The organism is Acidocella aquatica (genome assembly GCF_030160635.1).
In the GTDB taxonomy this organism is placed as follows: domain Bacteria; phylum Pseudomonadota; class Alphaproteobacteria; order Acetobacterales; family Acetobacteraceae; genus Acidocella; species Acidocella aquatica.
The window spans coordinates 1-51457 of record NZ_BSOS01000026.1; the positions used below are offsets into that span (position 1 = coordinate 1).

The window sequence follows — 51457 nt, forward strand, 5'->3', positions numbered from 1 at the left end:
GAGCATTTCCAGGACAACCGAAGCCGAGCCACACAAATGATCGCAGCGGTTTAATGAATCGCCCTGGCCCCTGAATACACAACGATGGGTTCGATTGTGCCGGTGTACAACCCGCCCCAAAATACGCCGTTTCATTGTGTTGGAACCCCTGTCGCCGTCGGACTATTTGGCGTTCCCCGGGCGATCCACTTGGCTACCCGCGCCTTGGAATCACGGCCGGGCCTGTTGCCACGATGGGCAACAGGCGGGGCGACTGGCTTTTGGTGGTCACTCATACGGGCGAAATCGGCTGGCTTGATGATCCGCATGAGCAAACTTTCGAGCAGGCAAATCCTGGCGGATGGTGCCATGTGCATCAGGATGCGGGAGGTGGTCTCGTGTTCCAATATAAATACTACCACGAAACTTATTGAAACGGCGGATTGCCTGAGAGTATCTGGCGGGACTGAAATGGGCCATGATCACGGCAGCGCCGCCGCGGGTTGCGGTATCTTGATAACTGTTGATAAGAGGACTATCCTGCCGGCAGGCAGTTCATGGGGGGCCGAAGAATGATTAGTGCCGACTTGGGGCAGCAACTTGAGATTTTTGTCAGCCGTTTGGTTGAAACAGGGCGTTATGGCTCCAAAAGCGAAGTGCTCCGCGAGGGAGTCCGCTTGATTCAGGACCGTGAGGCGCAACTCGCCGCATTAGATACTGTGGTTGAACGCGCCCTAACCGATTCCGAGGCAGGCAAGGGGAAACCTGCCAATGAGGTTTTCGACCGCCTGGAAGCCAAATACCGGGCCATGGCAGGCGATAGGTGATTGTTCGCCTACTGCCGGATGCAGAGCACGACCTTGATACTATCGGTGACTACATTGCTCGTGATAACCCTCTCCGTGCGGTGACCTTCGTCATCGAACTAAGCGACAAGTGCAACAGCCTGGCTGAGATGCCGCTGGGCTTTCCTCTTGTACCTCGTTACGAGCATCGCGGCGTGCGCCTTCGGGTGCATGGCAATTACCAGATTTTTTATCGCGCGGTCGGGAATCCGATCGATCGTATTGATGTCCTGCACATCATCCATGGAGCGCGGAACTATGCAGCGATCTTGTTCTGAAGGCTTTCGCTACAAACTATATGTTCCACTAATGGTCTCGATTCGAGACGATATGTGCTCCCGTTGCCGCATGTGCAATACCTGGGAGCCAGTCGAAAACGCCCAGCCCCGCCAGATCGTAAGCAGTCGTGTAGAGGAAAAGGAGCATGATCACGGCAACGCCGCCGCGGGTTGCAAAATCCTGAGTGCGGTCGGGTGCTGGCCGGCCGCGTACCCACTCAAAGAAGCAGAACAGAAACGCGCCGCCGTCTAAAACGGAGATCGGCACGAGGTTCATCAGGGCAAGGTTAATGGACAAGACGGCCATCAACGTAAGAAGCGTGTCGCCTCCAGCTTGTGCGCCCTGACCGGCCAGGTGCGCGACCCCAATAACACCCTAGAAATTTCCGGCGCCCTGGCCGCTGGAGAGCGCGCGGCCAATTCCTTGGAAGGTTTGCGTTATCACCTGCCAGGTCCGTTCCGATGCGGTGAAAAGGGCCAGACCAGAACCCATCTTTTCGCGTGAAGCGACATCGCTCCAAATGCCGAGATAGCCGACTTCCCGGCCGCCGGCCTGTTCGTTGGTCAGGGTGGCCGTAAGTAAGAGCCAGGATTTTGCCATGCCGGTTGACGCTGAATTCCATAGATTTTCCGGGGTTACCCTCCAAAATAGGCCGGAGGGTATCGAAGCTTGTGACCGCAATGTCGTTCACGCCAATAATGCGATCGCCGGCATGGAATCCCGCGCGGACGGCCGGGGAGCCTGGAATGACCGAGCTGGCGATTGGTAGGAAGATTGGCATTCCCTGCACCATGAAAATGCCGGCATAGATGGCGATCGCAACGATAATATTTACCAGAGGGCCTGCTTCGATAATTGCCATCCGTGCAAGGGGCAGGCGGCTGAGATCGCCGCCGTTTTCTGTTGCGCTGTGTTCACTTGGAAAGGAAACATACCCCCATGGGGAGCATAGAGAAACGCCATACCGTACCCCGCCGGTCAGTCCATTCAAAAACGCGCGGGCCAAAGCCCAGGGCGAACCGGCGCGCTATTACGCCGGCAAGCCGGGCCAAGGCATAATGCCCGAACTCGTGTGCGAGGATTAGGGTATTTGCGAGGAAATAAAGTCCGACAAGCGCAATGATAACCGGAGGGATGTGCGCCATCGGACATTCCTGGGCGTTTCAGGTTGAACGGAATCGAATGTGCGGGCGTTTCCTCGACCCGAGTTAAATATAACGAAGTTTTATCTGTGTCTCGTTATGAGAATCGGGCTATTTGTGGAATTCAAAACCTATACGGCCATTTGAAAGCAAAACCGGATAGCAGTGATCTCCAGTCCCACCCGGGTTTACCCACGTCTTAATATATTTTTCGGAAATCCAACCGGTCTTGCCATTGAGGTGCAGAACTCGCGCATATCCATCGGTGAGAACGAGAGGAAACGATACGATTACGATCGCGCTTGCCCGACCAATTTGAGTTGAGGATGAAGTTGGATCGCTGTAGATCGGGACTTGAATATCTGGGTTCATCATTTCACCCGCTGGCAAATTTAGTGCCATGCAGGCGTAACCAGAAAGGACGGTTGCAGCGTGGCTTGGGGTGGCCTGTTGCGCGAGAACGGTAGCCGGTACGAAAGAGGCTAACATTGCCGCTGTGAGAAACAATTTCTTCATTTCAGCTCTCCTACATCAAGACGGATTGATTGGCCGAATTTCCTACGGTGTTAGCCACTGAAGATTGCCATTGCGCGACGGTGGTATTCAGAGGAATATTGTTATTTGTCAGATAGCTTTGGGGCACGACGTCCGCAAGTAGCGCAGATGGATCGGCATTGGCGACCGGCGCACCGTATTGAGGTCCAAATTCGTAATAGCTTCTCACATCGAGTACCGTCGGATTGCTAATACCCGAGCTTTCGAGATTTTGATTGGCCTGCATTAAATAGCCAGATGCGGCGATGGCTTCGGTGGTGGGATCATTCATTCCCGCGGACCCTTGGACAATTTGTGATGCGAGGGAAGGGTCTGCCGCCAGCGCAGTTTGCAACCCATCCTGAAAGGCTGCTGGGTACATTTGGAACGGCCCCTGCGCGCCACTGCCATTACCGTCGTTAGCACCGCAGCCGCTCTCGATGACGCAGGCTGCCGCGAGAGCAGAAGGGTTGAGACCCAGGGCCTCAGCATTGGCGATCGCGGACGATCCCCAACTTTGGGCGAGCAGCGTATCAAGGGCATCACTGCCGGAGGCACCAGAAGATCCGCCGGCCCCGCTACCTGCGCCGGTTGGGACCGTGTTCAACGTACCTTGAGGGATCGCGATGGTGGGCACACCTGGCTCTGGCAGATAGGGGGTAACCTGGACGGGCGCCCCATTCAATGTCTCTGAGACCTGGGCAAATGCCCACCCAGGCGCCAACGGAACAAGCAATATTACGGCGCGGACGATAAGCGGCCCGCACCCAACCGGTCGAAATCCAAATGGGCGTAATTTCATGTTCATAAACCTTCTCGCTGGTTCTGCGTCAGCGTGACGGATGCATTCGCGAATCGTTGGATTATTTTCTCTATCGTTAGAAAGTGCCTGGTGGGACGTTTTGGCTTCCGCCTTCCGCCCCGGTAGCCCATGGCGCAAATTCATAGGGCGGCCTGCTGGCTTGGCTGGATGGCTCCGCGGGTTTTACAACTGTGCCGTCCTGATTGAAAGTTGGCGGCTCCCAGGTCGCATTGGCATCACCGTAGGGTGCATAGGGATTGAACGTCGGGTTTCTTACCGGCGGTGCCGGCGGTGCTGAGTAACTCGCGACCGGTTTAATATTGCCCCGGTCGCAAGCCGTTAGGGCTAGGAGACCGGCGAGAAGGAGAAATGATTTGCGCATAGCTTGGCTCCGTAGTTGCGGGCTTGCTATGCGGCATCAAAATGCGAATGGAGAGTAATCTATTTGTTAGAGATCAGCATCAGGTTTGAGTTCGGGTGGCGATAGTTCGCCCGCCTTGATTTTGAGGCGCTGAATTTCCTCTAGGGCATAAGACAGCTTTCCACAGGTCTCGTACCCTATGTGGCGAAACTCTTCCTTTTCGGCGGCGAGGTCTGCTTTTTCGGCAGTCAGCCGGGCAATTTGTCTGTCTTTTTCCGCAAGCGCATCGGCATAGGCGGCATCGACCTTTTTGTTGTCCGCAAGGACGCCATTATACCGATCCGCTAAATTATTATATTTAGCAACGAGCCACGCGTAGCGCTGTTGGACGGCGAACAGCTGTTGCTGCTGCATCTCTTCAGCCTTCATCTCGCGCCTGCTTCGGAGAATGTCTATAAAAACATCGCCCGTGTACATATTAGAGAGCTGACCCGCTACAAGTTGACCGTCCAAATTAAACATCGACATTGTCTGCACCTTGATCACTTTGGTCGGTGGTGGCTCTCAATGTGGAATCCAAGCCTTCGTCGCCACCACCGCCTTGTGGCCCAGAAATAAGCCCGGCAGGCCCGCGAGGCAAGTTTTTCTTCTGGTCGGCGGCGGTCTTGACGCCCTGCAAACCCGCAGAGAGCGCTTGCTTCGTGCCACCAGCCAGACCCTGCCCAGCGCCCCAGGCCGCCTGCTGTTGGAAGGCCTCGATATCGACCCGGTTGGCAGCGGTAAAACCGAGAAGCCTGGGAAGGTGGTGAGGTAACAAGGCGATCATCCGGAAAGACATGATGGCGGTCGTGACTTGCAGCATCACAAAGATATTTAGCAGAACCACAATGCCAATAAGGTTGGTGACAAACCAACCATTGGCCAGGACAAAGCCAACGGCGATCCCGAAGCTCTCGCGGATCAGCCAGGACATGCAATCGAACACGAAGTAGCTCAGAAAGAGGCCGATGATCATCAAGGTTGGGCGGAACATGACATTGAACAACAATCCCCAGCCTTCAATGGCGCGGCCATGGAGACCGTCTCCGCCGATGGTCATGTGGGCGAGCATCCAGAGTGGCACGGCAATCATGGCCTCGCAGACCAGGATGATCCATCCGCAGACACCGGCCATCCACATGACATAGGGGACCATTGGCAGCACATAGGAGATTATCATGCCAGGCATGAGGATCGACGTCAGAAGCATGAAAATCGGGACGGAGAGGAACGATATAAGTGGATGAATGGCAACCGTGGCTGCGGCCGCAGCCCAATTGCCGGTCAGCACGTTCCAAACCGTTGTTGCGGCGGTGCCCGTGCCGGAGGCGAGGATGCCAGCGGCAGCGAACGCCGCCAAAGAGACATTCATCAGGACTTGGCCAAGGGACATCAAACCGCCAAAGGGGTCAGTCCAAACCTGGGTGGGCGGCAAAAGGAAGGCTGTTATTTTATTGAGGAACCAATCGTTCAGTCCAATGGAGTTGAAAAGCTGCGCCAGCACAGTCTGGCCTTTTGCAGCGTCGGTCGCGGAGGCCAGCGTCGTTGGAATCCCGCTCGGCGGATTTGAGCCATCGGCGGTGGTGGCGGTCTCAAGTAATGCCTGCATGTAGGAGTCGGCCGCGGATTTGACTGGTGCCAGGTCATCGGAGAGAGATGAGCCTAGGCCGTCATAGGTTGGTGTCGTAACATCCGGGGTGGCATTCATCACCGAGAGCGTTTCGGCATTCAGGCGGGCGATTTCCAGATAATAGGCGCCGGCGGCGGTCCAACCTAGCGTGGATTGCTGCTGTTCGCTGTTGAGAAGATCGAGATTACCGTTGCGGGCAGCGGTCGCATTGCTCTGAATTGCGGTATTAATTTGACTTTGAACGCCGGTGGCTGCCGTTGTCAGCAGATTGGTGTAATCGGCGACGGCAGAATTGTAGATCCCCTGAAGAGGTGCCAGAGAAGCAGCCGTTTTATTGAGCCAAAGATTTTGTGCGACGCTTTGGACCTGGGATTGCAGATCGCCGTTGATCACGTTGGTAAGGATTGCTTGCTGGGTTGCTGCCATATCGACGTTTACGCCGGCAATGGTCGTCGCATTCGAGGCGGCTTCGCGGACGGTGACCGATCCGCAAACGGGATTACCGGTGCCATCACCCGTGGCCAGAGAATAGCTCCAGGTCACGAAACCGCTCCCCTGGCCATCGTTGACGGACAGAGGCTGCGGTACGGGAATTAACGGGGTTCCGTTACCCGAACCATTTCCGGCAAGATTAACCAAATCCATGCAAAGCTGGTCATTGATCAGATTGGCGACGATGTTGCTCGTCCCCGGGATCTGTGGCGTAGCAATTACAATTGCATCCGGTCCCACGGCCTGGATGGCATTGGTGTAAAGTGATTTCGCCATGCCGACCCCCCACATGGCTCCCTGCATGACCATTTCTTGACCGGCGCAGAACCCGCCTCCGAGGGGAAACATCATGATGGCGGCGAAGCCGATCCGAACAGCCGCCATCCAGGTCTGGCCGCTCCCGAGCACTTGCGAACTCTCGGCTGCGCGGTGAATGTTCATGATGATGTTGTAGGAGACGAAGGCGCAGGCGATCGCCGCGACAAAGCCGGTGAACTGTCCGACCAATTGGCCGATCACCGTCGCTTCATTGCCCGTCGATACGCCTTGGGTGAAGCCTGGAATCGGAAACAGCGACTGGAGAACAGTTGCTGACCAATCACCCTGCGGATTGAGCGAAGACCAGCTGACATTATAGGGGTTGGTGGCCTGGGCAAACGCGGGTCCCGCAATGGCCACGAAGCCTACCGCGAGAATGAGAGATACTGCATTTGGCTTACGCATTGGGGGACCTCTGCTTGGCTACAGCGACAGGGTCCCACAGTATGATGCGAATGGCGGGACCGGGTTTTGTTTAGGCGGCGGGAGCGGGACCCGCCCCTGCAGATGGTGCGCGCGAGAACATGGCGCGTACCTTGTCGGCGGCACTTTGGATAATCTCGGCGATTGTTTTCGAGATATCGTCGAGCATATTTTTCCCTTCGTTGCGCGAGGGTGTACTGCTCGCGCGCTCGCCGATCTGACTGTCGAGTTGGTCGAATTTTGCGGTCAGATTGGAGGCGTCCGACCGTTTGGCGATGATCTGTTCGACTTGTTGCCGTCCCTCGCCATAGCGCGCCAGCGCAGATGCTGCTTTGTCATAGGCTTGCGTGAAGCCCTTATCGTCGTTGAGCGCTGTATTGAACGCTTGGCGCAGATCGCTGAATCTCCCCCCTTCGCGCATCTCTGATAGGACGCTTGCCATTCCGCCTGGTTCGGCACGTGCGGCGCTCTGAATGCGGTTCATAACAGCTGCACCTTCGGTATTGCGAAAACCATCCAGCGCCTCGACGGCGGCGCGGGCGGATTTCTCGACGCGGCCGATGACGCTGTCCTGGTCACGGCCAGCAACCTTTGCTTCGAACGACCGAAGCCGATCGGCGAATGGTGTCGCTTGCGGGGTCCATGGCGCATTTTCGATATTTCCGTTGCCGCGAAGTGCTGCAGTCAGCGTGTCGAGAATGCCGCCACGAAGCACTGCGGTCTGCACCGGCGGCGGTTCCTGGGAGCTCGGGGCATTGCGAGTGCCGCGTGGTGTGGGATCATTCCGCTGCGGCTGGTCCCCTCGGGCGCTGCTTGATGTGTTGGTTGTGTCGGCGTTGGCGCTCGACTGTTCTGCTTGCCCAGAAGAAACGCCCGAGCGGGCGTCATTCACGGCTTCAGGGAGCCGAGTTGCCAAGCGTATTTTATTTTCGAGATTATCGATGAGCGATTCTGTACCCGGTGTTGACTGGTTAGCTTGGCGTCCAATTTCCGCTGCACTTCGACGAATTTCCCGAACGACACCGCTATCATTGATTTGCGGTGTCGTTCCCAGCAATGCAATCATTCGGCCGTTCTCAAGGCCAGGCGCGCTCGCCGCCAGTCTCGTGGCCTCGGCCCGCTGTGCAGGATTCAGGTCAAGCTGCCGGCCCGTGGCCTTTTCAAAATCCTGGACGGCATACGCAACATCATGCTGAACGGATTTTTGGTTGAAGCGGACCGGCTCTCGTGCATCGTTGTCGAGTTCCTGAATTTTACGGCCTAGATTTTTCGCGGAATCCGGCAATTGATCAATGCTAGCAACGAGTTTTGAGAGTACATCCCGGATCGGATCAGGTGGCGTATGCAGCGCGGATACATCTGGCGCCCCACTTGGTGCGGTTAATTTCGTCACCTCGGCGCGCTGCACGGCGGAAAGGTCCAACTGTTTTCTGGTAGCTTTTTCAAAATCTGCGACTGTAGCTGCGATCTGATGCTGTACAGAGGTATCGTCAAACTGGAGAGGGTCTTTTGCCGCCAGCCCAAAATCCCGAATCCTGCCACTAAGCTGCTTATCGGTTTCCGAGAGATGGTTAGCGCTCTCCAACAACTTGGCGAGAACTTCCCGCATCGGCCCATCGGTTTTTGGTGCTGTGGCTGCGGGTGTGTCGTTCGGTGTCGGTTGATTTGAGTCTGACATTCGAGTCTCCCCTGAAGAATTGGAAGGATGGGTTAGTTGATATTCGGTGTTGGCATTTGCACTTCGGGCTGGAAATCATGCTGGGTGATTTGCGCCAGAGTGGTTGCGTTGACCGCGGCATTTTTCAAATCAATCGAGAAAATCTGGAATTCTAGGTAGTTGTTGAGTGCCAATTCGAGCGCAATTTCGCGGTTGACTGCTGCCGGAGGCATGCTCTGTAGCTGGGCGTTCCAGTTGATGTCACTGACACGGCTTTCCGCATTGATTTGAAGAACCTGTAGCCAGGACCCGGTGGCCTGCTGCGGGAGCCCCATATTCGTCAGATAGGTTTGTTGCTGGGCGGTCAGCGGGACGGAGGGTGATTGCATGCCGATGATGTTGTCGATGACGTTCTGTGCAAGTGATATTCTCGCATTGTAACTGCGGCGTTGTACGGCAGCATCTTGCCCGGCAATGGAATTCAACTGATCTCCGCGCAATGCGGCCGGCGCCACGGGTTCGATCAGGTTGATCGCGTAATCCTTTGCGGTGGTGACCGCTGTTTGGTTAGCGTAGGTGCCGCTTCCAAACAGGCTGGAGAAGCGCTGGTCTGCATCCGCTGTTGCGGTAGTGGAATCAGCGCAAAGCCCAGCGGCGACATCGTTTGGATCGCAATAGTAGTTTAGATGCTCCGCGTTTTCTGATGCAACACCCTGGGCCTGACCGTAATAGGAGGGAGACGTGGGACCTGACTCGTCGCGGACATCCTCGATCTGTCCGAGGGTAAATCCGACCGCATCTCCTTGAATGGCGGCTGCTTGTGTACTGACGCCGTTGTCGAGGCCAGTGCAGGCTGTGGGGCTTGCCGTTTGTTCGTCCCTGATTTGCGCATCGCGGAGTTGAAGGTCGTATTGCGCCATCGCTTCGTTGGAAGCATCGGTGATGTTTTCCATCGCGCCGATCGAGGCTTTGGAATAGTTTGCTTGCTGGGTGAATCCTTCCTGCAACAGTTGCTGAACCGTACCGTATGTGTTGTCGCCCATGAGGGTCGCCAACGGTCCAGATTTACCCAGCAAGGTGGTGAGAGCGCTTTCAATTGTGCCCAGGACGTTGATTTGCTTGATTTCTTGAATGATCGAGGCAGGGTCGATGACGGGAAGGTCAGCATAAGCGGGCTTCGCACCTACGAACACGCCGCCAACTGCGATTCCCAGAGCGGTCAGGCCCAATAATCTGTTTCGGCGCATGAGTGTCCTCCCTTAGTAGCTGCCGACAGGGGTTTGCGGTAATGTGTAACCTGGCGGGGCTAGGCCGTTGCCGTTGATGTAGAGACCGTTCCCTGACCCATTTGTACCGACCCCAAGCCCGATTGAACCGATTGGAGGCCCGCCGCCGCCAAAAGTGAGTTTCGGACAGGACAATCCGCCACCAAGGCCGCCGAAACCAAAATTGAAGCCTGTAACTGTCAGGCCGCACTGCAGGCCACTTGTCCAAGAATTCCAGGTGCTCGTAACCGCGTTGCAAAGCTGGCCTTCGACGCTTTGCAGAAGATTCGCGGGGTTCAGTAGGTTGGTCACCAGATTCAGGCCAACGCCATTGAAGAAATTGTTCAAGCAGGATAATTGCGTGACGCTGGTGGGCTGCTTGATGGTTTGGTTATCGGCCGCCATCCGCGCAGTCATACCGTTCGCCGCGGCTTGGACGATGGTGGAACACCCCACACTTCCCGTGGTCGTGGTTTGAGCTACGGCCTCTGCGGCCGGTAGCATCCCGATAAGCAGGGCGGCAAGTGCCAGTTTGCGTCGTTGCATCAGGCATTCTCCTGGGGGTTGGTCGCGGCCTCGGCACAGGATTGGAGCCAGGCCACTCGATCGGGGCTGAACATCCGGGTAAGCGTGTCGCGCGCCGTGAGGGCGCGAAGCGCTGAATTTATGGCTTGGGCATTTGCCGTTCTGCCCTGGGAGAGCTGGGCGAGGAGCTGCGGGGCGCCGGGCAGGGTCGCGGAAAGCCAGTCGACAAGCCGAAGGAGCCGCGCTGCTCCTAGTTGGGCTGCTACTGTTTGAAGGTCATGCGGGACAGGATCGCCCAGGAGGACCTTCGGGAGGATGGACGGGTCTTGGGTGCCAAGTTCGGATAGGACGGCTCCCAACTCATGGAGCAGGGGTGCTACGTTGGGTCCGCGCTCCAGCGCCCGGATCGCGGGGGGCCAGTTGTTTTGGCGCGTGGGTGGACGTATCGGCGTGAACCAGGCGGCAACGTCAGCCTCTGTGAAATCGAGCATTCAAACTCACTCCAGAAATTCTGAAGCCAGTCTGCCGAGGTCAAATGCGAATGGCCGCTAAAAATTATTTGGCCGGGTTTTTCACGATCGCGACTGCCATATAGGTCATCTGCAGGCTGAGCCCGATCGGCTTAACACTGTCGCGGAGCACGTGGTTCCATGTGTCGCCGCCTTTCCAGTTCACGGGGACCGCCGGGTTGACACCTGGACCGTAAGTCACCTTGACAGCGGGGGGCACGATCTGGCGGCAGGCAAAGGCAAGCGGAATGCTGTTCCCGAAACCATAGGCCATTTTCCAGTGAACCGGCTGGCTGGCGTTATCCGCACCAGGCGGCGGCGCTGGAGCACCCGCCGCACTCGAATCCAAAATTTCTGGACCCGTATCACCCGGCGGAGACTGAATGAGAAAATTCGCATGTGCCGGGGAGAAGGTAAACAGCAAAGCGGACGCCAATATCAAAGGCAGCGCGCGCACCATGAAATGCTCCTTTTTTGTTTCAGACTGTGTTCTAGGGTCGCGCAAAAGCGAACAGCAATGCTATAAGCGTCATGTATTTGGGAAGGATTCTAGCCGGAACATTCGCGTGGCTTTTCGGCTAGATGTATTTGGTAGGCGAGAAATGGCACGGACGACGAAAAGTCACGAACAAAATGTTGGTGCAGAAGATTTCAATGATGTGGTAAGAATCGTCGCGCAGAGGTTGCAAGATGCTAGACAGTCGGCGGGACTGACACAGTCGCAACTTGGGGAGAAAGCGGGAGTTAAACAGTCGTATGTTTTCGAATTGGAATACGGAGATACAAATCCGACTCTAAGGACTTTGGAGAAAATGGCCAAAGCCCTCGATATTAATCTGCACGATTTACTTCCTGGCCCACCAGGCGCTCCGGCGTCAGCCTCAGATGTGAAACACCTAACTGCTAAACTGGATCGAGCAACCAGTGTTGTGGAGGAGTATTTGCTAAACGAACGCCATCGGATCGAACGTGAGGAAACGCGGCGCGAGAAGCAAGAGACCGCGTTGCGTGAAGCCCTGCGGGAGATGGCAAAGATACGTTTTAATTTGCCTCCCCTAGATGATTTGATTGAAAATGGACAGGTGCCTGAAAGCGAGTAAACACCCTGCGGCTTCCTGGTTATCTGGTATTTCAGATAATTGAGCTTTTTTTGTTGATTTAATATCTAAACATGATTTAGCATCCGCCCGTCTTTCCCTATGGAGACGCGGGTGTCAGGTGCATTAGCCAAAGCTGAGGAGCGTGGACTGCCGGGGCCTTTGGGTGTCCCGCCTGTGTTGCGTTCACTCACGGCGGTTGTGCTGTTCCCGTTTGATGATTTGCTCTCCCGGATGATCAGGTCAGGCCAGGGAATGGAGGCCCTTTGCCTGATCCTCAGCCTGACACGCTCGCTCCTTGATGACCATTTGACCAGGCTAGGATTGGCCACCCCACACGACCGTCCCTTGCGCAAGCCCGGTCCGAGAAACTGGACGCACTGGGAAGTTACATGCCTGATTTGGTGGCGTTATATGGGGGCACACCCAGAGGTCATCGGCGCACGCGTTAAGCGGTCAGCGGCTGCTGTCCGCTGGAAATGCCGGCAATTAGGCCTGGCCGTCCCATCCCGCAAATCGCTCTACAGGCCAGACCCTGCCTCGTTGCGCGAGCCTGAGGCAGGCTGTTTCTGGTGCAAAAATGGCCAACCCTCAAACCCCGAAACCGTGTCCCCTCCGACGCCTGAATCGGCGTGCGGCCGGGTTGCTGGCGTCATTACCTATCGTGGGCGCGAGGCAGCGGAAGCATTCTCGCCGCCATCCATTGAAGCGCCTGGCGCGAAAATCACCGCGTTTTTTGGCGGGTCCGTTGGACAGTGCGAACTGCCGCTTTTCGGTGTGGTTGGCGGGACGGATAGCCAGCCGGCGAAGCAGGGTCTCAAGCAAAATCAACTGGAAATTGCCCGGCTTGCTCGCTCAACATCAGATTTCTTTATCCCGATGACCGAAGCGGAGGTCGATTTCACCGCTGATCTGAGATGGATTGGTAAAACACGACTGAAGCTCACAAACAAACTCATCGTATGGATTTGTGGGATGTTGATGATGGGCGGCTTGACCTATCAAGAAGCGGCTAAACGGGTCGGTATGAAGGAAGGGGCATATCGCACATTCCGAACTGACTGTAGTATTCCTGTTGATGAAGATCGCAGAAAATTCGGCGATATTTTTGATGAGCGCTGCGCGCGCGAGACGCTCGCGCAGTCTGGCTACGTCCTGCAACATTGCAAAACCGCGAGCGAAACCCGGGATGGCAAAGGTGACTGGTTCTGGGTGCATAAGACGGACGTGACTAAAATTCGTTTTTCACCAAGAAACCGGGAGCGTATCCATCGGATTGAGGGCCGATACAATAAGATATCAATTCTAAAAGGCCACGACGCGAAGCCATCGCCACGTGCAATAATGCTGCCATTCGCAAAAGACCCTGGCAAAAACGGCTGCAACAGAAACTCTCGGAGTGCAGCCCATGCGTAATCAGCAAGCGGCCGTCGCGCATCGCATTTCTGATCCGGATTTTGCGGGCTCGTTGGTCCATCGGGCTTTAACGGCCCTGATGATCTCGATGGGTCTGAATATAGCATTTGCCATTCACGACACCTGGATATGGACACATCCTGAGCCCGCAAAATATTTCAGCGTTGATGAGTTAAACAATCCTATTCCGATACAACCGCTGAGCGATCCCGTAATGGGTGATACCGATCTGCTGAACTGGACCGTCTCCGCAATCCTAGCCCCATATAATGTGGACTATTATAATTATCCCACGGAGATGAGCGAAGCTTCCCATCAGTTCACGTTGCGAGGTTGGAATACATTCGCAAATTCCATTATTAGCTCGGGCAATTTCAATGAGTTGAAGTCCGCGCGCTTGCTTTGTCATGCACAAACGCAGCGCGCGGCACTGATCGTGCAAACGATCTTCGATAATGGCGCCCTGGCCTATCAGGTCCAGGTTCCGATCTCGCAGACCTGCGAGAACGTCAATCAGACGAGCACGAATAACTACATGATTTCCGCGCTCGTCATTCGCACAAATGACCCGAATTATCCCAAAGGCTTAGCAATCGACCAGTTGGTGGCGGCGCAGCGATGAACGGATTTATCATGAGACACACCAGAACGCGACCAAATATGATGGCTTCAATTTGTGCCGCTACACTGACTGGGGGGCTTTTGTGGGGTGGGCTTGCCTTCGGCCAAACTGCGGATAGCTCAAGCCAAAATGGTAATGCCTCCGCTCAGGAACAAGCCGTGCAATCCGCGATTCCTCTGACGCCGGCCATGATCACGCAACTGGCACAGCGCTATCAGGCAAACCAGCAGGCGGCGGAACAGGCAGGGACGGCCTTGGCCGAGCCGCAAAGCCGGGAAGTGAATGTTTCTTTCGCGCCGGGCAATGCCATTGATATCATCAGCACCGTAAAAGGTTACCCGACTGCGGTCAGCTTCTTCGACGGCACTGGTCAGCCCTGGCCGGTGGAATGGGACACCAATTCAGATCCGGCGTCGGTGGCCACGGCAAGCGATTGCAATGTGCAGCAAAATGGCGGTAGTGGTGGGCCTTCGGTAGAGGCGATCGGGTTTTTGGTCTGCACCCCGGCAAAAGGCAGCAACGTGCTGGAGATCACACCGATGTCGCTCGCACCTCGTGGTGGCCTCGTGGTTTCGCTGCAGGGCGCGCCAAAGCCGCTGACGTTTTTATTGATGTCGGGCACGAGCAGCTATGACGCCGATCTGTCAATTCATGTTGCCGGACCGGGGCCGAATGCGCTGGTGGCAACGGTGCCGCCGGAGCAGGACGCGCCCGATACCGGCGCACCGTACCTTACCGGCATGCTGGAGGGTGTTCCACCCGCCGACGCCACACCACTCTCCGTAGAAGGCGTATCACCCGAGGATCTGCGTGCCTGGAAGCTGGGCGGGAATGTTTATTTGCGGACCAGCGACACGCTGCTCTCGCCTGAATGGACGGCTTCAGAAGCCGAGGCGGGCACCACGGTCTATGCAGTGCCCGATACACCTGTTGTCCTCCTTTCGGTGGACGGCCGGACGGTTTCCGCAGAGTTGAAGGAGGGGCAGTGATGTCAGACGCGGCAATTCCGAAAAAACCATCCATATTTTCGAAGCGAGGCTTGTGGAGCGGCGCTGGGCGGGCGGGCCCACGCCGGCTGTTGATCATCGGCGTTTCGGGCCTGGCGCTGGCGGCCGGCCTAGTGGCTATGACGCTAGACGGCAAAAGCAAGCCTCTTGTCTCCTATGACGCGCGGATGCAGGCCGTTGATGCCAATCCCGGCGGCCTGAATAGCAATCAGGAGCAGAATGCGTTGGCTTTAGACGCCAACGACGCGGCTGCAAATACCGCGTTGAGTAAGGGAACATCTTATACGCCGCCTCTCGCCGCTAGCGTACCAGTTGCCCTTGATGCGCTGGTATTTCCGCCATCCGCGGCGAGTGCCGCACCTTTGCCGGCGCAGCATTTTGTCCAACCGGCGCCGCCATCTCCGCCGCCGCCTGCGGTGGTTCAGCAGGTGGATGCACCCGTTTTTCCACCCCCGCTGCCTGGCACTTCCGACCCGCAGACGCAAGGCGTGCAAACCGCGGATAGCGGCGGTGATCCGCAACAAACATCCTATACGGCCGCCATTAACGGGCTATTCAGCCAATGGAATGGCCGGCCGCCCACGACCGATGTGGTGTTGCCGCCTCCGCCGCCCCAAAGCGATGCGGCATCGACGGGCCAGGCTTCAAATGCGGGTTCGGCAGGGCAAACCGGATCGACCGCGTCGCCGAGTGTCGCAGCCGATCCCGATCCGGCCGCGTCAGCCACACATGTCATCATTCCGGCGGGGCGGGGGATTTTCGCGCATCCAATATTGGCGTTGAGCTCGGATGAGACCAGCCCCGTGGTGTTGCAGGCAGATAGCGGGCCGATTGCCGGCGATCGCATGATCGGCAATTTTTCGCGCGAGAATGACCGGCTTATTATTAATGTGTACCAGATCATCCATAACGGTCAGCCGATTGCGTGTTCCGGTGTGGTGATTGCACCAGATACGATGCAGGCGGCCGTCGCCTCCGGCGTGGATCAACATTATATCTCGCGCTTTTTGTTGCCCGCCGCCGCGGCTTTTGTGCAGGGTCTGGGGAATGCGCTCGCGACGACTTCAAATACAACTCAGGTGTTGAGCCCCTTGGGTGGTGCCACGGCCACCACCAATTTGAACTTTCATCAACAGCTTGGCGTGGCGGCCGGCGTAGCGGCGGGACAAATCGGTAGCACGCTCGATCAGGATGCGCCGAAAGGTCCCACGATTACGCTCGCTGCAAACGTTGCGGTTGGTGTGATGTTTCTCTCGGATGTAAAGGCGCCCTACTGAAGGTGAGTCTTTTTTAAGGCCATTCGCAAAAAAGCGCGCGAAATTTGTGCATCGCCCTATTTTGATGAGGTCATCATGAATTCCGTTACTGTGAATTCCATTTACAACACCGATCCCGATGCACATGAGGTAGCGCGTCTGCCCGGCGAGGCGTTGGATCACACGGAATCTGATAAAGCCAGCGAACAATTGGCAGCGCCCGGAACCGATGGATTGTTTGCGGAGCCGGATCAGCGGTCCTGCACATCCGCCAAAAATAATTTTCCGCTCTACGCTGGGGTTGGGATGGTGGCACTGCTGATGGCGGCCGGTTATTTCATTGTCCACTCGGTAAAATCGCATCATCCATTACAAGCAACTCAGACGAGTACGGTTCACCTGGCGCAAGTGCCGCCCATCTCCATCGCACAGCTGGCGCCTTCGGCATCCCTGGCGAAAGTGCCGCTGCCAAAATCGCCGCCGGCCATTTTACATCAAAAATATGTGCCGCAACCGCCCTCAGCGGAGCTGAGCGAACTCGATGGTTTTCGTCTCGGCGCGCCGCCGGACAATTTGGACATCACGCAACCGCAGACACTTCCGAGCGCTGGTGAGGCGGCCGCCCCAAGCCCCTTACCACTCCAAGCGACGAGCATTATTCATCACCCAGCCACTCCGCAGGCTGCCTCCACCGGCCTCCTGGCGGCTCACACGCCGCCTGCGTCACCCAACCCGAACGCGAACCCCACCCCTCACCCAGCCTCCCCCGGGAGCCCCTTCAAAGTGACGAGCATCTCGGCGCCGAAGCCAACTCTGGCGCTTATCCCCCCGGCGGCCATCAATCCGGGGGATCAGGTTTCCGCGCCTGCGAAATACGGCACCACACCCACCCCTCAAGCAGCCCCCGCTCAGGCGGCTCCGGCGAAACAGGCTAGTGAAGTGACCTTGGCCGGGGCGATGGCGGGCTCGCTTTCCCCAGCGCAGCAGACAGAATTGTTTCAGCTGGTCACGGAACTGGCGACCATGGAACGGGATGATCGCATCAAGCAGGCTGTCCTGACGGGTGAGGTCGAGCAGCTATCGGCTCTTACCACCAATAGACTGGAGGACTATGACCGGCGTTTGTCGATGCTGGAGGCGCAAACGGCCGTCTCTGGAGCCATGCAGGCCGGTTCCAATGGGGCGGTAGAGGCAGCAATCGCCCCCGCTCCCTTGGTACAAGCGCCGGTCGCCGCCAACGCTTCCAACACCAGCGGAGCAACGCCGGCGCAAGCAGCACCTGCCGTTCCATCGGCAACCGTCTTACCTTCAACTGGTCCCGCGATTGCTGCTCAGTACCATGTGCAGGCGGCATCGCCAGGTTTGGCGATGTTGTCTGTCGTGGGGGGAGACGGATCGCCATTGGTGGTTCAGGTGGGAAATATCATCCCCGGCTACGGGAAAGTTCTTGGCGTCGTCCAGCAAGGTGATTCTTGGGTCGTGCAAACGCAGAGCGGCAACATCGAGTAATCATCGTCCGAGGAGTCTGCCATGCAAGGTTTGGTCGATTTTACCACGGCGCTTGCGGATTGCATTGCCGTCATTCTGCCGGCGCTTTGCTATCTCGCTGCCTGCGGCTGTTTCCTCTTTTTTGCCTGGACGTTGTGGACATGGTCGGAGCCCCATTCGCGCTATAACCATCGCCATATCGGCCAGCCCTGGGTTCCGTTCGTATCGCTGATTCTATGCGGTGTTTTTGCGAGTTTTCCAAAATTCCTCAGCATGGCGGATGTCAGTGCTGGAACCAATCTAGCCGTGGGGCTAACCAGCTACGCGCCTACAACACCTCCGAACGCGGCGAACGGCCTGGGTGCCACGCCGCAAGCAAGTGTGGTCGACGTGGTAACGATGTTTCAATATTTTTTCGAGGCGTTCGGCGCTGCCTGCGTATTCTGGGCGATTATGCGCTGGCGCGGCATGGTCAACGGCCGCGTCAACGGTTCGCCGACCTCCTGCGCGATTCAGTTCATCTTTGGCGTGATGTGTATAAACATCGTGACCATCGCTACCGGCGTCGTGAATTTATTTCAGACTGGCGGCTAGCGAAGGTTTTTTACGGCCATTCGCATTTTGGCACGGCAGGGTCAATTGCGAGGGAATGTTCCCTCGCATCACACAGGAGACTTCGAGTGAAGATTCAACACATCACAAAGCGGAGCGCCGTCTTCAAGCGCCGCTCCGCAGATCGAGGGGAGGCAAACATCAAGCGCCATCCCATGAATTTTCTGGAAAGGGCGGCGCTCGCCGTGCCGTTTGGCGCGACCGCGCTGCTCAGCATGGCCGGGCATGCGATGGCGCAGGCGACGTCGCCAGCCGGCGGCCTTGGTGCGCAGGTCAACACGATGAGCAGCGAAGGCTTGAATGCCGGCAGCTTGCTCTTCGGCACGGGCTGCTATCTGGCTGCTGCCTTGTGTTTTGGCTTCGGCGTCTGGGCGCTGTGGCAGTCCCGGCAGCCGCAGAACCGGGAAACCGGCTATGTCGGCCGGGGTATCGCGGGCTTGGTGCTTTGCGGTCTGTTCGCCACGGCTGGCGTGTGGATCAACAAAGCGTCCATCTCCGCATCCGGCGGGGCTGCGACCATCAATACAACCCCGCAGATGGTTCAGTTCGGGGCCGGAGGTTAACGCGCTCAAGGGCCTGTCCGCCGGCGCTTCGGCGAAGGCTGACAGGCCCCTTTTTGGGGAGAAACATCGTGGCAGATATTATCTCAAACCAAATTCGTCCGGATCAGGAAATGCGGAGCAACGCCAAGGATTGGCCGCTCATCTCCGGTGTTGGCCTCAGCGTCCTTGCATTGACCTATCTCACCGCCGCGGCCCACGCGCGGCACGAAGGTGCAACTCAGGCTTCCGGATCGTCGCAGTCCGTCTGGTTCCCATTGGAACTTTTCGTTATCGCGATATCACCGGCGTTGATCGGCTTCATTTTTATCTGGTCTGAGCGGCATCTGCAGAGCAAGGCGACACGGAGATTGCTACGAAACCTTGGTGTATTCGGCGTTGGGCTGATCCTGGCCGCGTGGGCAGCCGCGGTCTTCCAATGAGATTGGAGACGCTAAAATTTGGTATCAATGACCCGGCGCCGCACCACGCGCCCGGTTTGGCCAATGTGGAAGTAAGGATTGGCACGCTCTGCAATTATTGCGGTCTGTCCGCCGGTCTTCATGCAATACGGATCGGCAAAGCGCTTTCCTGCGTTTTATGCGGATTTGTGCAATCCCTGTATCGCACCACGATCGACGAAGAACTCCGATTGATCTGGCTTCCCGAGATGAGCCAGGCTGCTTTGAATGTGCTGGTCCGGCAGATTCATATCGACCTGCAGGAGCTCGGCGAATCCGTCTATTGCGACGATACACCGAAAAAACCGAACGGAATGCGGTCTGCGTTATATACGGCCCAACGCATCTTGCGGGAACGTGGTGAAACGATCGCAGAGCGGCTTGGTTCGTCGCGTGCGAGTGACCTGGCCGATGCGCTGACTGTTTTGGCGGATAGGCATCTCGGCCTCCAGAATCTCCCCTGGGGAGGTCTGCGCGCATTTCCGACGGGCCGGTTCTATGCCGGCGGCGTCAATGTTTACGACGAAATCGTCAGTAGCTGGCGCGGGAAAAATGAGGCGCCGATAAAGGAGGTCGCGTGACATGATTTCTTTCGTCGAGAAAGGGTTGGCGAGTCTCTCCCTGCTGCTGAAACAAGCACTTCCGGCCTATTGCGATCTGGAAACCTCACACGGCGATGCCTTCGTCACCAAGACAGGAAATTATGTAACCTGGCTGCGCGTCGATGGCATGCAGCGCATGGCCGAGCGCAAGAATTTCGTTGAGATCACCGAGGCGATGCGTCTTGAGATATCGGGGGCGCTGGAAACTCGCGGTCATGCGATCGTCGGCTATTATATTTCCGACCCGGATGCGGCGCTCGTTGAAATCGAGAATGCCAGCATGAATTCATGCCGGGTTGTGGCAGATGCGGCGGGGCTGGATCTCGGTGATATCTTCGCTGAGCGCGCAAAACTTTGGCCACGCCTGATGCGCTGGGAAGCGGCCTATTTCATGCTGTGGACCAAAACGTCGGTTCTGACCAAGGAAGAGCGCAAGCAGTTGAAGGCGGAATACAAGGCGAACGCGGTTGAGATTGGCGCGGTGGGAGATGCACAACGGATTTATCTGCGCAGCGAAGTTATGGCCGCGCGGCATAATGCGTTTATCTCGCGCGTGATGAATTCGCTTCGGGCTCATGATGTTGGACTCGCAGTTATGGAGCCACACGAGGCTTTACGGGCGGCGCGAGAAATCATGTACCGCGAAATGTCGGGCTCAGACTGGCGGCCGAGCCTGCCCGGCGATGCAGTGATGCCGCGCTCCCCCGAAGATGGCGAGACCAAGGGGTTGAAGGGTTTTCTACTTTGGCCGCCATTGCGCGATCAGCTGTTCTTTGCCGATGCCGTCACGCATGGCGGGCAGCGCGTGGAATTCGGCGAGAACGCCTATGCGTCCGTTGATATGGAACTTGGGCCGGAAGATCCACGGCCGTTTGTCGAGCTGGCAGCGATTTTGGGCCAGGATCGCATTCCGTGGCGAGCGGCGGTCGTGATCGAGGGCTGTGGCCAATCCGGCATGCAAATGAAGGAGATCGGCGCGTCCTTTTTGTCGATGTTTCCAGGCAATGCGGATTTGCTACGGGCCTTGACGGCTTTGCGGCAGGCGCGGCAAACCGAAAACCATATCAGCGTCAAAATGCGGGCGAGCTTCGCGACCTGGGCACCGGTTGAAGACCAGACAAAATTACGCCGGCGGCTGGCATTGCTGTCGCAACGTATCGAGGGCTGGGGCAATGCCAAGACAACAATGGTGATCGGCGATCCGCTGGAAGGCGTGATGAGTAGTGCGCCAGGTCTGGCACTCACCTCCACCGCCAATCCGTCACTGGCGCTATTGGGCGATGCATTGGCGATGCTGCCGTGGAATCGGACGGCCTCCCCATGGGAATCGGGGAGCGTGCTGTTCCGGCGGCCGGATGGGGGTATCTGGCCCTATGATCCCGCAGGCGGGGCCAAACGGCCTTTGGTGGTGGATGTGTTCTATGCGCCGCCCGGCTCAGGCAAATCAGTGCTGGCCAATACGATCAATATCGGGCTTTGCCTCAGCCGCGCCGTGCTGGGCACAAACGGCGCCAAATTGCCGTTGATCGGGAAAGTGGATATCGGGAAGAGTGCCGAGGGGTTTGTGAAGCTGCTCCAGGAAGCTTTGGGGCCGCAGCGCAGCCGAGAAGCGATCTTCGTCTCTTTGCAATTCATCTCTGGGCATGAGTTCAATATTTTTGATCTGCAAATTGGCTGCGAGTACCCGCTGCCTTTGGAGCGGGCCTTTCTGGAAAACTTCCTGGCCCTGGCGACAATTCCGCCAGAACAAACCAAGCCTTTCGAGGGCATGAGCCAGCTGATCACACTGGTCATCGATGAAGCCTACCGGCTCTGCACCGAACAAGGCGGCGGTGCCAAAGCCTATCGGGCTGGTGTCGAGCCGGCGGTTGATGCGGCGATCCGCCGGTATGGGATCAAACTGCACGATGAGACGCCATACTGGCGCGATGTGGTCAATGCCTTATGCGATACTGGCGAGCATGCGCTGGCGGAACGGGCGCAACGCCATGCGGTGCCGATTCTTGAGGATCTGATCGGGGCGGTTCGCTCCGACCAGGTCCGGGATATGTTTGACCGGGTGAAGCTGCAGGAGACAAGTGAGCTCGCGTCTCAAATTTTCGAACGCTATATCACCGATTTGATCCGGCGGTTTCCGACATTGAACGCGCCGACGCGGCTGGATTTTGGCCCGGCCCGTGTCATCGTCCTCGATCTGCATCATGTCGCACCGAAAGGCTCAGCGGCGGCGGATCGACAGACCGAGATGATGTATCTGCTGGCGCGCCACATCCTGGCGCGCAATTTCTTCCTGCATCCGGATTATTTATCCTTCATCCCGGAAGCCGTTCGCTCCTACCACGCAATACGTTTTCTGGAGACGGCGGAAACGGTCAAGCGGATCGATTATGATGAATGGCACCGCACCCAGGGAAGCCCGATTGTGCTCGCCCAGGCCGAGCGGGATGTGCGGGAGGGGCGCAAACACAACGTGCAACTTGGTTTTACCAGTCAGCGCCCGCAGGATATCCATGCCGGGATCGCCTCGCAGGCAACGGGGGTTTTTATTCTGGGCGCTGGGGATCGAGGCGACCGCGAAGAACTGATCAAACACTTCGACATCACAGAGGCAGGAGCGAAAATCGTTCGCCATCGGCTGACGGGTCCACGAAAGGATGGGGCGCCGTTCCTGGCGATCTTCCGTGCTGAGTCGACGCATTACGAGCAATTCCTGGTCAACTCGTTGGGGCCGGTTGAGTTATGGGCGCTCTCCACCACGCCCGCGGATACAGCCTTGCGCAACCGGATTTATGACCGGGTCGGCTTTTCGGAAGGGCTGCGGCGTTTATCAGTCGTGTTTCCAAACGGCTCAGCGAGCGTGGAAGTCGAGCGCCGGACCAAGGCGCTTTTGAAGAAGGGGGAAGCGGCCGATCAGATAGAGGCCGGTGTTGTGGCCGAATTGGCGTCGGAATTGATCGAGGGAAACGGGCTCGGGTTGAAACTCCGCGCGCATGTCGACGACACAAAGCCCAATCACTTACAGCTTGCGGCGGAGTAGTAAGAATATGCGCGCCATTCGCAAAATATGCCTCCACTCTGGAAAAACCGATATGCGGTGGAGGCATTTATGCGGTTAGGGCGGGTCGTTGTTCTACTCATTCCTGTCACACTGGCGGCATGTGCCACGCCGGTGCAGCCCGTGGCGACGCTGGTGGTAACGCCAGGAATGCCAAATCCCGAAATCGCCTTGCAGACAACCATGCAGAACGTCCATTCGGAAATGGCGGAGCTGAACAACATTCAACCCCCTGCCCCGCCGCAGGCCCCAACGCCGGTCGTGCCTGCCGATTTGAACCGGGTGGTTTCGTTCTCATGGAATGGTTCGCTGGATCAAGCCGTCGCGAAACTGGCACTCAGCATTGGCTACACCTATTACGTCTCCGCACCGCAAAATGAGGTGCCGATGAACGTGTCGATCAATGTCGAGTCCTTGCCCGTCTACGATGTTTTCCAGATGCTGGGGAACGATGCGGGTCGCCGGGCGACCGTGGAAGTCGATCCGCTCAATCATCAGGTCGAATTGGTGTATCATGCGTAAACTAATGCGCCGCCTGATGGCGACCACATTTTTGATGATCTGCGCGCATGCCGACACCGCCTTTGCGCAAGATGCTTTGATTGCGCCGGCCGTGCCAGCAGAGCCCTCGCCCACGCAGGTTCAGCGAAACCTGCCCGCACTTGGCAATCCTCTGAACAATCCGATCGCCGGCAGCAGCGAGGAACCTGGTGTCGTTGGAACCCCTGCTCCGCCCTCGTTGGAGGTGCTTCAGGCGGCGCGGCCAGGCACGCAGAAAAGCGATGGGCTGGCACCCGGCCGGGCTGATATGTTGCAAACCGCGGCGCTGACCTATGGCGCGCAAGGCGGGCTTGCCGCCGAAAGTTTCAGCATCAACCAGATGCTGAAACGCTACGAACCGCAGCTCGATGCGACATTCAATTTTGCGCCACTGGTATTACCTGTGAGTGACGGACAGACGCTGATGCGTCCGCCGATTGTCACCTCGGCGCAGATGGCCTTCGCACTCGCCGATAACGGGCAGGTCGCCCGCGAGACGGCCTGCATCTACCAGATTACCGAAGAGGCCCAACTCGCCTCCGCCCCGCCGAATTGGCGGAGCTATCTGGTTCGGTCGTGGAACCCACCTGTGAAACCCACAGATGCGGTGTTGCCGCGGACCAAGCAGGAGGCCGCCTATTGGAGCCTGTGGGTTGCGCAAGGCTGGGCCGCCGGCGAGATTCAGGCGGTCGAGATTTATCAGGATGATCTGGGGCGGCTGGAACGCGATCTGGTGGGCATGGCGCGCTACCGTGTGTTGTTGCGCTCCGGGCTCGTGGAGCCGCCCGTCGTCGCGTTCTCGGACCAGGCGGTGGAGGGCGGACGCGATAGCCTGCATGTCAGTGATCAGACCATCCGCATCACCAATCAGCCGGGCTTGCAGGGCAATGCCAGCCAATGGCAACCAGGTGCCGGGTGCCCGCAATGAGCGAAGCTGCTGTTACCCCGCTGCAAAGCTATGATCCGGAGTGGGCGGCTCGTTGGGAAGACGCCAATGCCGCGTTCGAGCGCCTTAAGGCGCTCGCGATGGCGCGCGATCCTTCCGATGCCGGTTACGAGCGAGCGGTTGAGGCAATGGAATTGGCCGTGGCCGAGATGGAAAATGCTTATGCAGCGCAATTCCGCACCGTCGAGGAATACGTCGCGTGGCGCCTTCAATGGCTTTGGAAATCTCAACCATGCCGGTGAGCCATGTTCGATAGCCCTAATCTTACGTCAAAGGCCCCGGCGGCATTCGAATGGCCGGATGCCGATAAGGTTGGGCTACGCTGGGTCGAGGATGCCCGCAAACAGGCATCCGGTCTGAACTCGCTGTTGACCTGGGCGTTTAACGCCGGCGCGTCGCGCGTTTCGTTCCAAACCGGCCATCCAGTCTGGGTTCGCATCCATGGGCGCAATTGCCGCGTCACGAAGCTGCCCACCGATGAGATTGATTTCAGTCAGATTGTAAATCATCTTTACGGCGCGGATGGCATGGCGCGGCTGCAAGGTGGCAGCGACTTTGACACAGCTTACGCCATTCAGATTGACCGCTCGACACGCCTGCGGTTCCGCTTGAATGCCACGCCGACAAGGACATCCCGTCGGGATGGCGGCAATATCGTGCTGCGGCCGATCTCAGATATGCCGCCAAGCCTCGAAGTGCAGCGCGTGGAATCGCAGATCCTGGATAATTACCGGCCGCGGGACGGGATCGTGATCGTCAGCGGCGCGACAGGCTCCGGAAAATCCACATTGATCGCTGGTATGACGGTTGCCATGCTGCAGGACCCGGAAGGGCATTATGACATTGTTGAGGGTGCCGCGCCCGTAGAGTTTTTGCTGGAGCGCGTGAAGGGCATCAGCTCCACCATCAATCAATCAGAAATTCCGCGTGATCTGCCAAGTTTCGCGGCGTTCGTGCGTGGTGCCATGCGCCGGGAACCAAGCGACATCATTATCGGCGAATGCCGCGATCCAGAAACGATGGGTGCGGCGGTGCAAGCGGCCATTTCTGGGCACAGCGTTAAAACCACCGTTCATGCCGAGGACGGCCCTCTGACGATGCAACGTATATCGAGCCTATTGCCACCTGGTGAGCGCGAGAATCTACTCTCGGCGGTGGCGCAGGCCCTGCGGATGATTATCAATCAACGCTTGATTCCATCTGTTGATGGACGCCGCGTCGCGATCCGGGAATTTTTGGTGCTTGATCCAGCCCTGCGCAATCAATTCTTGCGCACTGATGCAAAAGACTGGCCGGCATTAACGCGCCAGGCCATCGAGGACAAAGGCCAGTCCTATCGCAAGGCCGTCGAACACGCGCTGAAGGCCGGGTTTATCACGGAACAAACGGCAACCTATCAATTACGGCAGGTGGCATAGAGATGTGGCGTAACACCGGCCAACCCGTCCGTATTTTTATGCTCGATGCAAGGGCTTGCCTGCCGATCGTCTGTGCCGCGGTCTATTGGAGCTGGCCGACACTCTATATCGGCGTCATCGGCTTCGCCTTTTTTGCGATCATCTCTTTTGCCGGCCTGACGCTGCCAGCACTTGGACGCATGATCCGGCGCTGGTTGGTAGGCGGAACCCGAACGGCGGTCCCGGTTTGGAAGCGGAGGCGTCTCGCATGAAACCTGTGAATATCGACACCGTTGCCGCAACAATGCGCGTCTTCATCGACCGCAGCGGCGAAGCCGTGATCTACAACGATCCCGCGAACGGGGAGACGCTGCGCATCGGCGCGGGCGCCGCCGGGGCCACCGATGGGTTGCTGCCGGCCATTGTGGTGGCCGGTGAGTCAGTATGGCGCGATTTGACCGGCAAAGGCTTCAAGCTGGACCTCGTGCGCGATCCCACGGCGTTGCTGGGCTATCGTTTGCACGGAATCGGCGACGCGAATTTCTCGATTGTCATGCTGGCATCCATTGAGGCACTGCACCAGGCCAAACGCCCCGAGGGTATTGTCGTCAATGAGTTTAACGCGCTTTGGGCAAGCGCCGCGCAGCGTGAGTTGGCGCGGGCAGACAGTACCGTCAGAGCAACCGCTGGAGCAGCGCCGTGAGAGCGATGTGGGGCATGATGGTGGCGTCCTTTGCTGCTCTTACCGGCTCCGGCGCAGCATTGGCGAACACGCCAACACCCGCGACGATTGAGGCGTGCATCTACGCGGCAGCTTCATCGTATCATGAGCCTCCAGCGGTCCTGCTGATTTTACTGAACGTCGAAGGCGGAACACTCGGCGCGGTCAGTCACAATACCAATGGCACGGTTGATATCGGGCCGATGCAAGTCAACCAGATTTGGATTCCAAAACTGGCCCGCCATTGGAGAGCTGATCCGCAATCAACCTATGAAGCCTTACGCGACAATTTCTGCGCGAATGTCGAGGCCGGTGCGTGGATATTGCGCCAGGGTCTCGATCAGGCACATGGCGATTTCTGGGGCGGTGTAGGATATTACCATTCCTACGATCCCGTCTACCAGAACACCTATCTGCGTAGTGTTCTGGCCCAGGCTTTGCGACTGGAGAAAATGGCAAACGGTGATGCATCGCCGGCAGCGGCGCAAGCCCCCGAACAGTCCGCTGCAGGAGGCGGCTGATGATGCCCCCTACATCCAGATCGCGGCCGAGCTGGGCGTCCCAGGACGATTACGCAGGTTTCAATTTCATTGTGATTTTGTTGGGGTGTGGCGTCTTCAGCTATCTGCTCTGGACCTATTATCATCCACAAATCAGCGCATTCGTGATGTCTGCCATGCATCACGAGATTCAATTCATCGATTATTTTTCAGATCGTTATCGCGTTGCCGATCAGGAAATGGCGGAAACCGCGCCGAACGCGGTCACGCTCAGGGATCTGTATGGAATAACCCAAGCAGTTAGTGTGTTTTTCCGGATACCGGCAACGGGCTTGATCGTCGTGCTGGCGGCCATCTGCTCGCTTCGAGCCGCGCCGTCGCGCTTCAAGCGCCAATTCGATCTGGACGGTCTGATCGAGGAACAGGCAAGCGAATTTCCCGTGATTTCCGCGTTTGCTGTGCGTCATTTGAAACTGGCGGCTCCCGATGCCAAAAAAACATTACCCGCCGACTATGCTTTAACGCCGGCAGAATGGATCGCGCGCTTTGCGGCCGATCCTTCCGGGCGTTTTAATGAACAAATGGCCTTCGTAGCACTAACCAAGCAACTGGGCGAGCGTTGGACCGGCCCCGCCTCCGCCCCCCCGGCCGCCCGTCTATTATTCACCGTATTCGCGCTACATCTTGCTGAACGGCGTGACGATGCCCTGCAAATTCTGGGCGAGGCATCCGTTTGCGTGTCTGATGCGAGGCACGATGGAGAGAACGGCCCTTTGGCAACTTTGACTTTGCCGACGGCGTTCATCAGCCAAGTCGATGGTTTCTTTGGGAAAAATCTTTCCGCCAGCCAACAGACGGCAGCGATCAAGATTGCGGCCGGGCACGCTTATGTGAGTACCGCGCTGATGGCGCTCTTGACTGCTTCGCGCATCAAGGCCGGTGTGATGGCGCCCGCGCAATTCGTCTGGCTGAAACTGGTGGATCGGAATCTGTGGTACGCCTTGCATTCGCTCGGTTACGAGATCGAGGGTATCGGCCGCTATATCCATCCAAATCCTCGGGTTGAGGCGCTTGGCGCGCGTGACCATTGGGCTGCGGAGCGCATAGCGGGCCGCCCAATCCTGAAGCCGGATTTTCATGAGTCTATCGTGGCATTGCGGCGGGCGGCGAAGGCATCGGAGACAGCCGCCGATGTATGAGCTTCTGTCAGATCTCCATATCCATTCGCATTTTGCGGCGGCAATTAATTCAGAAGTGTCGTTGGCAAGCGCGAATGCTGTCCGGACGAAATTGCCAAACAGCGCAGCTTTTTAGGAGTGCGGTGATGAATTTTGAGATCCCCGAGGGCGCGAACGTTCAAATCTTCATCGGCAGAGCGCCGCAGTTGGCACTGACCGACCAGCGCCAGGACCCGGGGTCGCGGCCGCGGGGACGAGGTATCATCGGTGGTACGCTGAAATTCACCGGATTAGCTTTCCTGGTGATTGGTGCGTTCTGGATTGGCGAGCAGCGAGTCCAGCCCGCCGGTGCGGACACCGGCTTTGCAGCACCTCCCCCCGTCAATCAGGCGTTTCCGAGCGTCGCACCGCCCCCGAGTCAGGCCGAGGCGCAGCAGCCCTCCGTCGCGCCGCCGGACCAGGTCCCGCAGAGTTTCCAGGCCCAACTCCAAACGCCGCCAGATATACAGCCGCCTCCTGGGCAGAATTCTGGCTCCGCGAATGGCAATCAGAACGCCTTTGGGCTGAGCAATTAGCCATGGCGGTCGCCCGTAAGATCGTCGGTCCGCAGGATCATTTTGAACGCTCCGGCGTTCAAAGCCTGCGCGACATACGGCCATTTACGACGCGGCTTTCCGAGGGGCTGAAAAGTTCCGCGTCCGGCATCGTGCTGGCTGGGGCGGCCGGTGTGACGTTCTTCGAGCCGGCGGTGCTGGACCTGACCGTCCCTTTATCGATGCTCTATGCGCTTTGGGTTCTGACACGGCCCGTAAAACTGCCGATGCGCAAGCCGCGCAGCGCCGGCGGCGTCGATATCGGCAATCCGATGCCCGGCACACGGAAAGCCAAACCTTCCAATGGAAGTAAATTTCTCGGCTGGAGCATCGCCGGGCATGAGCTCTGGATCACACCAGAGGATGAGCGGCAGCATATTACCGTGCCGGGCACCACAGGCGCGGGCAAGACGGCAACATTTTTAAGTCTCCTGACGAATGCCCTGGCGCGTGGGTCCGGCTTCGTTCTCGTCGACGGTAAGGGCGATCGGGATCTGTTCGGCAAGGTGATGGGCCTTGCACGGCGATTTGGCCGTGAGGATGATGTGCGCGTGCTCAATCTCATGGTGGCGAGCGGCACCAGGGACAGCCACAGTTTCAATCCCTTTTCCATCGGCAATGCCGATGCGATCCGTGAATTGCTCGCCAGCCAGCTCGGTGAGCAGGCCCCTAATGATGCCAATGGCGTGTTCCGCGATCGTGCCGTTGCCTTGATCGGCACCATCGCGCCCGTGCTTGTCTGGCTGCGCGATGTGAAAGGGCTGCCGCTCAACATTGAGGTGATCCGCTTCTCCATCGAGCTGCGCTGGATCTGGAAACTGGCGAAAGAGAAAATCGTCCTTGTGCGCGATCCAGCAACGGGTTCGATTGTCAATCTCGATGTCAACGGCCAGATTCCGGAAGATATTGTCTGGCCGCTGCTCTCATATCTTGGTGAGTTGCCGGGGTTCGATCCGGATTTACCCTGGGATAAGCAAAGGGGCGAAGAGCCGTCAAAACAGCACGGCTTCGCGCAGTTCTATTTTACGGCCATGTTCACGCAACTCGCGGTCAGCCTCGGCCATATTTTCCGTGTTGAGAGCGGCGATATCGACATGCGCGATGTTGTGCTGAACCGGCGCATCTTGGTGGTGATCCTGCCCGCGTTGGAGAATTCCGATGCCACCCTGGCGGCTTTGGGCAAGCTGGTGGTGGCGGCTTTGCGCGGGATGATGGCGCAGCTGCTCGGCGCTTCTCTTGAGGGCGAATACACAGAAAAGGACAAGCCCGGCATGGGCCCCTCGCCTTTCCCGATTGTGCTGGACGAGCTTGCCTATTACGCCACCTCCGGCCTCGACCGCATGCTGGCGATGGGCCGCGGGTTGAATATCAGCTTCATGCTGGGCTTCCAGGAAATTGCCGGTCTCTGGGCGCGGCTGGGCGAGAAGACCGCCTCGCTCTTGGGCAACGCCAATCTGACGATTGCCATGCGCCAGGCTGAAGCGGGCCGCACGCGTGAATGGCTGCAAAAGGCCGCTGGCGAGACCTATGTGACGCAGGCCAGCTCCTATATTGGCAGCAACGACGGAAATTACCGGGAGGCGCGGCAAGCGGAGGTTCGGCCAATATCGCGCGTCGATTGGAACGATTTGACCTCCTTGATCGAAGGCGAGGCGATTATTCTGTTTGGCGGCCGACGCATCTATGCGACGCTGTTCCACGCAAAAATCGAGGACAGCGGCGCAAAACGTGTCGGACGCACGTTGATGCTCAAAGACCCGGACCCGAAGGAGTCGCGGGCGCGGTTCGCCTTGATTGATGCGATGGCGCACCGCATCGAGCACGGCGGCCTTAAATTCTCAGGGCTGCATGGTAGATCGCCGGCGCTGGTCGCTTTGGTGAAGGCGTTCGCGCAGGCGGTCAGTAACGGAAAAGCGCCACAGGAGGCGGCCAGCACCGCGCTTCAGGCTCTCGCCAGGCTAGATGATACAGAACTGCCTCCGAGACCCTCGGCCCCGTCTGACGGTATTCCTGTGACGGCGGTTTACGCGATGATGAACCAAGCCAGCTTAGAGCCAATTCCCGGCAAAGCCGCGAATGGTTATCCCCAGGAGCCGATCGACATGAAAGTGGCGCGCGGGCTGCTGGCAATTGAGCTCGCCCATTGCGGGGACGCGGCGGAAGCCAGGGCCGCCTGTACACTTTCGATGACCGAACGCGATGTGGCGATGGCGCGCATCGATGAAATCGAGCCACCGAAAATCAGCGAGGAAGAATTCGTGGTGGTTCTGAACCGGCTACTCGCGCATCTGCGTGGTTTCAGGGGGCAGGTAGTGTCTGAGGCAGCGGAGTGATGGCGATGCGATGGACGAAAGGAAGGCGGTCTCTCATGAAAACAAGATATCGCGCCATGCTGATGGCGGGCGGCATGATTGGTGTTGCTCTGCCGGCTTTGGCGCAACCCGCAAACCTTATGAGCCCGTTGAGCCAGCAATCTGCCTCTGCGGCCGTCCAGAGCTACGATCCGTTTCTCGGGGCTGCGCATGATGATGTTGAGCGACACCAATGGAATGCGGCGGCGGCCGAGCTGGAACGGTCAGAAACCTTCCTCCTGAATAATGGTGTCACGTCATCGGCGGGTGTGGTCACGAGTCCGTCGCTGGCGATGCCATATGTCATCCAGGCGAGAACGGCCGTGAAGCAGCGCGACCAGGTCGATGCGCTGCTAGCGATCGACAAGGCCGTTTCGACGCCGTCTCCGACATCAGGTGCAATCGCCCCTGCCTCCGTTGTGCAGGTGGCGCCGGGGCCGGTCTCCGCTGTCCCCGCCTCCAGCCTGGCTCCAGCTGCTTCTGCCGAGCCCATGGTCACCAAGGCGCTGTTGCCAGGGCACTGGCAGCTGACGGGATGGCAGTACCACTGGGAGCCCCCGGACACGACTTATCGAACCGTGGAAACCAACCCCTTCATTCCTGGCCATTACGAATATCGCGGCGGTGCCTGGGTCTGGGTTGGGGGGCACTATGCCAAAGTCGCGAGCTGAAGGGCGCGGTGCCCAATGGTGAGATTCGAACCACGTCTGCACATCGATGCCGATACGGCGGGCCAGATCGAAAGCATGATAATGCCGTTGCTGGAATCACCCACGGTGGTCGTGACCGATGGCTATTCGTTTCCGCTGGCGGCCGAGATCGTTAAGGATGGCGTGTGGGTCCGAGCGGCAACCGGCGAGGAAATGACCGCCTTTTTGACGATGGGTGATGTTCCTGACGCGGATGGGCTCAAATGGCCAGGAGATCCGGCCATGCCAACTGGCCGGGAGATCGAGTGGCAGGAAACGCAGGATGGCGAGGTCCAAATCGGCCGCGCCTGCCATCTATGGGGCGGGGAAGTGATCCTGAAATCGGGCCGTGGGTCATACAGTCCGTTTTACGTGCATGAGGATGCGGCGCGCAGCTGGGCGATGGCAACCGCCTTGTCACTGCCGGAGATCGATGTGTTGCAGCTGCAGGTCGTGCCCTATGCCTGCGTTCGTCGCTTTGCGCTGAATCTGATCAACGGCGGCCAGGTGGAGTTCAATCGCCTCAACAGGTTTTGGATTTCGCCCGTACGAAGCTGGGGGCGTGTGGAGCAGTTTACGCTACCTGGGACGGAGTTTTGACCTTGGTTGCGAGAGCAAGTCCAATCCGGGACATGATCGGCGCGTTCCTGTCTGGAACCTGATTTTGGTCGCCGCTTTTCAAATTGTCTTCGGCGAGCAGGTTTTTGAGTGCTTTTATGGAATATGCCGTCCAAAGTTCCCAAGTTGGGCCCAAAAGAACCGTGGGCTCATTTGCCCCATGACAAGGGGCAGTCTGATCTGGAATTCGGCCATCTGCCGGATGGGTTCAAGGAATTCATCCGGTGACGGCAACAATCCCCGTGCTTGGTCAACTCCGAACCGGCACGGCATCCACGACCTAGCGTGAGCTTGACAGTGCTACCCTCCACTCCTAGACGGTTGGCACTCTCCACCGGGGAGTGCTAGCGGCCGCGGTGCTGCTGTTTGGGCCGGATTGGCTGCTGGTTAAAAAGATCAATCGATAGGAGCGATCCAAATGGCGAAATTCCGCCCATTGCACGACCGCGTTGTGGTCCGCCGGCTTAACGCCGAAGAGAAGACCTCTGGCGGCATCATCATCCCCGACACCGCCAAAGAGAAGCCGCAGGAAGGCGAAGTCGTCGCCGCCGGTTCAGGTGCTCGTAACGAAGCCGGCGCCATCGTAGCCCTGGATGTCAAAGCCGGCGACCGCGTGCTGTTCGGCAAATGGTCCGGCACCGAAGTCAAGATCGAGGGCGAAGAGCTCCTGATCATGAAGGAATCAGACATTCTCGGCATCATCGAGGCACCCGCCGCCACCGCTGCCGCGAAGAAAAAAGCTTAACCAATCTTTTAGTTTAGGAACACCATCATGGCTGCCAAAGACGTACGTTTTGGGCCCGATGCCCGTGACCGCATTCTGCGCGGCGTCGATATCCTCGCCAACGCCGTAAAAATTACCCTCGGCCCGAAAGGCCGTAATGTTGTTCTTGAGAAGAGCTATGGTGCCCCGCGCATCACCAAGGATGGCGTGACCGTTGCCAAGGAAATCGAACTTTCCGACAAGTTCGAGAATCTGGGCGCCCAGTTGATCCGGGAAGTTGCGAGCAAGACGGCCACCCTAGCCGGTGACGGCACAACAACCGCGACCGTGCTCGCACAGTCGATCGTGCGTGAAGGCGTTAAGGCGGTTGCCGCCGGGCTGAACCCGATGGATTTGCGCCGTGGTATCGACAAGGCGGTCATCGCCGTTGTCGAAGAGCTGAAGAAGCGCACCAAGAAGATCACCACTCCGGCGGAAACCGCCCAGGTTGGCACGATTTCCGCCAATGGCGAGACCGAAATCGGTGAGATGATTTCCAAGGCGATGCAGAAAGTCGGCAAGGAAGGCGTGATTACCGTTGAAGAGGCCAAAGGCATCGAGACCGAGCTTGAAGTTGTTGAGGGCATGCAGTTCGACCGTGGTTATGTCTCGCCCTACTTCATCACCAACCCGGAAAAGATGATCGTCGATCTGGAAAGTCCATATATTCTCATTTTCGAGAAGAAGCTCTCCCAGCTGCAGCCGCTGCTGCCCCTGCTCGAAGCCATCGTGCAGACCGGCAAGCCGCTGCTGATCATCGCCGAGGACGTCGAGGGCGAAGCCCTGGCCACCCTGGTGGTGAACAAGCTGCGTGGCGGGTTGAAAATCGCCGCCGTCAAGGCGCCGGGATTCGGCGACCGGCGCAAGGCGATCCTGGAAGACATCGCCATCCTCACTGGTGGTCAGGTCATCTCGGAAGATCTCGGCATCAAGCTTGAGACCGTGACCCTTGAGATGCTTGGCAAGGCGAAGAAGGTCCTGATCGAGAAAGAAACCACCACGATCATCGAAGGTGCCGGCAAGAAGGCCGACATCACCGGGCGCGTTGCCCAGATCCGCGCGCAGAGCGAGGAAACCACTTCCGACTACGACCGGGAGAAGCTGCAGGAGCGTCTCGCCAAACTTGCGGGCGGTGTCGCGATCATCCGTGTTGGCGGCGCGTCCGAGGTTGAGGTCAAGGAACGCAAGGACCGCGTTGACGACGCCCTGCACGCCACCCGTGCAGCCGTTGAAGAAGGCATCGTGCCCGGCGGCGGCGTTGCCCTGGCCCGTGCCTCGCTCATCCTCACCAAGCTGAAGACCGACAATGAAGACCAGCGCGTTGGCGTTGAGATCGTCCGCAAGGCGATCCAGGTGCCGCTGCGCCAGATCGCCGAAAACGCCGGTGAAGACGGTGCGGTCATTGCCGGCAAGGTGCTGGACAAGGACGAATACGCCTATGGTTTTGATGCGCAGTCCGGCGAGTTCAAAGATCTCGTCAAAGCCGGTATTATCGATCCAACCAAGGTCGTGCGCGTCGCCCTGCAGGACGCAGCTTCCGTCGCGGCGATGATCATCACCACCGAGGCCGGTATTGTCGAACGCCCTGAGAAGAAAGCTGCCGGCGGCATGCCCGGCGGCGGGATGGGTGGTATGGGCGATATGGACTTCTAGTTCAAAGCGCTTACGTCCCATGCACAATGAAGCTGCGGGCCTTTGCCCGCAGCTTTTTGTTTGCCTACAACGAGGAGTGGTTTTATATGAGGCTACTGCCCATTTCCGGGAACCATGCTATAGAATTTGACACAACAAAATAAATGGAAACCGTTATGGCAAAAGGTCAGGTAAAATCGAACCGAGAGGCTAAGAAGCCAAAGAAAACCGAGGCAGAAAAGTTAAAAGCTAAGTCGCCATTGCCCAATATTCAGACGTCCAGTTCCGGCGATAAAGATCGTCCGAAGAAATCATAACGACTTCCTCAAACCGCCTTCCTTGGATTGCAAAGGCCGGGCTTCGCGGACCTATAGACACACTTAGCCTTCAGCACCGGCAACTGCGATGCCCTGGAGGGTGTCCATCGTGGCGTATTCCCACGAGATTTTGTTCTATTTATGTGCTGCGATAACCTCGCTTATGCTTCCGGTGCGCCAATTTTGTAAAACTCCTCGCTGCTGCGGCAATATTCGGGCAGACGGCAAGGCGGAACAGGCTGGTGCCGATGCTCCCCCAGATTCGCCAGAGCAACGTCTCTCCGAACAGATCGCATGTAATCGCCAACGCGCAAAAGTACCGTTCATTTTTTTCCGGGCGAATTCGGTTGAGGACCAACTTCGTGCGGCTGATGTCGGTCTGAATGTCATTGCCCAATGGGGACTCCCTTCAAGACTGGTGGGCCTGACAAGTTTGATAGACTGGAACGACTCGGACCAGCCGATCCCTTATTTGGAATCCCTGCGATTCGGCAAACGCAGGGATAGGTTCTCGTTGAGACCAGTAGTCAGCCTTGAGTCTCGGGAAACAATCCCGGCATCCATCGAGATGCGAGCGTGGCGGGAAAAGCGAGGCGCAAATGCGCGCGCGTGCTTTCCGAGATGAGCACGCCTTGTTCGAGCAAAGCGGAGACGACGCGGCGGGCTTGACGGTCGCCGGTGCCGACAATGCCGGCGGCGTCAGCGCGGGGGAGTTCGCCGCGGTAGAGCACGGCTTCGAGGATACTGCCGGATTTGGGCGGCAAACCGTTGAGCCTGATTTCTTCTTCGGCCCAAATGAGGATGCGCGCGCGTAGGCGGTCCGGCTGTACAAGGGATTCCATGAAGGATACCTGGTCGATGCAGGTTGTCAGGAAAAATTTCGTGAACTCAGCCAGGTTCTCTTGGCTCAGGTGGCCTCTGCCATCGAGATCGTTACGACGGGTGAGGTCACAGGCGGCAAGGTGCCCCTTATAGGCCCTTACGTTGCGCGCTAGGCCGCGAGCGATTGACCAGACTGCGCCGGTGTCGAGTACTTCCAGCAACGTGGCGTGCGACAAAAGCCGCGCGACGCGGCCGTTGCCGTCGGGAAACGGGTGAATCCACAACAGGCGGTGATGTGCGGCGGCGGCGGCAAGGATGGTCTCGGCTTTGCCGGTTTTGCTGTAGACGTCTTCGAAGCGTTGCAGGAAGCGTGGCACGGCGCCGGGGCTGACCGCGACGTGGTTACCAACCTCGACGTCTTGGGCGCGCAGTTCGCCGGGGATCACCTTCAAGCGCTTTTTGGTTATGGGGTCTTCGATCCATAGCAGTTCATCGGGCATCAGCTCGCAGAAGTGGCGATGGACTTCCCGGATGGAATGGACGGTCAACGCGCGGCCTTTGAGATTGCCCTTGTCGATCCATTGCTGGACCGTGATGTGAGCTTTCGCTTCGAGCTGGAGGTCGCGCTTTTTCGGGTCGGCGCTGTAGTCATCCTTGAGGGCACGCTCGATGTCGATCGGGTGCGTGTCATGCCCTTCGATCAGGTTGCTGTAGTAGCAGTTCATCGACCGCACCAGATCGGCGAGTGAGGCCAATAGGCTTTCCGGCAGGGAGCGCCGGAATCCGGCGCTCTTCTGTGCCAGCTCCACGGCGAGATCGGTCAGCGCCGCGCGCTGTCGTGAGTTCTCGCCGATCAGAAGCGGCTCCATCTGGGAGACCACTTCGTCGCGATCAATTGCCGTTTTCCTGTCCGCTTTCACGTCCGCTTCCTTATTAGGATTTGACTATTATATATCAAATAGTTATAATTATTCAAGCGACCACTCCTGCCCCCAAGAAGTCCGCTTTAATGTCTGCTTTAAAATGGCGCCTGCGTTCGACCTTTAGGCCACGCCGCGGTTACCTCGGAGACGCTATATACGGCTCTGCCGGGGAATGAACCCGGCCGAACCCTACTCAACCCGTATGGTGTTCCGGCATCTTCTGGCTTAGGATAAAAATCCCGTGTCGTTTGCCACTTCGTGGCCGCACGGTCTTATTTCGTAGCGGGCGGGGAAGTTTGTCCTCCACGACGGATCGACTTGCTTAACTTGGGGAGGGTGCGTCGGATATGGATAAATCAAAACAAGAAGCCCCCGAACCTAGCCGGTTTCGCTTGGGCTTCTTGGTCCACGACGTCTCCCGACTGAGGCGTACGGTTTTTGACGCTGCCCTGAAGCCATTAGGCATCACCAGATCGCAATGGTGGGTCCTCGCGCATCTGTCTCGGCACGAAACAATGACACAGCGGGATTTAGCCAAAACCCTTGACCTCGGTCCCGTCGCTCTGGGTGGGTTAATCGATCGACTCGAAAAAAATGGCTTTGTCGCCAGACGTGATCATCCCGCAGACCGGCGTGCGAAACAGGTTGAAATGACTCCCGGCGGAAAATCCTTGCTGAATTTAATGCAGGCCCGTGTCACTGGGATTAATCAAGACATGTTGAGCGTGCTTACGACAGAAGAGATTATGAAGCTCGACGATATTCTGCACAGATTAAAAATTCGCCTGTTAGAGATGAATAGCAAAGAATAGCACGCGGCCGGCAGACCCAGGAGTCAGATGTTCGCGGAGGACGCGCGTGGCCCATTGGCGGAACAGAACCGCACGTTTTGAGCTCACGCGATAGCCGACGGAAATAATCGCGTCCAAATTATAGTGTCTGACCGTCCGAGTGACGTTCCGATTGCCCTCACGGCGAACTACCGAGGATTCCTCGGTAGTTGCCCCTTCGCCAAGCTCTCCGGTCTCGTATATGTTTTTGAGATGCAGGCTTACATTATCGGCTGACGTCTCGAAAATTTCGGCCATTTGCCTTTGGGTCAGCCAGACCGTATCATGCGCCGCGTCAAGCCGAACCTCAACAGGCCGGCCCGCATCTTGAAATATCACCAGTTTGGCTTCGGTCATCTCCATGCCCCATCTACCCTCAAATCCGAAGCCGAGCATAGCCACAACGGTGAAGGATTTCGGACGCCAACCACATACACATGGATGCGTCGTGCAGGTCGGCATCCGAAATCCTTCACCGTTGTAGCCAACAGACGCAAGCCGACTTAGGCGGATGGCCCGCGAGATCGAGAAGCGGGACGCACGTCGGCGCCGGCCGATTTCAACAGCTCGGACGCGGCCGTCGCTTCACCGCGCATCCGCCGAAGATGCCGTGCCGCCTCGGCGCCCTGCATCGTCTCGGCAAGCAGGGCGGCGTTTTCCTGCATCGCATGGGTGAGCGCTTTGATATGGCGGCTTAGGTTCTCGTTGACAGCTGCGGCCCGCAGGCGCTGCAGGGCTTTCGAACCCGCATCTGGATCAGCAAGCTGGGCACGTTCCATGATCTGATGGCAGGCAATGAAAGTATCTATCGCCCTCTCCCGGTCTTGAAGCGCGGCGGCCTTGAGATCGATGCCCAGTGCTTTGTAGGGCTTTTGCGACATATCTGAGGCGGCCCGCGCCCAGAGGTCCTCTTTGGTAATCGGCGTGATGTCCCCAAGGGCCTGGCGGTGCCGTTCAGCCTCCAACAGCGCCCCCTCGGAAATCACCGTCCAAGTCGTGCCCCGGCTGCGGCTTTCGGCAACATAGCTGGTGAAGGCGGTCACCCCCCCGGTCCCACGCGGGAGCGCGTTGATATGCTCGTCCGAGGTGAGGCCCTGGGCGGCATCGATGGTCAAAGCATGTCCAAAGCCCAGGAGCAGACGGTTCGTGCCAATATCAGCAAGCCTTCGCCATTCGATATTGGCGACTTCACCTTCCTTGGTGCGAATGCGCAGACCATGATGGCCTTGGGAAAGGATTTCCACAACATCGCCGTTATTTCCGACCTGTTTCATGCGGCCATCAACTTCGCCCCAGGTCCGGCGGAACAGGCGCACACGGTCGCCGGTCGCAAGCGGCAAGGAAAATTCCCGCCCGGCCTGATCAACCGCATCGTAAACCTTCTCATCAGCTCCGATTTCGCCCCGCTCCTTCAGCCGCTTGCGGATCGCGATGCTGATGTCGGCCGCGTCTTCGTTGGTCGGCGCACTGACAGAGATGCCCCGTTTCGAGCCAGAACCCAAAAGGATGTCGCGCCGGGCAACATAGAGGTCGGCAATTTGGGCGATGACCTGATCCCGGTCGCCGCCCGCCAGCATCGCGTGTCCATCGGCTCGTTTCATAAAAAGGGCATCCTCGGCGTGACCCTCACGAAACAGGTTGGCGATTTCCCGGCCACGCTTGGTGGTTTGCCGGATGGTTGTAAGCAGTTCAGGCAGGGCTTCGGAAGGAAGGGCACGGCGCAAGAGCTCGATGCTGTCGCCGGCCTCGATTGCTTGCGCCTGTTCGCGGTCGCCGAGCATTTTGATCGTCATGCCGGTTTTTGCCTGTATCTCCAAAAGTTTGAGCAACGGGCGTGGGCCGATCTGGCTGACTTCATCGAGTATCAAGACGGTGTTGCGGGTCGGCTTCAGATCCCCGTTGGCCAGCATGGCGAGGAGGGGTTCCAGCGCGTAGGTGCGGGAGATATTGGCATCCTTAAGCGCATCAGCCTGGCGCCAGGCGATGGCGGCGCCGATCACCTCCCTGCCCTTTGGGTCAAATCGTTTATCGACCTTCCAGGCATCCACAACAGGTTGCAAGAGCGTGGTCTTGCCGGCACCGGCGACGCCGGTCAGCAAGGTGAGTGCCCCGCCTTCCCCCAGCGCGTGAATGGCGGCCCTCTGCTCATTGGTGAATTTAATCCCGCCTTGTGCGATCGCCTGCCGAAGCTGCGGCATTGAGAGCGCGGCCGAGCGGTCGCGGGCGCTCTCATGGGCGAGGTTGCAGAGCTTTTCCTCCAGTCGGATCTGCGCCGTGTTACTGACGCGAAGCTTGCCGTCGAACAGTCCGGCGACCAGGGCGACATGCTCCAGTTCCTGGCGGCCGTCGCGCCCGGGGCGAATCAGCTGGATTCCGCGTTCTTCCAGCAGGCCGACGACATGCTTGATATCATCCGGCCCGCCGGCGATGCCAGTGCCGATCAAGGCCCGCGCCGCAAACATCCCGAGCTTCTCGTGATCGATGACCGCAGCCGTATGAAATTCCTTGGCAAGATGGCGAGCGGCGAACTGGTAGGCGCGCTCGAAGCGGTCATCGTCGGTAAGGCGTTCGTGCTGGGTTTCTGCAAGGACGCTTTGATGCTTCCATTCGATGGCGGCGGCCTGCTCGCGCCAAATATTGCGCTCGTCGACCTTCATTTTACCAAGGCGGCCTTCGGCGCTGGCTTGCTCCAGTATGTCAAGCTTTTGTTCGGCCGATATCTTGTCCCAATCAATGCCCCGGGTTTTCGCAAAATCCTTGGCTTTCGTGAGTATTTGCTGGTCACGTTTGCTAAACAGTTTGGTGGCTTGCTCGGGAACGCTGCGAACCACGATAGCTTGTTCGTTCCCATCATACCCGATATCGGCGCCGATCCGGCGGAGTTCATCGGCCAGTACCGCCTGAAAATAGGCGCCAAACTCTTTCACCCTGGAATCGGTCAAAGCCCGCATGTCGAGGGAGCCTATGCGTCCCTCCGCAGTGGCCACTACGTTCATCAGAAAGTTATGGATGTGCATGTGAGGGTCGCCGGCGACCGGCGCGTCGTATAAATACGTGCCTCCATTCTGACCATCCTGGATGTGGAGGGTCGGTCGCGCGGTGTGGTGCCGGAAGCTCATCCAGCCAACCGCGCCGGGATCAGTCCCGTCTTCACCACCAGCCCCCTTGCGCGCCCATCCGACTTCCTGGGCGACATATCGCATAGCCCGGTCGTTGGCACGGTCGATGGCATTCCAGATCAGGCCCGCTTCGGCAGCGGTGGGAGCAAATTCCGCCGCCAAACTGACCGATTTATGCGGACTGAAAACCAGATCGAAGCCGGAAATTTTGCGCTTATGCTGCGACCAGGCGTCGCCGTTATCCGCCCGCCGGCCCTCGAACAACTTGGCCATTTCTTTGTCGCGCGGCATTTTCCGGGGATCGACGCCGATCGCGTCGGCGATGAGCCTTGGCATATCGGGGCGCCAGGTCGCGCGGCTGTCCCGGCCAGTATAATATGAGGTCAACCGGCCGCCTTCTTCGAGCTGCCGCCCGGCCGCATCGACGGGTAACAGGTGACTCGGCTCGGGGGTATTCTGCGTCATGTATCGGAGGATCAGCATCCCCTTCGACGCGGCGGCGATTTTGCGGAAATTCATCATTGCCGGTCAGCCCGTTGACTTGCTTTGGGTCTCCACTCCGATCTTCCTGTCTTGCCGGTCGAACAGGGCGTTCATGTCGGTTTGCAGCCTCCTTATGCCGACCAGGATATCGCGCTGCTGCGCCACGAGGGCGGTGATCAGGTCAACAAGCTTGGGGCCGCCGTCGTCCTCCTTCGGCATCAGGAGCGAAAGCAGGTTCCGCAGGATCTGGAGTGACTCGAATGTTTGCTCGCGGATGACGGCGATGTCTTTCGAGCCATCGCCGTCATCGTGATCGAGAGCCGGCTCATCGGTGTCATTCGCTTCTAGTGTCATAATCACCTCCGTTAAAAGCGGAAGGTGGACGGATCAGATGCGAATGGCGCCGAAAAATGAATCTGGCTGTTGGCGCGGGTTGGGCGGAAACCCTTTCTCCATACGAACAGGCTGGCTGCCTTCCTCACCGTGGCGATGATGGGCGGATGCTTCTGTTCGGGAGGCGTCACCACTATCTCTTGAAGGTTTGAAGAAAGTGCAGTATATGCACTGATTATGCACACTGGGTTTCATGTGAATGCTTAACGCTTTCTTGACCGATATTAGCGATCGGGATTTTGTTTCCCCGCTGCGCATGAGCGCCCGGCTGCGGCTACCGCTGGGCGAGCTGGCGCGGCTGGCGCATGTTCATAGGAACACATTGACGCGCCATCCGGATTCGCCTGCTGTGCAAAAATGCCTTCAGCCGGTTGTGAGAATTTTGACGGTGGCCGCGGAACTGACGGGCGATGCCGACAAGGCGATCCTGTGGTTCCGGCACCAGCCGATCGCGGGCTATGCTGGCAAGACAGCGCTCCAGCTTGTCGAAGGGGGCCATGCGTTGGCCGTGCTGAAGCATCTCGAAGATCTCAGAGACGGCAACTACGCTTGAAGTGGCGTCTAGGGGTTGCCGGCGCCGCGATTAACGGCCTCTTCTGGCGGATGCTATCGCCCCGGTGGGCCTATGATCCGCTGTCCGGGAGCGGGGCGGCCCGCGCCGGCGGTCGCTGGAACGAGCCTGACCAACCGGTCTTGTATGTATCCGAAACCCACGCAGTCGCTATTTCCGAGTACCAGCAGGACCTCCCTCGGCCCGGTACGTTGACGGGCTATGAGGTGGTGGCGGACGCGATACTTGACGTGACCGATCCGGCAATCCGCGAGGCCATCGGAATTGAAGAGGCGTTCTTACGCCAGCCATGGAAGCGTGACCGTGATATTACTGGAGCGCGGCCCCCCTGCTGGGATTTTGCGAGGGCGGCGGCGGATCATGGTTGGCAGGGTGTGCGTGTGCCGTCGGTTCAGACCATCGGAAACAACCTCGTATTATGGCGTTGGAACGTGCCGGACGGCGCCACTGTCCGGTTCATAGACCCCGCAGGAGATCTACCACGGAACCAATCGTCTTGGTCGCCCGGAAGTTGAGACCGGACTGAACCGCAGGACAGCCGCCGGAAAATCAATCTGGCTGTTGTCGAAAGCTGTCGAGGCATTCATCCGCGATCCGCCGCCCATCGGAAATCGCCTTCCCCAGCCGGCTGTAGAGCGGGCTGCCCGCGGGATCGCCCCCCGCGGCACGCACCAACTGCGTCTTTTGCCAGAGGGCATCGACGGTCCGCATGTGATTGGCGAGGATTTCTGTGTCGAGGCCGCTCCACTCATCCAGCATTTTATCATAGGCGGTTTTGCGGATATGGGGCGGCTCATTGGGCGTCACCATGACGACGTACCGGGCGAGCTCCGTGAGGCTGAGCGTGACGGTATCGCCCGCGATCGAGGACTGACCGTAGCTCCCGGTCGCGCGGATAGCAGGCAGAACCTCGTCTAAAACCCACCGCTGAAATCGAAAGCAGCCGTCCCAGCCGTTGTGGCCGCTCGACTTCTAAAAATCAGCAGGTAAAGGCCGCCTTCGGATACCACCCAGACACTCGTCCCATTGTCACCTTTGGCCACCCCATCGCTCAATGGTTGGCGGTGACCCAACGCTTGATCGACGAGCTGCTTCTGATCGCTTGCCAATTTTTTTAACGCCGAACTGAAACCGCCATTTGATGGCGCAATTTTTAGCGCACGACAGACGTCGGCCGCGACGAACCAGGGTTTCCCGTTTATTGATATTATGCGGACAGGGGCACCATCGAAGTCGAACTGTTGGGCGATCGAAGCGTCAACTACCTGCTTTTCCTTGTGGTTTGCGCCGTTTCCGGGTGGACTTGAGGGCTTGGCATGGCTGTGATCGTGGCCGTTTTTGCGAGTGCCGTTGGTGTGTTGGGCCGTCATTGTGGTCTCCGTTTGAGATTGTGGAGACCCGATCAAACACCTGTAAAATGCGAATGGAGACAAAAAAACGCACCCTGCCCCTCCGGCCGGCCGCCTTTTTTTATAGGAACGCCCCGGTCGCTAGCGCTGCTGTTCCATATATGTTCGCGCTCCGCCCCTCCCCGATTGCCCATTTTATTACGATGGTGGTTTTTCTAGCTCGCCCATTATGTTTTTTAGGGCCGTGCCAACCGCACCAAGGGTGCATTGGTCCATACTCCCATTTTGCTCTGTCGATACTCTGGCGGTCTTCTGGCGGGAGCCTGTCGTTACCCTGGCGGGAGTCAGTCGGTCATCTGGCGCTTGGTGCCAGCCTAACGATTTTTTAATCCGATTTTCCTGCCATTCGCATTTTGGTCAGGCAGCGTCCTGCGCATGGCAAGACAAAATCGAGATACCAAGGCGATCGACAACACTGTAGCGCGAAACAGACTGCGCTCAAGCCTTTTCCATTGGATGGTCAAGCGCCACGATGAGCTCGCCGAACGGTGGGGCGACGGGAAAGTCGACTGGCGGACGGCCTGTGAGGAGTTCGTCGAGCTGGGGCTGACCGACACGCGGGGCAGAGCCGTAACCGAGCGCAATGCGCGCGAGACTTGGCTACAGGCGCGCAAGCACGTGTCTGCAAAGCGCGCCAAGGCGGCGGCGCAGCCGCCACCTCGGATCAATCCCTCGCGGTTGCCAACGGACTGGCGGCCGGCGAATGCGCCGCCTTCGACAAGTCAACTCGTCCCCGCAGCAGCGGTGTCACATTCGCTGCAAGACCTTATGCCCGCCATTCGCAAAAACCCGGCGGATAAAGACGACGGCTACGACCCGAAGGCGCGAAAGGCCTCTCTTCTTCGGCTCATCGCTAAACGGAGTGGACACTAATGGAGAAGTATTATGAACGCCTTTAACAATTTAGAGAATCCTGGGCCGCAACCAGAAGCGGCGAAGACCAAACCGAGTCTATTTATCCGTGCCGGCCGTGGCCGGACGGGAGGCAGCACCGGTTTGGACCTTGTGATCCAGCGCGCCAGGTTCCAGGGCCGGCGCGTAAAGCCGTTGGACGGGGACCGCCGGAGCAAGACGCTTTCGACGTTGTACCCGTCGGCAGATGAGTTCGGCGACCCCATCGAGGACGGTGCCAGTTTTCCAGTGTCCGATGAATTGCCAGACATCAAGGAGTGGCTGAAGGGCGAATTCGATGAAATGGTCGGCGAGGGCGTCTCGCGCGCTCTTGATCTGAGCGGCGGCGACCGGGTGATGCAGGAGTTCGTCCGCGATCTCGCATTGAACGAGTTTTGCCTTCACCATGGCATAACGCCTACGGTCGCGCTGTTCCTGGGACCTGACATTGAGGATTTCCGGCATGCCACGGAAATTCTCAAGTCAGGCGAATTCCCGGCCGAACGAACCATTCTGGTTTTGAATGAAGGGGTGATCCGGCACGGCCAGACGACAGAGGGTGCGTTTTTACCCATTATGATGACGCGCGAATTCGATGCTTTAACTGACGCTGGCGTGCGCACGAGTTTCCTGCGCCGGCTTTCCTGCATGAGCGTTCTGCGTGAACGCGGGGTCGGCTTCTACGAGGCAGCGGCGGGAAGGACAGACAAGGCGGGCCTGAAATCAAGCCCAACACTGGCGTTCATGGTAAAAACGTGGCTTGCGGCGTTCGAGAGGGACCTTGACGAGGGCAAAGTCGCGGATTGGCTTCCATGAGTTCCGCGATCGAGCAGCTCCGGGGGGCTGTCGATCGTTTGCGCCAAGCCGGCCGCGCCGAGGGGATCGAGGTTGATGGTCCCCTCGGCCAATGGCTGGAGGCGCAGACCCAGGCCTTGCTTGGGCTGGGGGATATTCTGCAGGGGCAGGACGGCCGGGTGGACTTGGTACTTGGCCGCATTGAGTCTTCGGCCGGGCTGGAGCTCCGCAATCTCCATGAGGCGATCGAGGGGGCCAACCATGTCGTGAGGCAAGGCGATTTTGCTTTGCGGCAGGCCCGTCAGATGCAGGCGGGCTTGGTGGTTGAGCGCGAACACATGGTCCAGAAGATGGTGGACGAGACGCTGCCGATGTTCGCGGACAAGCTGAACGGGGCCTTGGTGATTCGGGAGGAGGCATGGAACGCCAAGGCACGCGATCGGCGGTACGCGATCGCGGCCGCGATTTCCGTGGCGCTGATGCTGGTCGGCTATTGCCTAAGCTGGTGGCAGGATAGCGGCCAGGTGGCGGCGTTCAACCGGTGCCTGACACATCCGGTCCAATTTGAGGGTCAGTTATATTGCCCGGCTGCTGGTCTGTTGACCGCGGCGACGGTGGCGGGCGGCTCCGGTGGAAGCTGATAATTCTGGAGCATGAGATGAAACAGGTCGTGGCCTTGTTGCGGCGGGTTCCGCCGTTCGTATTCTTTATCTTGAGCACGCTCCTGTTTTTGGTGGGGGCGATGAGTTTCAACCATGCCGGCGGCAAGACGATGGCGGAGGTCGGCGTTTTGGGCGCGGTGGCGGCGGTGGCGGCGATCGTCGCTTTCCGGCCGTGACGGCGATGCCGCCGATGAATTTCATCATTCTCCTGGTGCTCATTGCCGTCGTCGCGCTCTTTACGGCGGCTTTCGGCAAGCTTGGCAAGGCGGGCTATTCCTTTACCGGATGCCCGCTGATGAGCGAAAGCGAAATCGGCTTTTACCGCGTGCTTCAGATGGCCGTGCCGAATGAATTGGTTTTCCCGCAGGTGGGTATGGCGGCGCTGGTGCGGCCACGTTACGCGGGCGCGGATTCCAGGTTTGTTCCGGCGTTCCGCACGATATCGCAGAGGCGGATCGACTTAGTGGTGTGCAACCGGGATAGCATGGAGGTGCGTTGTTTGGTGGAGTTGGACGATAGCAGCCATGACGCGCGGCGCGACCAGGCACGGGACACGATAACCGCGCAGGCGGGCTATCGGACAGTACGCGTGCGGGCGGGGCGTCGGTACGACATTGATGGTCTACGCCGCCGGGTTTTGGACATTTCGGGAGGGCAGGACCGGCTATCGGGCTGACCGCCCGGAACGCGCCGGAGGCTTTGGTGGTGTTGGGGGGCGGCCCCCAATCGGCAGAGATCCGTTTTCGGGGCTCTGTGAAGTGCAGCGGAACAGCACCCGACGTGGCCGATTTAGGCAAGGCGACGCCTTTATCCTCGGGTTTGAAAAATGACGAGCGGCATGCGTGAGGAATTACCGGACGCATCTGTAGAGCAGACCACGGCGACATTTTGGCATCTGTTCGTGGGGGAGTAAAAGATCAGCTATCAATCTGATGGATGCCGGGATGAGCGAAAATGCCGATCAGGGCTTAAGCGCGGCTGAAGCTGCAAAGCTGTTGCAGCAGTTCGGCCCCAATGCCGTAGCCGACACATCGGAGAGCTGGCTGCACGCCCTGGCGGCGAAGCTTTGGGCGCCATTGCCCTGGATGCTGGAAGCCACAATTCTGCTGGAGTTGTTTCTCGGCCACGGGCCACAGGCCTTGATCATTTCAGTGCTGCTGATCTTCAACGCCGTGCTGGGCATGACCCAGGAGGCCCGGGCCAAGGATGCGGTCGCCGCGCTGAGGCAGACCCTTGCCGTCATGGCCTCGGTCCGGCGCGATGGCCAGTGGTCGCGCATCGATGCCGCCGGGCTGGTCCCCGGCGATCTGGTGAAACTCGCACTCGGCGCGGTGGTGCCCGCTGACATCAAACTCGCCGCCGGCAGCGTACTGGCTGACCAATCGATGTTGACCGGGGAATCCCTGCCGGTTGAGCGCAAGCGGGGCGATTTGGCCTATGCCGGCGCGATGATCCGCCAGGGCGAGGCAACCGGCATTGTCGTGGCGACCGGCGCGCGCACCTATTTCGGCAAAACCGCCTCGCTGGTGCAGGAGGCGCACGGCGTCAGCGGCGAGCAACGCGCGGTACTGGCGGTGGTGCGCGATCTGGCCCTGGTCAACGGCGCCGTGGTGCTGGCGATGCTCGCCTATGCCCATGCGATCGGCCGGACATTCGATGAGACCGTGCCCCTACTGCTAACCGCGCTGCTGGCCTCGATCCCGGTGGCGCTACCGTCCACCTTCACCCTCGCCGCCGCCCTGTCGGCCCGGCGGCTCGTGCGCGGCGCCGTGCTGCCGACCAGGCTCGCCGCCATCAACGAGGCGGCGACAATGAGCCTGCTTTGCACCGACAAAACCGGCACGCTGACGCAGAATGCGCTGTCGATCCAAGGCATCACGGGTTTTGGCAGCGCCGACGAGAATGCCGTGCTGGCCGCCGCCGCCGCCGCATCGTCGGAGGGTGGTGATCCGGTCGATCAGGTGATTATGGACGCCGCGCGAGCGCGCGGCGTGGCCGTTCCCGCCGCCGCGAGTTTTGAGCCTTTTGATCCGGCCCGCAAATACGCCGAAGCACGGCTTGCCGGTGGTGCTCTACTCCGCAAGGGTGCGCTCGGGGCGCTGGTCTCAGGCGCTCTGCCCGCTGACCAGGAAGCTGCCCGCAAACATCTCACCGAGGCGGGCTGCCGGGTGCTCGCCGTCACCCGCACCACTGGCGCCACCACTGTTCTGCTAGGATTGCTCGGCCTTGCCGACCCGCCCCGCGCTGACGCGGCGAACCTGATCACCGCCTTGCATGCTCTGGGGGTGCGCGTGGTCATGGTCACGGGCGATGCGCCGGAGACCGCCGCGGTGATTGCCAAAGCCGTCGGTATCACTGGCGATGTCTGTGATTCGGCGGCGTTGAAAAAACTGGATGCGCCAGGCGATTACGGCGTGTTCGCCGGGGTGTTTCCAGAGCAAAAATTCCATCTCGTAAAACTGTTCCAGCGCGACGGCCATGTCGTCGGCATGTGCGGCGATGGCACAAATGACGCTCCGGCGCTGCGTCAGGCGCAAATGGGAATTGCCGTCGCGACGGCGACCGACGTCGCCAAGGCGGCGGCGGGGCTGGTGCTGACCTCGCCGGGGCTGGCCGGCATCCTGGATGCGATCCGCGAGGGGCGCGCGGCCTTCCAGCGCATCCGCACCTACACACTCTCGATGGTGGTCCGCAAAATCGCCTTTGTGCTCTATCTCGCGCTCGGCCTGGTCATCACCGGGCATGCGGTTTTAACCCCACTGCTGATGGTTCTGCTGCTAATCGTTAATGACTTCCTGACCATGGCGATTACCACGGATCGCGCCTTGCCCTCCTCCCATCCACGGCATTGGCGGATCGGCCGGATCATCGGCAAGGGCGGAATTTACGGGTTGGCAACGCTCGGTTACGCCATGTTGATGCTGCAAGCCGGACGTGACATCTGGCATTTGCCCCTGGCGCAGCTCCGCACGCTTTCGTTTCTGACCCTCATGCTGGCAATCCAGGCGAGTGTCTATGTCATCCGTGAGGAGCGCTGGGTCTGGTCGTCCGCGCCGAGCCTTTGGCTGGCGAGCGCGACAGCCGCGATGGTTGCCTTCAGCCTTTTGGTTGCCGGTTTTGGCGTGCTGATGGCACCGCTTGGTTGGAGCATTCTGGGCGTGATCATAGGCAGCGCTTTGCTTTTCACTCTGCTGCTTGATCTTTTGAAACATATCGTTGCCCAGGTTGAGCGCCATATCTAATAGGCACACTCCGATCCAACTTAGCCACTAAGCGACCGGCGCGGCGACCCCAGAAGCGGTCGTTCAGCGCCGGACGGTTCCAGCAGGCTTGTGCCTATCCCTGCCGTCGCTTGGTCAGTCAAGCATTCCGGGAAGCCGATGCTCGTGATGAGTGCCGCAAAGCAAGGGCACGTGCGGGGTGCTGTCATGGGCCGGTTCTTTACGGCGGAAAGCTGCGGCAGCTTGGATGGAGGATGAATTTCCGAAATTTACCATTAAAGTGATCAAAATTCAGATACTATGATGGTTTTACAGTTCGACCAGTGATAGGATCATTCAGAGAGATAGCCTCAAAGTGATGGGTTTTCAGTTTCGATGAATGAAATTCTGGAACAGGACGAGATAACGGCCGCGCCAGAGGTGCCATTTCATCTGCCAATGCGGGTGATGTCCGTGATGGGACAAATGGTACCGGATGGGGCTCGCCCTATTGGATATACAGCCTTGGCAGCCGCCTACGGATTGGATGTACCCGCTCCAGATATCCTGTTCGCGATCAGCGATCGTCATACTCTGCGCACCGAGGGGCGTTGGTCAATTCTCACGCCGCGCTATCAACTACCGGACACACTTGTTTCCCACCTTGCTTTTGCGTTGCGTCATGAAGCCGTGGATCTGGGCCTGCTGGCCGCTTTGTTCCGTCGCCCAGAAGCTGCGGTCGCTATCAGGTCGTGGGTGCGTCGACAGCCGACGGGCCGACACCCCCGTCGTGCTTGGTTCTTTTACGAATGGCTGACGGGAGAGCATCTAGATCTGCCCCCTGCGCCGAAGGTCTCTGCGGCCGATGCCCTTGACCCTGAACGTCAATTTGTCATCTCCGGGCAGGTCGTGCCACGTTACCGTGTGCGAGATAATCTGCCTGGCACGAGGCTGTTTTGTCCGTTGGTTCGCCTGTCCCCTGACCTGATCGCAACTTTGGCGAGCGATCTCGCTGAGGAAGCGCGGGCTATTGTCCGACGCACCGCGCCTGATCTGATGGCCCGTGCGGCGGCATTTCTGCTGCTGAAGGACAGCAAAGCATCCTACATCATAGAAGGTGAGCGCCCCCCGCAAGACCGCATCCAACGCTGGGGGCAGGCTCTCGGCGAGGCAGGTCAAACCGCCCTCAACGAAGAGGTGCTGTTGCGTCTACAACGCTTGGTGATCGGGCGTGACACACGCTTTCTACACTTGGGGTGGCGAACCCAAGGCGGCTTTGTAGGCACGCGCGACCGCGAGACCAATGCGCCGCTGCCCGACCATGTGAGTGCCAAGCCCAATGACCTCGCCGCGCTGATTCAGGGCTTGCTGGCCTTTGCCGAAAGAAGCGAGGTTGGCGGTCTCGACCCTATCGTATCGGCGGCTTGCCTCGCTTTTGGCTTTGTTTTCGTCCATCCGTTTGAGGACGGAAACGGCCGTGTGCATCGCTGGTTGTTACACCACGTTCTCGCGCGGCGCGGGTTCAACCCGGTGGGCGTCAACTTTCCGGTTTCTGCGGTCTTTCTCGAACGGATCGATGCATACCGTGCCACGCTGGAGCATTTTTCCCGCCCCCGCCTGCTGCTGACGCAATGGGAGACCACGCCGGAACTCAACGTGCATGTTCTAAATGACACGCGCGATCTGTTCGGGTTTTTCGATGCCACGAACGAGGCGGAGTTCCTGAGCGCCTGCGTCCTTGAAACCGTGCGTAACACCCTGCCGCGCGAGGTCGAATATCTCCGCGACTACGATATGGCGAAGCGACGCATCCAGGCATTTCTGGAGATGCCCGAGCCACAATTTGATTTGATGCTAGGCTTCCTCCGCCAGAACGGGGGATGTTTCTCAAAGCGCGCCCGCGAGAAGGAGTTCACCGCACTAACTAATGAAGAGGTGTCGGCCATTGAGGGCATCTACGCCGATCTTCTTCTCCGTCACGGCTAAGTCTGTGTCGGTAAATAAATGCATCCAGAGCCACCACCTACCGGCACCGGCGAATCACTGCATTCGGGATTGGCGCCACTATTCTCCGATGACTGGCTAGGGTCGAAGAACGAACCCGCTTCGCGGGATTGGTGCATGTGTTGATGGCGTTGCCTTAGCCCAGGTTTCCGTTT

56 protein-coding genes and 1 pseudogene are annotated in these 51457 nt (G+C 58.6%); 37 read left to right on the top strand and 20 right to left on the bottom strand.

The annotated features are described in order from the left end of the window. The first annotated feature begins 551 nt into the window (after positions 1–551). Both QQJ84_RS06235 and QQJ84_RS06240 read left to right on the top strand, forming a co-directional pair. Positions 552–806 carry a type II toxin-antitoxin system ParD family antitoxin gene (locus QQJ84_RS06235; protein ID WP_284257259.1) on the top strand — a complete coding sequence of 85 codons (255 nt, stop codon included), beginning with the start codon at positions 552–554 and terminating at the stop codon, positions 804–806. Further along, the gene (locus tag QQJ84_RS06240; RefSeq protein ID WP_284257260.1) at positions 803–1102 is read left to right on the top strand and encodes a type II toxin-antitoxin system RelE/ParE family toxin; all 300 of its coding nucleotides are present in this window, start codon (positions 803–805) and stop codon (positions 1100–1102) included. Before QQJ84_RS06235 ends, QQJ84_RS06240 begins: the two co-directional genes overlap by 4 nt. Positions 1103–1130: 28 nt before the next feature. Here QQJ84_RS06240 and QQJ84_RS06245 read toward each other — a convergent pair whose 3' ends face one another. The 13 genes and pseudogenes from QQJ84_RS06245 to QQJ84_RS06295 all read right to left on the bottom strand — a co-directional run bounded on the left by QQJ84_RS06245 (position 1131) and on the right by QQJ84_RS06295 (position 11260). Then, positions 1131–1472: a site-2 protease family protein gene (locus QQJ84_RS06245; protein ID WP_284257319.1), complete on the bottom strand. Its 342-nt coding sequence runs from the start codon at positions 1470–1472 to the stop codon at positions 1131–1133. A 6-nt stretch (positions 1473–1478) separates the two neighbouring features. Continuing rightward, positions 1479–1703 carry a hypothetical protein gene (locus QQJ84_RS06250; protein ID WP_284257261.1) on the bottom strand — a complete coding sequence of 75 codons (225 nt, stop codon included), beginning with the start codon at positions 1701–1703 and terminating at the stop codon, positions 1479–1481. Between the two features lie 13 nt (positions 1704–1716). Further along, positions 1717–1965: pseudogene (locus tag QQJ84_RS19450) on the bottom strand (PDZ domain-containing protein); the annotation flags it as partial. Between the two features lie 52 nt (positions 1966–2017). Continuing rightward, positions 2018–2248, bottom strand: coding sequence for a site-2 protease family protein (locus tag QQJ84_RS19455; RefSeq protein ID WP_408861855.1), 231 nt, complete (start codon positions 2246–2248; stop codon positions 2018–2020). A gap of 108 nt (positions 2249–2356) precedes the next feature. Further along, positions 2357–2761 (bottom strand): SH3 domain-containing protein, encoded by a 405-nt coding sequence (locus QQJ84_RS06255; protein ID WP_284257262.1) that lies wholly within the window; start codon positions 2759–2761, stop codon positions 2357–2359. Positions 2762–2771: 10 nt separating this feature from the next. Continuing rightward, entirely contained in the window at positions 2772–3416 is a 645-nt protein-coding gene (locus QQJ84_RS06260) for a hypothetical protein (protein WP_284257263.1), read from the bottom strand. A gap of 613 nt (positions 3417–4029) precedes the next feature. Continuing rightward, a complete protein-coding gene (locus QQJ84_RS06265) occupies positions 4030–4470 on the bottom strand; it encodes a hypothetical protein (RefSeq protein WP_284257264.1) in 441 nt (146 codons plus the stop codon). Further along, positions 4457–6826, bottom strand: coding sequence for a DotA/TraY family protein (locus QQJ84_RS06270; RefSeq protein WP_284257266.1), 2370 nt, complete (start codon positions 6824–6826; stop codon positions 4457–4459). Before QQJ84_RS06270 ends, QQJ84_RS06265 begins: the two co-directional genes overlap by 14 nt. 70 nt (positions 6827–6896) lie before the next feature. Further along, positions 6897–8522: a hypothetical protein gene (locus tag QQJ84_RS06275; protein ID WP_284257267.1), complete on the bottom strand. Its 1626-nt coding sequence runs from the start codon at positions 8520–8522 to the stop codon at positions 6897–6899. Between the two features lie 32 nt (positions 8523–8554). After that, positions 8555–9748, bottom strand: coding sequence for a hypothetical protein (locus QQJ84_RS06280; protein WP_284257268.1), 1194 nt, complete (start codon positions 9746–9748; stop codon positions 8555–8557). 12 nt (positions 9749–9760) lie between these two features. After that, complete coding sequence (locus QQJ84_RS06285; protein ID WP_284257270.1) at positions 9761–10312, bottom strand: hypothetical protein; 552 nt, start codon at positions 10310–10312, stop codon at positions 9761–9763. Then, the gene (locus tag QQJ84_RS06290) at positions 10312–10782 is read right to left on the bottom strand and encodes a hypothetical protein (protein WP_284257271.1); all 471 of its coding nucleotides are present in this window, start codon (positions 10780–10782) and stop codon (positions 10312–10314) included. Before QQJ84_RS06290 ends, QQJ84_RS06285 begins: the two co-directional genes overlap by 1 nt. 64 nt (positions 10783–10846) lie before the next feature. Continuing rightward, positions 10847–11260: a hypothetical protein gene (locus QQJ84_RS06295; RefSeq protein ID WP_284257272.1), complete on the bottom strand. Its 414-nt coding sequence runs from the start codon at positions 11258–11260 to the stop codon at positions 10847–10849. 142 nt (positions 11261–11402) lie between these two features. On the opposite strand from QQJ84_RS06295, the gene QQJ84_RS06300 reads away from it, so the two are divergent. The 25 genes from QQJ84_RS06300 (at position 11403) to groL (ending at position 34904) form a co-directional block, all read left to right on the top strand. Then, positions 11403–11900 (top strand): helix-turn-helix domain-containing protein, encoded by a 498-nt coding sequence (locus QQJ84_RS06300; protein WP_284257273.1) that lies wholly within the window; start codon positions 11403–11405, stop codon positions 11898–11900. A 111-nt stretch (positions 11901–12011) separates the two neighbouring features. After that, positions 12012–13313, top strand: coding sequence for a hypothetical protein (locus QQJ84_RS06305; RefSeq protein WP_284257274.1), 1302 nt, complete (start codon positions 12012–12014; stop codon positions 13311–13313). Further along, on the top strand, positions 13306–13935 hold the full coding sequence (locus tag QQJ84_RS06310; protein ID WP_284257276.1) for a DotI/IcmL/TraM family protein: 630 nt from the start codon (positions 13306–13308) through the stop codon (positions 13933–13935). The genes QQJ84_RS06305 and QQJ84_RS06310 overlap by 8 nt, the downstream gene beginning before the upstream one ends. A gap of 158 nt (positions 13936–14093) precedes the next feature. After that, positions 14094–14924, top strand: coding sequence for a DotH/IcmK family type IV secretion protein (locus tag QQJ84_RS06315; RefSeq protein ID WP_284257277.1), 831 nt, complete (start codon positions 14094–14096; stop codon positions 14922–14924). Further along, positions 14924–16219, top strand: a complete 1296-nt coding sequence (locus tag QQJ84_RS06320) for a DotG/IcmE/VirB10 family protein (protein WP_284257278.1) — start codon at positions 14924–14926, stop codon at positions 16217–16219. The genes QQJ84_RS06315 and QQJ84_RS06320 overlap by 1 nt, the downstream gene beginning before the upstream one ends. 75 nt (positions 16220–16294) lie before the next feature. After that, on the top strand, positions 16295–17707 hold the full coding sequence (locus QQJ84_RS06325) for a hypothetical protein (RefSeq protein ID WP_284257279.1): 1413 nt from the start codon (positions 16295–16297) through the stop codon (positions 17705–17707). Positions 17708–17737: 30 nt separating this feature from the next. Further along, a complete protein-coding gene (locus tag QQJ84_RS06330) occupies positions 17738–18280 on the top strand; it encodes a hypothetical protein (RefSeq protein ID WP_284257280.1) in 543 nt (180 codons plus the stop codon). A gap of 86 nt (positions 18281–18366) precedes the next feature. After that, the gene (locus tag QQJ84_RS06335) at positions 18367–18861 is read left to right on the top strand and encodes a hypothetical protein (RefSeq protein ID WP_284257281.1); all 495 of its coding nucleotides are present in this window, start codon (positions 18367–18369) and stop codon (positions 18859–18861) included. 68 nt (positions 18862–18929) lie between these two features. After that, a complete protein-coding gene (locus tag QQJ84_RS06340; RefSeq protein WP_284257282.1) occupies positions 18930–19280 on the top strand; it encodes a hypothetical protein in 351 nt (116 codons plus the stop codon). Between the two features lie 2 nt (positions 19281–19282). Then, positions 19283–19879 carry a hypothetical protein gene (locus tag QQJ84_RS06345; RefSeq protein ID WP_284257283.1) on the top strand — a complete coding sequence of 199 codons (597 nt, stop codon included), beginning with the start codon at positions 19283–19285 and terminating at the stop codon, positions 19877–19879. A 1-nt stretch (position 19880) separates the two neighbouring features. Further along, the gene (locus QQJ84_RS06350; RefSeq protein ID WP_284257285.1) at positions 19881–22937 is read left to right on the top strand and encodes an ATP-binding protein; all 3057 of its coding nucleotides are present in this window, start codon (positions 19881–19883) and stop codon (positions 22935–22937) included. Between the two features lie 141 nt (positions 22938–23078). Continuing rightward, complete coding sequence (locus QQJ84_RS06355) at positions 23079–23477, top strand: DotD/TraH family lipoprotein (RefSeq protein WP_284257286.1); 399 nt, start codon at positions 23079–23081, stop codon at positions 23475–23477. A gap of 16 nt (positions 23478–23493) precedes the next feature. Then, a complete protein-coding gene (locus QQJ84_RS06360) occupies positions 23494–24423 on the top strand; it encodes a type IV secretion system DotC family protein (RefSeq protein ID WP_284257287.1) in 930 nt (309 codons plus the stop codon). Further along, complete coding sequence (locus QQJ84_RS06365; protein ID WP_284257288.1) at positions 24420–24683, top strand: hypothetical protein; 264 nt, start codon at positions 24420–24422, stop codon at positions 24681–24683. The genes QQJ84_RS06360 and QQJ84_RS06365 overlap by 4 nt, the downstream gene beginning before the upstream one ends. Before the next feature lie 3 nt (positions 24684–24686). Continuing rightward, positions 24687–25859 carry a type IV pilus twitching motility protein PilT gene (locus tag QQJ84_RS06370; RefSeq protein ID WP_284257289.1) on the top strand — a complete coding sequence of 391 codons (1173 nt, stop codon included), beginning with the start codon at positions 24687–24689 and terminating at the stop codon, positions 25857–25859. 2 nt (positions 25860–25861) lie between these two features. Further along, positions 25862–26110, top strand: coding sequence for an IcmT/TraK family protein (gene icmT, locus QQJ84_RS06375; RefSeq protein ID WP_284257290.1), 249 nt, complete (start codon positions 25862–25864; stop codon positions 26108–26110). Continuing rightward, positions 26107–26541, top strand: a complete 435-nt coding sequence (locus QQJ84_RS06380) for a hypothetical protein (protein ID WP_284257291.1) — start codon at positions 26107–26109, stop codon at positions 26539–26541. Before icmT ends, QQJ84_RS06380 begins: the two co-directional genes overlap by 4 nt. A gap of 14 nt (positions 26542–26555) precedes the next feature. After that, the gene (locus tag QQJ84_RS06385; protein WP_284257292.1) at positions 26556–27080 is read left to right on the top strand and encodes a lytic transglycosylase domain-containing protein; all 525 of its coding nucleotides are present in this window, start codon (positions 26556–26558) and stop codon (positions 27078–27080) included. Further along, positions 27080–28258 carry a secretion/conjugation apparatus DotM-related subunit gene (locus QQJ84_RS06390; RefSeq protein ID WP_284257293.1) on the top strand — a complete coding sequence of 393 codons (1179 nt, stop codon included), beginning with the start codon at positions 27080–27082 and terminating at the stop codon, positions 28256–28258. Before QQJ84_RS06385 ends, QQJ84_RS06390 begins: the two co-directional genes overlap by 1 nt. 125 nt (positions 28259–28383) lie before the next feature. Next, a complete protein-coding gene (locus tag QQJ84_RS06395) occupies positions 28384–28812 on the top strand; it encodes a hypothetical protein (protein WP_284257294.1) in 429 nt (142 codons plus the stop codon). 2 nt (positions 28813–28814) lie between these two features. Beyond that, the gene (locus QQJ84_RS06400; protein WP_284257295.1) at positions 28815–31163 is read left to right on the top strand and encodes a type IV secretory system conjugative DNA transfer family protein; all 2349 of its coding nucleotides are present in this window, start codon (positions 28815–28817) and stop codon (positions 31161–31163) included. A 35-nt stretch (positions 31164–31198) separates the two neighbouring features. After that, positions 31199–31852 (top strand): hypothetical protein, encoded by a 654-nt coding sequence (locus QQJ84_RS06405; protein WP_284257296.1) that lies wholly within the window; start codon positions 31199–31201, stop codon positions 31850–31852. A gap of 15 nt (positions 31853–31867) precedes the next feature. After that, complete coding sequence (locus QQJ84_RS06410) at positions 31868–32470, top strand: hypothetical protein (RefSeq protein WP_284257297.1); 603 nt, start codon at positions 31868–31870, stop codon at positions 32468–32470. Between the two features lie 436 nt (positions 32471–32906). Beyond that, positions 32907–33233 (top strand): co-chaperone GroES, encoded by a 327-nt coding sequence (gene groES / locus QQJ84_RS06415; RefSeq protein ID WP_284257298.1) that lies wholly within the window; start codon positions 32907–32909, stop codon positions 33231–33233. 27 nt (positions 33234–33260) lie between these two features. Then, entirely contained in the window at positions 33261–34904 is a 1644-nt protein-coding gene (gene groL / locus QQJ84_RS06420) for a chaperonin GroEL (RefSeq protein WP_284257300.1), read from the top strand. A gap of 435 nt (positions 34905–35339) precedes the next feature. Here groL and QQJ84_RS06425 read toward each other — a convergent pair whose 3' ends face one another. Together QQJ84_RS06425 and QQJ84_RS06430 are read right to left on the bottom strand one after the other, a co-directional pair. Continuing rightward, positions 35340–35597 carry a WGR domain-containing protein gene (locus QQJ84_RS06425; protein ID WP_284257301.1) on the bottom strand — a complete coding sequence of 86 codons (258 nt, stop codon included), beginning with the start codon at positions 35595–35597 and terminating at the stop codon, positions 35340–35342. Between the two features lie 130 nt (positions 35598–35727). After that, positions 35728–36942 carry a Fic family protein gene (locus tag QQJ84_RS06430; protein WP_284257302.1) on the bottom strand — a complete coding sequence of 405 codons (1215 nt, stop codon included), beginning with the start codon at positions 36940–36942 and terminating at the stop codon, positions 35728–35730. Positions 36943–37292: 350 nt separating this feature from the next. Here QQJ84_RS06430 and QQJ84_RS06435 point away from each other — a divergent pair, with 350 nt between their 5' ends. Further along, positions 37293–37757, top strand: a complete 465-nt coding sequence (locus tag QQJ84_RS06435; protein WP_284257303.1) for a MarR family winged helix-turn-helix transcriptional regulator — start codon at positions 37293–37295, stop codon at positions 37755–37757. On the opposite strand, the gene QQJ84_RS06440 is transcribed toward QQJ84_RS06435, so the two are convergent. The 3 genes from QQJ84_RS06440 to QQJ84_RS06450 all read right to left on the bottom strand — a co-directional run bounded on the left by QQJ84_RS06440 (position 37734) and on the right by QQJ84_RS06450 (position 41731). Further along, the gene (locus QQJ84_RS06440) at positions 37734–38138 is read right to left on the bottom strand and encodes a virulence RhuM family protein (RefSeq protein ID WP_284257305.1); all 405 of its coding nucleotides are present in this window, start codon (positions 38136–38138) and stop codon (positions 37734–37736) included. The two genes, QQJ84_RS06435 and QQJ84_RS06440, sit on opposite strands and share 24 nt — an antisense overlap. Positions 38139–38278: 140 nt before the next feature. Then, positions 38279–41416: a MobF family relaxase gene (gene mobF, locus QQJ84_RS06445; RefSeq protein WP_284257306.1), complete on the bottom strand. Its 3138-nt coding sequence runs from the start codon at positions 41414–41416 to the stop codon at positions 38279–38281. A gap of 6 nt (positions 41417–41422) precedes the next feature. Next, positions 41423–41731 (bottom strand): hypothetical protein, encoded by a 309-nt coding sequence (locus QQJ84_RS06450; RefSeq protein ID WP_284257307.1) that lies wholly within the window; start codon positions 41729–41731, stop codon positions 41423–41425. A 238-nt stretch (positions 41732–41969) separates the two neighbouring features. Here QQJ84_RS06450 and QQJ84_RS06455 point away from each other — a divergent pair, with 238 nt between their 5' ends. Continuing rightward, on the top strand, positions 41970–42323 hold the full coding sequence (locus QQJ84_RS06455; RefSeq protein WP_284257308.1) for a DUF2384 domain-containing protein: 354 nt from the start codon (positions 41970–41972) through the stop codon (positions 42321–42323). 50 nt (positions 42324–42373) lie between these two features. Further along, positions 42374–42856 (top strand): RES family NAD+ phosphorylase, encoded by a 483-nt coding sequence (locus QQJ84_RS19460; protein ID WP_408861865.1) that lies wholly within the window; start codon positions 42374–42376, stop codon positions 42854–42856. A 34-nt stretch (positions 42857–42890) separates the two neighbouring features. On the opposite strand, the gene QQJ84_RS06460 is transcribed toward QQJ84_RS19460, so the two are convergent. Further along, positions 42891–43151, bottom strand: coding sequence for a hypothetical protein (locus tag QQJ84_RS06460; protein WP_284257309.1), 261 nt, complete (start codon positions 43149–43151; stop codon positions 42891–42893). Positions 43152–43255: 104 nt separating this feature from the next. Further along, positions 43256–43711 (bottom strand): BRO-N domain-containing protein, encoded by a 456-nt coding sequence (locus tag QQJ84_RS06465; protein ID WP_284257310.1) that lies wholly within the window; start codon positions 43709–43711, stop codon positions 43256–43258. Positions 43712–44125: 414 nt separating this feature from the next. On the opposite strand from QQJ84_RS06465, the gene QQJ84_RS06470 reads away from it, so the two are divergent. The 7 genes from QQJ84_RS06470 (at position 44126) to QQJ84_RS06500 (ending at position 51284) form a co-directional block, all read left to right on the top strand. Then, complete coding sequence (locus QQJ84_RS06470) at positions 44126–44623, top strand: hypothetical protein (RefSeq protein ID WP_284257312.1); 498 nt, start codon at positions 44126–44128, stop codon at positions 44621–44623. Positions 44624–44635: 12 nt separating this feature from the next. Next, positions 44636–45457: a hypothetical protein gene (locus tag QQJ84_RS06475; RefSeq protein WP_284257313.1), complete on the top strand. Its 822-nt coding sequence runs from the start codon at positions 44636–44638 to the stop codon at positions 45455–45457. Further along, on the top strand, positions 45454–46077 hold the full coding sequence (locus QQJ84_RS06480) for a hypothetical protein (RefSeq protein WP_284257314.1): 624 nt from the start codon (positions 45454–45456) through the stop codon (positions 46075–46077). Before QQJ84_RS06475 ends, QQJ84_RS06480 begins: the two co-directional genes overlap by 4 nt. 17 nt (positions 46078–46094) lie before the next feature. Next, on the top strand, positions 46095–46274 hold the full coding sequence (locus QQJ84_RS06485; RefSeq protein ID WP_284257315.1) for a hypothetical protein: 180 nt from the start codon (positions 46095–46097) through the stop codon (positions 46272–46274). A 14-nt stretch (positions 46275–46288) separates the two neighbouring features. After that, a complete protein-coding gene (locus tag QQJ84_RS06490; protein WP_284257316.1) occupies positions 46289–46774 on the top strand; it encodes a DUF2726 domain-containing protein in 486 nt (161 codons plus the stop codon). Between the two features lie 268 nt (positions 46775–47042). Next, positions 47043–49340 (top strand): HAD-IC family P-type ATPase, encoded by a 2298-nt coding sequence (locus QQJ84_RS06495; RefSeq protein WP_284257317.1) that lies wholly within the window; start codon positions 47043–47045, stop codon positions 49338–49340. A 354-nt stretch (positions 49341–49694) separates the two neighbouring features. Then, positions 49695–51284: a Fic family protein gene (locus QQJ84_RS06500; protein WP_284257318.1), complete on the top strand. Its 1590-nt coding sequence runs from the start codon at positions 49695–49697 to the stop codon at positions 51282–51284. The last annotated feature ends 173 nt before the right edge of the window (positions 51285–51457 follow it).

Coding starts and splice junctions, on each gene's coding strand:
- QQJ84_RS06235 (WP_284257259.1), top strand. CDS start 552: ATGATTAGTGCCGACTTGGGGCAGCAACTTGAGATTTTTGTCAGCCGT.
- QQJ84_RS06250 (WP_284257261.1), bottom strand. CDS start 1,703: ATGGCAAAATCCTGGCTCTTACTTACGGCCACCCTGACCAACGAACAG.
- QQJ84_RS19455 (WP_408861855.1), bottom strand. CDS start 2,248: ATGGCGCACATCCCTCCGGTTATCATTGCGCTTGTCGGACTTTATTTC.
- QQJ84_RS06255 (WP_284257262.1), bottom strand. CDS start 2,761: ATGAAGAAATTGTTTCTCACAGCGGCAATGTTAGCCTCTTTCGTACCG.
- QQJ84_RS06265 (WP_284257264.1), bottom strand. CDS start 4,470: ATGTCGATGTTTAATTTGGACGGTCAACTTGTAGCGGGTCAGCTCTCT.
- QQJ84_RS06270 (WP_284257266.1), bottom strand. CDS start 6,826: ATGCGTAAGCCAAATGCAGTATCTCTCATTCTCGCGGTAGGCTTCGTG.
- QQJ84_RS06275 (WP_284257267.1), bottom strand. CDS start 8,522: ATGTCAGACTCAAATCAACCGACACCGAACGACACACCCGCAGCCACA.
- QQJ84_RS06280 (WP_284257268.1), bottom strand. CDS start 9,748: ATGCGCCGAAACAGATTATTGGGCCTGACCGCTCTGGGAATCGCAGTT.
- QQJ84_RS06285 (WP_284257270.1), bottom strand. CDS start 10,312: ATGCAACGACGCAAACTGGCACTTGCCGCCCTGCTTATCGGGATGCTA.
- QQJ84_RS06290 (WP_284257271.1), bottom strand. CDS start 10,782: ATGCTCGATTTCACAGAGGCTGACGTTGCCGCCTGGTTCACGCCGATA.
- QQJ84_RS06295 (WP_284257272.1), bottom strand. CDS start 11,260: ATGGTGCGCGCGCTGCCTTTGATATTGGCGTCCGCTTTGCTGTTTACC.
- QQJ84_RS06300 (WP_284257273.1), top strand. CDS start 11,403: ATGGCACGGACGACGAAAAGTCACGAACAAAATGTTGGTGCAGAAGAT.
- QQJ84_RS06310 (WP_284257276.1), top strand. CDS start 13,306: ATGCGTAATCAGCAAGCGGCCGTCGCGCATCGCATTTCTGATCCGGAT.
- QQJ84_RS06320 (WP_284257278.1), top strand. CDS start 14,924: ATGTCAGACGCGGCAATTCCGAAAAAACCATCCATATTTTCGAAGCGA.
- QQJ84_RS06325 (WP_284257279.1), top strand. CDS start 16,295: ATGAATTCCGTTACTGTGAATTCCATTTACAACACCGATCCCGATGCA.
- QQJ84_RS06350 (WP_284257285.1), top strand. CDS start 19,881: ATGATTTCTTTCGTCGAGAAAGGGTTGGCGAGTCTCTCCCTGCTGCTG.
- QQJ84_RS06360 (WP_284257287.1), top strand. CDS start 23,494: ATGGCGACCACATTTTTGATGATCTGCGCGCATGCCGACACCGCCTTT.
- QQJ84_RS06365 (WP_284257288.1), top strand. CDS start 24,420: ATGAGCGAAGCTGCTGTTACCCCGCTGCAAAGCTATGATCCGGAGTGG.
- QQJ84_RS06370 (WP_284257289.1), top strand. CDS start 24,687: ATGTTCGATAGCCCTAATCTTACGTCAAAGGCCCCGGCGGCATTCGAA.
- icmT (WP_284257290.1), top strand. CDS start 25,862: ATGTGGCGTAACACCGGCCAACCCGTCCGTATTTTTATGCTCGATGCA.
- QQJ84_RS06380 (WP_284257291.1), top strand. CDS start 26,107: ATGAAACCTGTGAATATCGACACCGTTGCCGCAACAATGCGCGTCTTC.
- QQJ84_RS06385 (WP_284257292.1), top strand. CDS start 26,556: ATGATGGTGGCGTCCTTTGCTGCTCTTACCGGCTCCGGCGCAGCATTG.
- QQJ84_RS06390 (WP_284257293.1), top strand. CDS start 27,080: ATGATGCCCCCTACATCCAGATCGCGGCCGAGCTGGGCGTCCCAGGAC.
- QQJ84_RS06395 (WP_284257294.1), top strand. CDS start 28,384: ATGAATTTTGAGATCCCCGAGGGCGCGAACGTTCAAATCTTCATCGGC.
- QQJ84_RS06400 (WP_284257295.1), top strand. CDS start 28,815: ATGGCGGTCGCCCGTAAGATCGTCGGTCCGCAGGATCATTTTGAACGC.
- QQJ84_RS06405 (WP_284257296.1), top strand. CDS start 31,199: ATGAAAACAAGATATCGCGCCATGCTGATGGCGGGCGGCATGATTGGT.
- QQJ84_RS06410 (WP_284257297.1), top strand. CDS start 31,868: ATGGTGAGATTCGAACCACGTCTGCACATCGATGCCGATACGGCGGGC.
- groES (WP_284257298.1), top strand. CDS start 32,907: ATGGCGAAATTCCGCCCATTGCACGACCGCGTTGTGGTCCGCCGGCTT.
- groL (WP_284257300.1), top strand. CDS start 33,261: ATGGCTGCCAAAGACGTACGTTTTGGGCCCGATGCCCGTGACCGCATT.
- QQJ84_RS06435 (WP_284257303.1), top strand. CDS start 37,293: ATGGATAAATCAAAACAAGAAGCCCCCGAACCTAGCCGGTTTCGCTTG.
- QQJ84_RS06440 (WP_284257305.1), bottom strand. CDS start 38,138: ATGGAGATGACCGAAGCCAAACTGGTGATATTTCAAGATGCGGGCCGG.
- mobF (WP_284257306.1), bottom strand. CDS start 41,416: ATGATGAATTTCCGCAAAATCGCCGCCGCGTCGAAGGGGATGCTGATC.
- QQJ84_RS06450 (WP_284257307.1), bottom strand. CDS start 41,731: ATGACACTAGAAGCGAATGACACCGATGAGCCGGCTCTCGATCACGAT.
- QQJ84_RS06455 (WP_284257308.1), top strand. CDS start 41,970: ATGCTTAACGCTTTCTTGACCGATATTAGCGATCGGGATTTTGTTTCC.
- QQJ84_RS19460 (WP_408861865.1), top strand. CDS start 42,374: ATGCTATCGCCCCGGTGGGCCTATGATCCGCTGTCCGGGAGCGGGGCG.
- QQJ84_RS06460 (WP_284257309.1), bottom strand. CDS start 43,151: ATGGTGACGCCCAATGAGCCGCCCCATATCCGCAAAACCGCCTATGAT.
- QQJ84_RS06465 (WP_284257310.1), bottom strand. CDS start 43,711: ATGACGGCCCAACACACCAACGGCACTCGCAAAAACGGCCACGATCAC.
- QQJ84_RS06470 (WP_284257312.1), top strand. CDS start 44,126: ATGGCAAGACAAAATCGAGATACCAAGGCGATCGACAACACTGTAGCG.
- QQJ84_RS06475 (WP_284257313.1), top strand. CDS start 44,636: ATGAACGCCTTTAACAATTTAGAGAATCCTGGGCCGCAACCAGAAGCG.
- QQJ84_RS06480 (WP_284257314.1), top strand. CDS start 45,454: ATGAGTTCCGCGATCGAGCAGCTCCGGGGGGCTGTCGATCGTTTGCGC.
- QQJ84_RS06485 (WP_284257315.1), top strand. CDS start 46,095: ATGAAACAGGTCGTGGCCTTGTTGCGGCGGGTTCCGCCGTTCGTATTC.
- QQJ84_RS06490 (WP_284257316.1), top strand. CDS start 46,289: ATGAATTTCATCATTCTCCTGGTGCTCATTGCCGTCGTCGCGCTCTTT.
- QQJ84_RS06495 (WP_284257317.1), top strand. CDS start 47,043: ATGAGCGAAAATGCCGATCAGGGCTTAAGCGCGGCTGAAGCTGCAAAG.
- QQJ84_RS06500 (WP_284257318.1), top strand. CDS start 49,695: ATGAATGAAATTCTGGAACAGGACGAGATAACGGCCGCGCCAGAGGTG.